Origin of the sequence: Streptomyces sp. NPDC005761 (genome assembly GCF_040630635.1) — a bacterium.
Classification (GTDB): Bacteria; Actinomycetota; Actinomycetes; order Streptomycetales; family Streptomycetaceae; genus Streptomyces.
Genome location: NZ_JBEXXX010000058.1, coordinates 1 through 40,655, shown reverse-complemented (window position 1 = coordinate 40,655; position 40,655 = coordinate 1). Strand labels below are relative to the sequence as shown.

Annotated in this window: 32 protein-coding genes, 2 tRNA genes and 1 pseudogene; 15 read left to right on the top strand and 20 right to left on the bottom strand. The window is 70.9% G+C overall.

Translation table 11 applies throughout. The features are described 5' to 3' along the window. Window positions 1-323: 323 nt before the first annotated feature. Window positions 324-920 (top strand): DUF4291 domain-containing protein, encoded by a 597-nt coding sequence (locus ABZ434_RS33330; protein ID WP_359144888.1) that lies wholly within the window; start codon window positions 324-326, stop codon window positions 918-920. Between the two features lie 18 nt (window positions 921-938). Here the strand turns inward: ABZ434_RS33330 and hemC are convergent, their stop codons facing one another. Further along, window positions 939-1,874 (bottom strand): hydroxymethylbilane synthase, encoded by a 936-nt coding sequence (gene hemC, locus ABZ434_RS33325; RefSeq protein WP_359144873.1) that lies wholly within the window; start codon window positions 1,872-1,874, stop codon window positions 939-941. 136 nt (window positions 1,875-2,010) lie between these two features. On the opposite strand from hemC, the gene ABZ434_RS33320 reads away from it, so the two are divergent. Then, entirely contained in the window at window positions 2,011-2,769 is a 759-nt protein-coding gene (locus tag ABZ434_RS33320; RefSeq protein ID WP_359144871.1) for a hypothetical protein, read from the top strand. Window positions 2,770-2,777: 8 nt separating this feature from the next. On the opposite strand, the gene ABZ434_RS33315 is transcribed toward ABZ434_RS33320, so the two are convergent. Next, window positions 2,778-3,197, bottom strand: a complete 420-nt coding sequence (locus ABZ434_RS33315; protein ID WP_359144885.1) for a GNAT family N-acetyltransferase — start codon at window positions 3,195-3,197, stop codon at window positions 2,778-2,780. 160 nt (window positions 3,198-3,357) lie between these two features. Between ABZ434_RS33315 and ABZ434_RS33310 the strand changes: the two genes are divergently transcribed. From ABZ434_RS33310 to ABZ434_RS33295, 4 genes are all read left to right on the top strand, one after another. Then, a complete protein-coding gene (locus ABZ434_RS33310) occupies window positions 3,358-6,018 on the top strand; it encodes an alpha/beta fold hydrolase (RefSeq protein WP_359144868.1) in 2,661 nt (886 codons plus the stop codon). After that, complete coding sequence (locus tag ABZ434_RS33305) at window positions 6,015-6,893, top strand: ABC transporter permease (protein ID WP_359144865.1); 879 nt, start codon at window positions 6,015-6,017, stop codon at window positions 6,891-6,893. Before ABZ434_RS33310 ends, ABZ434_RS33305 begins: the two co-directional genes overlap by 4 nt. A 132-nt stretch (window positions 6,894-7,025) precedes the next feature. Next, on the top strand, window positions 7,026-8,627 hold the full coding sequence (locus ABZ434_RS33300; protein WP_359144862.1) for a von Willebrand factor type A domain-containing protein: 1,602 nt from the start codon (window positions 7,026-7,028) through the stop codon (window positions 8,625-8,627). 246 nt (window positions 8,628-8,873) lie between these two features. Beyond that, a complete protein-coding gene (locus ABZ434_RS33295) occupies window positions 8,874-9,320 on the top strand; it encodes an anthrone oxygenase family protein (protein ID WP_359144859.1) in 447 nt (148 codons plus the stop codon). Window positions 9,321-9,336: 16 nt separating this feature from the next. On the opposite strand, the gene ABZ434_RS33290 is transcribed toward ABZ434_RS33295, so the two are convergent. Further along, window positions 9,337-9,651 carry an L-rhamnose mutarotase gene (locus ABZ434_RS33290; RefSeq protein ID WP_359144857.1) on the bottom strand — a complete coding sequence of 105 codons (315 nt, stop codon included), beginning with the start codon at window positions 9,649-9,651 and terminating at the stop codon, window positions 9,337-9,339. Between the two features lie 221 nt (window positions 9,652-9,872). Next, a tRNA-OTHER gene (locus ABZ434_RS33285) sits at window positions 9,873-9,943 on the bottom strand. A 232-nt stretch (window positions 9,944-10,175) separates the two neighbouring features. On the opposite strand from ABZ434_RS33285, the gene ABZ434_RS33280 reads away from it, so the two are divergent. Continuing rightward, window positions 10,176-11,219: a beta family protein gene (locus ABZ434_RS33280; protein WP_359144855.1), complete on the top strand. Its 1,044-nt coding sequence runs from the start codon at window positions 10,176-10,178 to the stop codon at window positions 11,217-11,219. Between the two features lie 698 nt (window positions 11,220-11,917). Here ABZ434_RS33280 and ABZ434_RS33275 read toward each other — a convergent pair. From ABZ434_RS33275 to ABZ434_RS33265, 3 genes are all read right to left on the bottom strand, one after another. Next, window positions 11,918-12,184, bottom strand: a complete 267-nt coding sequence (locus tag ABZ434_RS33275) for a hypothetical protein (RefSeq protein ID WP_359144852.1) — start codon at window positions 12,182-12,184, stop codon at window positions 11,918-11,920. Next, window positions 12,184-12,726, bottom strand: coding sequence for a hypothetical protein (locus ABZ434_RS33270; protein ID WP_359144849.1), 543 nt, complete (start codon window positions 12,724-12,726; stop codon window positions 12,184-12,186). The genes ABZ434_RS33275 and ABZ434_RS33270 overlap by 1 nt, the downstream gene beginning before the upstream one ends. A 689-nt stretch (window positions 12,727-13,415) precedes the next feature. Beyond that, window positions 13,416-13,488: transfer RNA gene (locus tag ABZ434_RS33265), tRNA-Arg, on the bottom strand. Window positions 13,489-13,805: 317 nt separating this feature from the next. Here ABZ434_RS33265 and ABZ434_RS33260 point away from each other — a divergent pair. The 4 genes from ABZ434_RS33260 (at window position 13,806) to ABZ434_RS33245 (ending at window position 19,772) form a co-directional block, all read left to right on the top strand. Further along, window positions 13,806-15,458: a dynamin family protein gene (locus ABZ434_RS33260; protein ID WP_359144882.1), complete on the top strand. Its 1,653-nt coding sequence runs from the start codon at window positions 13,806-13,808 to the stop codon at window positions 15,456-15,458. Further along, on the top strand, window positions 15,455-17,407 hold the full coding sequence (locus ABZ434_RS33255; protein ID WP_359144846.1) for a GTPase: 1,953 nt from the start codon (window positions 15,455-15,457) through the stop codon (window positions 17,405-17,407). The genes ABZ434_RS33260 and ABZ434_RS33255 overlap by 4 nt, the downstream gene beginning before the upstream one ends. Before the next feature lie 103 nt (window positions 17,408-17,510). Continuing rightward, a complete protein-coding gene (locus ABZ434_RS33250; protein WP_359144843.1) occupies window positions 17,511-18,089 on the top strand; it encodes a single-stranded DNA-binding protein in 579 nt (192 codons plus the stop codon). A 234-nt stretch (window positions 18,090-18,323) separates the two neighbouring features. Further along, window positions 18,324-19,772 (top strand): Cys-Gln thioester bond-forming surface protein, encoded by a 1,449-nt coding sequence (locus ABZ434_RS33245; protein WP_359144839.1) that lies wholly within the window; start codon window positions 18,324-18,326, stop codon window positions 19,770-19,772. Between the two features lie 140 nt (window positions 19,773-19,912). Here ABZ434_RS33245 and ABZ434_RS33240 read toward each other — a convergent pair whose 3' ends face one another. Further along, window positions 19,913-20,749, bottom strand: a complete 837-nt coding sequence (locus tag ABZ434_RS33240; protein ID WP_359144836.1) for a hypothetical protein — start codon at window positions 20,747-20,749, stop codon at window positions 19,913-19,915. 471 nt (window positions 20,750-21,220) lie between these two features. Between ABZ434_RS33240 and ettA the strand changes: the two genes are divergently transcribed. The 3 genes from ettA to ABZ434_RS33225 are packed head-to-tail and all read left to right on the top strand — an operon-like array spanning window position 21,221 to window position 23,993. Next, the gene (ettA, locus tag ABZ434_RS33235; protein WP_359144833.1) at window positions 21,221-22,885 is read left to right on the top strand and encodes an energy-dependent translational throttle protein EttA; all 1,665 of its coding nucleotides are present in this window, start codon (window positions 21,221-21,223) and stop codon (window positions 22,883-22,885) included. Window positions 22,886-22,890: 5 nt separating this feature from the next. Then, window positions 22,891-23,313, top strand: a complete 423-nt coding sequence (locus tag ABZ434_RS33230; protein WP_359144831.1) for a thioesterase family protein — start codon at window positions 22,891-22,893, stop codon at window positions 23,311-23,313. Next, window positions 23,310-23,993, top strand: coding sequence for a hypothetical protein (locus tag ABZ434_RS33225; RefSeq protein ID WP_359144828.1), 684 nt, complete (start codon window positions 23,310-23,312; stop codon window positions 23,991-23,993). Before ABZ434_RS33230 ends, ABZ434_RS33225 begins: the two co-directional genes overlap by 4 nt. 113 nt (window positions 23,994-24,106) lie before the next feature. On the opposite strand, the gene ABZ434_RS33220 is transcribed toward ABZ434_RS33225, so the two are convergent. Continuing rightward, window positions 24,107-25,156, bottom strand: coding sequence for a DUF2804 domain-containing protein (locus tag ABZ434_RS33220; RefSeq protein ID WP_359144826.1), 1,050 nt, complete (start codon window positions 25,154-25,156; stop codon window positions 24,107-24,109). Window positions 25,157-25,233: 77 nt separating this feature from the next. Further along, window positions 25,234-25,638 (bottom strand): globin, encoded by a 405-nt coding sequence (locus ABZ434_RS33215; protein ID WP_359144823.1) that lies wholly within the window; start codon window positions 25,636-25,638, stop codon window positions 25,234-25,236. A 207-nt stretch (window positions 25,639-25,845) separates the two neighbouring features. Here ABZ434_RS33215 and ABZ434_RS33210 point away from each other — a divergent pair, with 207 nt between their 5' ends. Then, the gene (locus ABZ434_RS33210) at window positions 25,846-26,988 is read left to right on the top strand and encodes an FAD-dependent oxidoreductase (RefSeq protein WP_359144820.1); all 1,143 of its coding nucleotides are present in this window, start codon (window positions 25,846-25,848) and stop codon (window positions 26,986-26,988) included. Here ABZ434_RS33210 and ABZ434_RS33205 read toward each other — a convergent pair whose 3' ends face one another. From ABZ434_RS33205 to ABZ434_RS33160, 10 genes and pseudogenes are all read right to left on the bottom strand, one after another. Further along, on the bottom strand, window positions 26,989-27,441 hold the full coding sequence (locus ABZ434_RS33205) for a MarR family winged helix-turn-helix transcriptional regulator (RefSeq protein ID WP_359144879.1): 453 nt from the start codon (window positions 27,439-27,441) through the stop codon (window positions 26,989-26,991). Between the two features lie 289 nt (window positions 27,442-27,730). Beyond that, on the bottom strand, window positions 27,731-29,104 hold the full coding sequence (locus ABZ434_RS33200) for an FHA domain-containing protein (protein WP_359144817.1): 1,374 nt from the start codon (window positions 29,102-29,104) through the stop codon (window positions 27,731-27,733). A gap of 106 nt (window positions 29,105-29,210) precedes the next feature. Beyond that, complete coding sequence (locus ABZ434_RS33195) at window positions 29,211-30,563, bottom strand: VWA domain-containing protein (protein WP_359144814.1); 1,353 nt, start codon at window positions 30,561-30,563, stop codon at window positions 29,211-29,213. A 100-nt stretch (window positions 30,564-30,663) separates the two neighbouring features. Further along, complete coding sequence (locus tag ABZ434_RS33190) at window positions 30,664-31,977, bottom strand: protein phosphatase 2C domain-containing protein (protein ID WP_359144811.1); 1,314 nt, start codon at window positions 31,975-31,977, stop codon at window positions 30,664-30,666. Next, window positions 31,974-34,760, bottom strand: a complete 2,787-nt coding sequence (locus ABZ434_RS33185) for a tetratricopeptide repeat protein (RefSeq protein ID WP_359144808.1) — start codon at window positions 34,758-34,760, stop codon at window positions 31,974-31,976. Before ABZ434_RS33185 ends, ABZ434_RS33190 begins: the two co-directional genes overlap by 4 nt. Window positions 34,761-34,854: 94 nt before the next feature. Beyond that, the gene (locus ABZ434_RS33180) at window positions 34,855-36,189 is read right to left on the bottom strand and encodes a hypothetical protein (RefSeq protein WP_359144806.1); all 1,335 of its coding nucleotides are present in this window, start codon (window positions 36,187-36,189) and stop codon (window positions 34,855-34,857) included. A 107-nt stretch (window positions 36,190-36,296) separates the two neighbouring features. Beyond that, window positions 36,297-37,271, bottom strand: coding sequence for a glutamate ABC transporter substrate-binding protein (locus ABZ434_RS33175; protein ID WP_359144876.1), 975 nt, complete (start codon window positions 37,269-37,271; stop codon window positions 36,297-36,299). A gap of 89 nt (window positions 37,272-37,360) precedes the next feature. Further along, window positions 37,361-38,698 carry a hypothetical protein gene (locus tag ABZ434_RS33170; RefSeq protein ID WP_359144803.1) on the bottom strand — a complete coding sequence of 446 codons (1,338 nt, stop codon included), beginning with the start codon at window positions 38,696-38,698 and terminating at the stop codon, window positions 37,361-37,363. Between the two features lie 413 nt (window positions 38,699-39,111). Then, window positions 39,112-40,086 (bottom strand): BadF/BadG/BcrA/BcrD ATPase family protein, encoded by a 975-nt coding sequence (locus ABZ434_RS33165; protein WP_359144800.1) that lies wholly within the window; start codon window positions 40,084-40,086, stop codon window positions 39,112-39,114. After that, window positions 40,077-40,655 (bottom strand): annotated as a pseudogene (locus ABZ434_RS33160) (6-phospho-beta-glucosidase); the annotation flags it as partial. The pseudogene ABZ434_RS33160 and the gene ABZ434_RS33165, both read right to left, overlap by 10 nt.

The following is a 40,655-nucleotide window of genomic DNA, read 5'->3' as shown; positions in this document are numbered from 1 at the left end:
ATCGGGGCGACCCTCCGCCTTGCGATCGCACGCACCAGACGCCGCCGGACCCGCCCTCCGGGCGGACGGCGCTACTTTCGAAACACGCCCTAGCCCCCGGGCTCTCCCGATACGGCCGCGCGTCCTCGGCCCTTCGGGCCGAACGGAAGGGCGTAGTGCCTTCTGACCTGGAACCACAGGGTGACCACGCTCTGTGGTTCCAGCGGCGGGAGGTACTTTCCGCGCCGGCGCCGCGGTGTCCCGGCTGAACGCCAAAGGGGCGGCTCCCGTGAAACTCGCTCGCCGGCCGTGGCCGCCGGTGCTGGGATGGGGCCATGACCGTCATGCCCGCACCCACCCCACCGCAACACGAGATCCGCGCGCTCCACACCGACACGACCGTCACCGTCCACCAGGCCTACGCGCCGGCCCTCGGCCTCCCGGCGGCCCGCGACGGCCGCTTCCCGCCCGCCTGGAAGCGCGACCGCATGACGTGGATCAAGCCGAGCTTCCTGTGGATGATGTATCGCTGCGGCTGGGCGGCCAAGGAGGGCCAGGAGACCGTCCTGGCCGTCGAGATCACCCGTGAGGGCTTCGACTGGGCGCTGGCCAACGCCGAACTCTCGCACTACGAGAGGGGGGCGCAGCCCGACCTCGCCACGTGGAAGCGCAACCTCCGCCGCGCCCCGGCCCGCGTCCAGTGGGACCCCGAGCGCGACCTGCACCTGAACCGGCTCCCGTACCGCTCCCTCCAGCTCGGCCTCGCGGGGGAGGCCTCGCGGCGGTACGCGGACGAGTGGACGGTGTCGATCCGCGACGTCACTCCGCTCGCCCGGGAGATCCACGAACTGGTGAGGGCGGGCAAGACAGATGAGGCGACCCGGCTCCTGCCGGACGAACGGCCCTACCCGGCGCCCGCGGGGACCCCGGGAACAGGATGAGGCTTCTGCCCCGCCCGCTCAGTGAGCGATGCCGTCGATCAGTTCGCGCGCGCCCTGACGCAGGAGGGCGACGGCCACCGAGGTGCCGAGGGTGGCGGGGTCGAGACGGCCGGCCCACTCGTGGGCGTTGAGGACCGTCTTCCCGTCGGGCGTGAAGGCCTTGGCCCGGAGCGAGAGTTCACCGCTGCCCTCCACCTGCGCGTATCCGGCGATGGGGGAGTTGCAGTGCCCCTGAAGGACGTGGAGGAACATCCGCTCGGCGGTGGTCTCGCGGTGGGTGGCGGGGTCGCCGAGTGCGCTCACCAGGTCGATGAGTTCAGCGTCGCCCTCGCGGCACTGGAGGGCCAGCACCCCCGCGCCGATCGGCGGGCACATCACGTCGGGTGACAGCACCTCGGTGATCACGTCGGTACGGCCGATGCGCTCCAGGCCCGAGACCGCCAGGAGCAGCGCGTCGGCCTCCCCGGCGGCGAGCTTCTCCATACGGCGGTTCGCGTTGCCGCGCATCGGTACGCAGTCCAGATGCGGGTGCGAGGCGGCGAGTTGGGCGGATCGGCGCACGGACGAGGTGCCGATCCGGGTGCCGGGCGAGAGCTGATCCAGGCGGACGCCGCCCGGGTGGACCAGGGCGTCCCGGATGTCGTCGCGCTTGAGGAACGCCGCGAAGGCCGTCCCGGCGGGCAGGGGCCGGTCGGCGGGGATGTCCTTGACGCAGTGCACCGCGAGGTCGGCGTCACCGGCGAGCAGGGCCTGGTCCACTTCCTTGGTGAACGCGCCTTTGCCCTCGACTGCGCTGAGGTCGCCCATCCACTTGTCGCCGGTGGTCTTGACCGGGACGACCTCGGTGCGTGTGCCGGGGTGGAGTGCGGCCAGTTCGCTACGGACACGTTCCACCTGGGCGAGGGCCATGGGCGAGTCGCGGGAGACGATGCGGATCAGATCAGGGGCCGACATGCGCCCATGATAGGCCGTCAGGTCCGTCGTTCCGGCCCGGCACCGTCGGCCGGTCGCGAATGGCCCCCGAGCGGGCGGGCTGTAGTGAACCATGGTGCTGAGGTGGTGGGTGCGACGGGCGCCCGAGGGGGAGCGGATGATTTCGGAGCCGGAGATGGCAGGGGAGTTCGGGGAGGCGTCCACCGAACACGCGGTGCTGCTCCATTCCGGCCCGCAGGCCGAGGGAGACCGCCCGCCGCAAGCTACGAGGTACGGGGCCAAGTGGACGTGGGCGCTCGGCGGGGCCGTGGTGGCGTCGGCCGTGTGGGGGGCGGTGCTGTTCGCGGACGGATCGCGTGACGGGGCGCCCGACCTGCGCGGATACCGGTTGAGTCAGGATCCCTGCGGAGCCGTGCGGCTGAAGTCCATCGGGACGGCGATCTCGCCGAGGGAGCCCGGGACCCGGTTCGAGGCGGGGATGCTCCGGCATGACGCTCTCGATCAGGCCCAGTGCTACATCCCTCTGCGTGCAGAGAGCGAACAGCAGCGGTCGGCGAAGGGCTGGTACGTCGAGTACACCGTCACGATCAAGGTGGCGCTGCACAAGAAGACCGACCCGCGCGTCGAGTTCGAGGCGGGCCGGACCGCGACCGATCTCGGTGTGGACCCTGAGACGGAGGTGGAGGAGGTGCCGGGACTCGGAGACAAGGCGTACCTGCTCTCCTCGGAGGGCGGGGAACAGGAGCTGCGGGTGCTGGACGGCGGAGCGGTCCTCTCGCTGGGCCTCACGTCCTCCGTCAACTGGGAGGACGAGGGGCAAGCGCCTGACGACGCGGTGGAACTGCCGGATCTGGCCGCCCACAAGGCGGCCATGATCAGCGACATGCGCGACCTCATGACCGGCCTCAAGACCTGAAGCCCCGCTCACCCCGACGCTCCGAACCTCCACGTCAGCATCGTGAAACCCCCGTCGTCCGCCGCGCCCGCCGAGCGGTACGTCGCCTGCGCGGCCTCGTTGCCCAGGTCCACGCCGACCCACATGTCGTAGCAGCCCCGCTCCTCGGCCACCGCCGCCAGTGCCCGCGTCAGCGCGCGGCCGATGCCGCGCCGGCGGTAGGGCGCGTCGACGGCGAGCTCGTACAGGCACATCTCCGTCCCCTTGTCGGGGTGCAGCATCTCGATGCCGGACACGAAGCCCGCCGGGACGCCGGCCACGTACGCGATCACCATGAGATGGCCGTCCGCGGCGAGGAAACGGGCCGCCCACTCCGTGCGTGCCGGGCCGTCGTAGAGGTGCTGGGCCGCTTCGAGCTCGGCGACGGTCGTCGCGCGCCGGATTTCCACCGGGTTGTCCATGGAACGCCTTTCGGGGTCCGGGCCGGGCCGCGCGGTGGGCATACCGCGAGCGGAGTACGCCGGGGGGACGGCGTACGTCTTGAGGAGGCCGGGCACTTCCGCCTGACGGCAGCGTATCCGGGGTGGCGGCCCGCTTAGGCTCGACATCATGGAGACCCCTAATGCGCGTACGTCCAGGTGGCGGCGTCTGCTGCCCCGCTCCCGAGGCCGGTGGGCGGCAGGCATCGCCGCGCTCGTCGTGCTCGCCGGGGCGGGCACCTGGACCGCCGTGGCCGACGACAGCGCGCCGGCCGTGCACCGGCAGGACCGGATGATGCGCGTCGACGGAGTGTCCGTCGACACCTCGTACTTCACCACCGGCGGCACCGAGCGCCGGCCCGCCGTGCTCATCGGCCACGGGTTCGGCGGCAGCAAGGCCGAGACCCGTGAGCAGGCCGAGCAGCTGGCCGCCGACGGGTACGCCGTCATGACCTGGTCCGCGCGCGGCTTCGGCAGGTCCGGCGGCAAGATCTCGCTCAACGCACCCGACGGCGAGGTCAGGGACGTCTCCCGGCTGATCGACTGGCTCGCCGCCCGTCCCGAGGTGCAGCTCGACAGCAAGGGCGACCCCCGCGTCGGCATCACCGGCGCCTCATACGGTGGCGCGGTCTCGCTCCTCGCCGCCGGGTACGACAAGCGTGTCGACGCCATCGCCCCGGAGATCACCTACTGGAACCTCGCCGACGCCCTCTTCCCCGACGGGGTGTTCAAGAAGCTCTGGGCCGGCATCTTCGTCACCACCGGTGGCGGCTGCGAGAACTTCGAGAAGCAGCTCTGCGACATGTACGAGCGCGTCGCCGTGAGCGGCAAGCCGGACGCCGCCGCGCGCGATCTGCTCACCGAACGGTCCCCGAGCGCCGTCGCCGACCGCATCAAGGTCCCCGCGCTCATCGTGCAGGGGCAGACCGACTCCCTCTTCCCGCTCGGCCAGGCCGACGCCATGGCCAAGGCCATCAAGGCCAACGGCGCACCGGTCTCCGTCGACTGGATCGCCGGTGGACACGACGGCGGCGACAGGGAGACCGGCCGGGTGCACAAGCGGGTCGGGGACTGGTTCGACCGCTATCTGAAGCAGGACGAGGGGGCCGCCACCGGCCCCGCCTTCCGCGTCACCCGGACCGGCGGCATCGATTCCACCGACGGGGCCGCCCTCACCCGGGGCGCCGACGGCGACACCTACCCCGGGCTGCGCAGCGGCCAGGAGAGCGTCCGGCTGGAGGGCGGTGAGCAGAAGTTCAGCAACCCCGCCGGAGCCAACCCGCCCGCCATCTCCGCCGTCCCGGGTGTCGGCGGCGGCCTCGCCCAGCTGTCCACGTTCGGCGTCGGGCTGTCCATCGACTTCCCCGGGCAGTACGCCCGCTTCGACTCCGCCCCGCTGACCGCCTCGCGGCGCATCACCGGCTCACCGGCCGTCCGCGTGAACGTGAAGGCGGGACAGGGCGACGCGGTGCTGTTCGGCAAGGTGTACGACGTCTCGCCGGACGGGAAGCAGCAGGTGCTCCCCTCCCAGCTCGTCGCCCCCTACCGGATCACCCCCGAGCAGCAGGGCAAGCCCCTGGAGCTGACGCTGCCGGCCGTCGACCACGAACTGGACTCGGGACACCGGCTCCGCCTCGTGCTGGCCGCCACCGACCTCGGCTACGCGTCCCCGGCCGCGCCGACCACGTACACCGTCTCCCTCGACGGCCCGCTCTCCCTGCCCACCGCGCCCGGTCTGAAGACCGCCTCCGCCGCCCTCCCCTGGTGGACCTGGGGGCTCCCCGCCGCCGCCGTGGTGATCGCGGCGATCCTGCTGCTCAGCACCCGGCGCCGTACGGCCACCCCCGCCCCGGACCCCGCGCTCGCCGACGTACCGCTGCAGATCACCGGCCTGTCGAAGAAGTACGCCAAGTCCGCCGACCGGTACGCGGTCAAGGAGCTGTCGTTCCGCGTCGAGAAGGGGCAGGTGCTCGGGCTCCTAGGGCCGAACGGCGCCGGCAAGACCACCACGCTGCGCATGCTGATGGGGCTCATCACGCCCGACGACGGCGAGATCCGCGTCTTCGGACGGGCCATCCGGCCCGGTGCCCCCGTGCTGTCCCGCGTCGGGTCCTTCGTCGAAGGCGCCGGCTTCCTGCCGCACCTGTCCGGCCGCGCCAACCTGGAGCTGTACTGGCAGGCCACCGGGCGCCCCGCCGAGGACTCGCACATCGAGGAGGCCCTGGAGATCGCCGGGCTCGGCGACGCACTGGCCAGAGCCGTCCGTACGTACTCGCAGGGCATGCGGCAACGCCTCGCCATCGCCCAGGCCATGCTCGGGATGCCGGACCTCCTGATCCTCGACGAACCGACCAACGGCCTCGACCCGCCCCAGATCCGCGAGATGCGGGACGTGATGATCCGGTACGCGGCCGGCGGCCGAACCGTCATCGTCTCCAGCCACCTCCTGTCCGAGGTCGAGCAGTCCTGCACCCACCTGGTGGTCATGGACCGCGGCCGGCTCGTCCAGGCCGGGCCCGTCGCCGAGATCACCGGCTCCGGCGACATGGTGCTGGTCACCTCCGCCGAGGAGATCAGCGAACCGCTCGTCGAGAAGATCGCCGCACTCGCGGGGATCGGCTCCGCCGTCCGCACCGACGACGCCCACGGGCTGCTCGTCCGGCTCGACGGCGCCACCTCGCCCCAGCTCGTGACCGAACTGGTCCGACTGGATGTGCCGTTGACCGGCGTCGGCCCGCACCGCCGCCTGGAGGACGCGTTCCTCACCCTGATCTCCGGAGGCTCCGCATGAGTACCGCAGCCGAAGTCGCCGAGGCCCCCGAGGCGCCCGGATACCGCGCCCGGCGCACCCTTCCACTGCGTGTGGAGGCCGTACGCCAGCTGCGCAGGCGGCGCACCCTGCTCATGGCCGGGGTGCTGGGCGCACTGCCGTTCATCCTGATCATCGCGTTCGCGATCGGCGGCACCCCGGACGGCGGCCCCGGGGGCGGCGACCGGCTCACCCTGATGGACACCGCGACCGCGTCCGCGGCGAACTTCGCGGCGACCTGCCTGTTCGTCTCGGCCGGCTTCCTGCTGGTGGTTCCGGTCGCACTGTTCTGCGGCGACACCGTTGCCTCCGAAGCCAGTTGGTCCTCGCTGCGCTATCTGCTGGCGGCGCCCGTGCCCCGGGCCAGGCTGTTGTGGAGCAAGCTCGTGGTGGCGCTCGGCTTCAGCCTCGCCGCGATGGTGCTGCTGCCGCTTGTCGCGCTGGGCGCGGGAGCGGCCGCGTACGGCTGGGGGCCGCTCGAACTGCCCACCGGCGGTGCGCTCGCGACCGGGGACACCGTGCCCAGGATCGCGCTCGTCGTCGCCTTCATCTTCGTATCGCAACTCGTCACCGCGGGGCTGGCGTTCTGGCTCTCGACCAAGACGGACGCGCCGCTCGGTGCGGTCGGCGGCGCGGTCGGCCTGACCATCGTCGGCAACGTGCTGGACGCGGTCACCGCGCTCGGCTCCTGGCGCGACTTCCTGCCCGCCCACTGGCAGTTCGCCTGGGCCGACGCGCTCCAGCCCGATCTGGAGTGGTCCGGCATGGCGAAGGGCGCGGCCATCTCGGTGACGTACGCCCTGATCCTGTTCGCCTTCGCCTTCCGGGGATTCAGTCGTAAGGACATCGTGTCCTGACCTTGACATTCCGCCGGATGACCGTCGGTCGTTGCCGCATCGAGATCCTTCCGCAACGTCTTCGACGGCTCCGGCGCCCCCGCTCGCACGTCACATTCACAAGTGGTGACACGTCGACACTGGGGGTAGGGGATGGAACGCCGGACACGGACGTACCGAGGGGCAGTGGGGCTGCTCCTCGCGGGGGGCGTGCTGCTCACGGGCTGCTCGGGTGGCGGGACGAGCGACAGGAGCGCAGCCGAGAGCGGCAAACGAGCGCCTGCGCCCGCACCTGCCGCGACCGGCGGAGCGCCCTCCACGGGCGGGGCTGCCGAGGAGGGGGCGAAGGCGGCGGACCGCGCCGAGGACTCCGAGGGGCTGAGGGAGGCCGCCCCGCCCGACTATCTGTCCACCTTCGCGCTGGACGTGGACACCGCCTCGTACGGATACGCGCGCCGCACCCTCGCAGACGGCAGACTGCCGGGTCCGGAGACCGTACGGCCGGAGGAGTTCGTCAACAGCTTCCGTCAGGGCTACCACCGCCCGGCCGGCAACGGTTTCACGGTCTCCGTGGACGGGGCGCGGGCCGGTGAGGAGAGCGGCGGCTGGTCCCTGGTACGGGTGGGGCTGGCCACCAAGGCCGCGCCGGCCGGCGCCGAACGGCCGCCCGCCGCCCTCACCTTCGTCGTCGACGTCTCGGGCTCGATGGCCTCCTCCGACCGGCTGGGGCTGGTGAAGACCTCGCTCGGCATCCTCGCGGACGAACTGCGCGACGACGACTCGGTCTCCCTGGTCACCTTCAGCGACGAGGCGAGGACCGTCCTGCCGATGACCCGGCTGAAGGACCACCGCGGGAAGATCCGCGAAGCGGTCGACTCCATGGAACCCGCCGACTCCACCAACGTGGGCGCAGGTGTCCGGCGCGGTTACGAGGAGGCCGTCGACGGCCACCGCAAGGGCGCCAACAACCGCGTCGTCCTGCTCTCCGACGCACTCGCCAACACCGGTGAGACCGACGCCGACGCGATCCTCGAACGGATCGACTCCGCCCGCCGCGACTACGGCATCACTCTCTTCGGGGTCGGCGTGGGCAGCGACTACGGCGACGCCTTCATGGAACAGCTCACCAACAAGGGTGACGGTCACACCACGTACATCGCAGACGAGGAACAGGCCCGCAAGGTCTTCGTCGACCAGTTGCCCGCCCACGTCGAACTGACGGCGCGCGAGGCGAAGGCGCAGGTCGCGTTCGACCCGAAGACCGTGGAGAAGTTCAAGCTGATCGGCTACGAGGACCGCAAGGTCGCCGACGACGACTTCCGCAACGACCGTGTGGACGGCGGCGAGATCGGCCCCGGCCACACGGTGACGGCGCTCTATGCCGTACGCCTGCGGGACGGCGCCTCCGGTCATGTCGCCACCGCGACCGTGCGCTGGCTGGACCCGAAGACCCGGGCCCCGCACGAGCGGACGGGCTCGGTCGAGACCGGGGCGATCGACGGCGAACTGTGGGGCGGCAGCAGCACCCGGCTCCAAGTGACGGCCGTGGCCGCCTACTTCGCCGGCCGGCTGCGGGGCGACGGACTCCCGGGCGCCCCCGGGCTCGGTGAACTCGCCACCAAGGCAGACGAACTGGCGCGGAAGACCGAGGACGACTCGGTGGCGAAGCTGGCCACCGCCATCGCCGATGCGGACCGCCTCAAGGGCGGGCACGCCGACACCGGAACGGGTGAGGGCGAGGGCGAGATGGACTGACCGGCGCTGCGGGCCGGCGGGCGGGCGGGCGAGGTGGACCGATCCTGCGCTGCGGGCCTGCGGGCCTGCGGGCCTGCGGGCCTGCGGGCCTGCGGGCCGGGGCGACGTTGACCGATCCTGCGCTGCGGGCCGGCGGGCGAGAGCGGGGCGAGGTGGACTGACCGGCGCACCGCGCCGCGCAAGGGCGGTCGCACAGTCTTGCGAATTCAGGCTGTACGGCCGTTCCTGCCGAGCCATGATGACCCGATGGACTCCCTGTTTCTGCCTCTTGCGGTGATCGTGACCGGCCTCTACGGCGGCTTCATGCTGACGTTCCTCGTCGCGATCATGCCCGGGCTCGCGGCACTGCCCGACGAAGGCTTCACCGCGGCGATGCGCCGGTTCAACGAGAAGGTGCCCGGGCCCCTCTTCCTCGTCCTCTTCCTCGGTGTGATCGTCTTCCCGGTGGTCGCGCTCTTCACGGAGTTCGGCGGTCGTCGGTGGCCGCTGGTGGCCGTGGCCGTGGCGTGCTCCGTCGCCTCGCACCTGGTGACCATCGCCGGCAACATCCCGCTCAACAAGGCGCTGGCCGAGTCCGAGGGCGGCGACGACGGTGCCGCCCGTACCGCCTTCGAAGCCCCGTGGAACGCTCGCCACCGCTTCCGCACGGGACTCTCGCTGGCCGCCTTCGTTCTTCTGGCCGCGGCAGCCTGACCCGTACCGAGGCGCGTCAGGCCAGGTGGAAGACCTCGGTGAGCGGCACCATCGCCTCGTCCGCCGCCTCGGGCTGCTCGAAGAAGCCGGCCATGTCACGCTGCCACCGCTCGTTCACCTCGGTCGCCGCCATCGCCTCACGGGCCGCGTCGAAGTCCTCCGTCTCCAGATAGCCGACGAGCAGCCCGTCCTCTCGGAGGAAGAGCGAGTAGTTGTGCCAGCCCGCCTCGGAGAGCGCGGCAAGCATGTCCGGCCAGACCGCGGCGTGACGCTCGCGGTAGGCGTCGATGCGGTCCTTGCGTACGTTCAGCAGAAAGCAGACACGTTGCATGGTCGGCACTCCAGGGCGGTGGGCGCGCCGGTGCGAGGCCGCAGGGGCGCAGGGACTGAAAGGTTTCAATCAAGCTCGTCGAAAGCTAGACGGGTAAGGGGCACGCGGTCAATGGGGGGTCGCCCTCGTCCTTATGCGACCACTACGCCGCCCTGGCTACCGTGCTGTGACCTGCCGAAAAGGCCCTCCCGAGGGAGGGCCTGACGTGGGCTGGGCTGATGCGCCCCCGGCAGGACTCGAACCTGCGGCCAGCGCTTAGAAGCGACTGGCCCAATTCCCACCAGTCAAGGGCCAGACCTGCGAAGCACTGTCTGTGACCCTGACTGAGTCCATCTGTGCACCCACCAGGCAACCAGAACTCGCCATTCCGCTGCCTGCGTGGCTACGTCAACGTGTGACCAATGCCAGATTTCGGACTGTTGGCTTATTCGGCGCTCTACCCGCGTTGAGGACGTTTGGTCATCCTGTCGGAGAGGGATCAGGCAGGTCAGTCGGCTGGGTGCACAGGGCACTAGGGGGTGCCGGTGGCTTACGTCCCGATACTTAAAGCAAAGGCAGGCGAGTTTCAGGCGCTGGAGCACGCAACACCAGAGGTCCGCTCCCGCATGCGACCAGTCCTTGAGCTCGTACCTGATCCCGAGTTGGTCAGGGATCAGCTTGAGACCTTTAGCGACCGTGCGATGGATGCGATCCCGACCGGTGTGGTGTTGACCGTCGACTGCGGTGCCCTACCCGCGACCCGGGTCCTCGAAGGCGCCAGCGGAGGGCCCATCGCGCGACTCAGCGAATCGCTGGGCCTCAGAGGCGTTGACATGCGTCCGGTCGTCCGCACCACTGACACAGTCGATGTTCTACACGAAGCAGCGGACGCCACCAGGTCTCATCAGCGCGGTGCTTGCCTGCGCGTTGCAACAGGAGCTGGCGAAGCACCGCCGGACGAACAGCAGATTGGAGCAACGCTCCGGACCCTCCGTCTCGACCCTGAAGAGGTTGACCTACTCATCGATGCAGGGCCCGTTCAACCTGGATCCGCGATGGGCGGCTTAGCAGAGCGCATCATGAAGCTTCTCGATCTTCTGTCGCAGTGGCAATGGCGCCACGAGTGTGTAGCTGCCGGCGCCTTCCCTGCCAACCTGACCGGCTTCCCCCGCGGCCGGGCAACGCCTGTGGCCAGGCGGGATTTAGAGCTCTGGAAATGGGTTGCCCATCAGTGGCATGGCCAGACGCCAGACTTCGGAGATTTCGGCGTTACACATCCCCGCATGCCCACCCAGAGCCGCGGGACACCGGACCCGAACATGCGCTACACGACACCGGACAACTGGCAGGTCTTCGTCTATCCGCGCGTGCGCCCGGGAAACGACGACTTCTTCACCCTGAGCCGGGACCTCGTCTCCTCGCCCCACTGGCCGGCCACCGGTCCGCGAACCTCCTGGGGCGACGCACGGCTACACGAGTGCTCTAACCGGCAGCGGCTGAAAGCAGGCGGCGGGACGCAATGGCGAGCATGGGCGACGTCCCACCACCTGGCGATGGTGACTGCCGAGCTTGCGACCTGGGCACGTTAGCTCCTGGATAGTCTTGACCTCGGGGTCGTGACCTCTTCGTCGGCCGCATCGCACGGCACCGGAGGGCGTGGCTCTATCAGGCTGGGCTATCCATTTGAGCTGCGAGAACGCTTGGCCGTGCTTGGTCTGGCGGCTGACTCACTCGTTACTCACTCGTGGTTGCCGACTGAGACCCCTCGACCGCTTTGTCCCCGAAGCAACTTGGGCAGGTGCTCTGCCTTCGGCTGAAGTGCTTTCTACCTGCGCTGAAGGTCCGCAGATGTTCGCACTCGTCCGCCAGCGGTTGTCGGCGTAGTCACGCAGCTAGACACTCAGAGTGCTTCGGTTAGGCCGCGGCCCGAAACAGTCCCATGCCGCTTTAGTTTATTTACACTCTCCGTAGACAAAGGGTATGTGGAGGGCAGGGGACGTTGCGAGCGAACGAAGCAATCAGAGTGCTGTCTGAACTGGAAAGTGCTAGCGAGCTTCAAAATGAGTGAGAGTAGGTTCATTGAATGGGAATCTAAGGTAGTTGCGGTGCTGCGCTCCACTTTTGGAGCAGCTTCGCCTCACGTCAGCGGTTTCTCGCGGCAGACTGCCGTACCGTCAAATGATTGAACTTCCGGTAACCGAATTAAGAACAGGGAGCGCCTCCGTCTGGGCGCTGCGTCTCGCGGGAAGGCCGAGATTAGAGCCTCCATCTAGTGACCCGAAGTGATTCACTCAGAGGGTGGAGACTTAGCCGTAACTTCATTCTCGTCCGTCTTCGAGTCCTCCATTAGCTGCGCAATGACTCTCTGCACTTCCTCTTCGTCGTCAAGATCTCCTACCGTGATTGCAATCGTTTTCCCATTCCGCTCGATGGTGATCGTCGCACCTTTCCTGCGTCCACGTGTCGCCCTCCAAGCTGCGATGGCTGCCGCGACGGATGCCGCAGCGACCCCGCTGGAAAGAGCACTGCCGATTACTGCGAGAATTGAGCCCATCACTGCTCCAACTCTGCCACTAGGGCACCGCTAAAGCTGGTGACGAGAGCAGTCGAGAAGAACCACAACGAATAAGTGCGTACAAAGGATTCGTCGATTTGCTGCCTGTCGCCCAAGGCTGCGGAAATGTCAGCGAACCACAGTGTTGTGAAAACAGCGATTAGGACGTTACCGCATCCTAGGAGTCGAGGTAGCACTCCGAAATTCGCGTGCTTCATAGTGAACGCCTGCCCCGCAGCGGCAGCGGATAACCCGGTTGCAACGATTAACAACTCGCCGTGGCCGATAAGGTCGGTGAGAGTTCTTTCGCTACCGCGCGTTGCGCCGATGAAGTAACCAGCAACGATTGGCATGACCGCGAACACGACACCAAAAGTGAACCAGTTGACCATCTTGACGGTCGCCAGCTTCCATTTCGGATGCGTGGTTGCGCCCGGTGTCGAGGGACCAGGTGGAGGCGTCCCCGCAGTGCTGCTCCCAGGCATGCCGGGTGAAGAAGTCGACATGAGCCCCCCTCTCTGCGCCCAGTTGAGCATCGTCACGTATTTGTAGCGCAGGGCCCGACGGTCAGGCAGCGGTTTCGACAGTCTCGGCGGTCAGGTGACGGGCCCGAGGTGGAGCGCGCCCCTGTACGAACGACCTTGGTGCCCTGGGCCGCGTCCGCTCGGCTCTGCCAGGGTCGATGGCGGACGCGGGACGGGAGCTCCCGCACACGCCACTGTGGACCCGCAGCCTCGAACGGCGCCTCCTCCGCCCCCGTGCCGGCCGATCCCCTGCCGGAGGCTCGTCCGGCCGCGGCTTGCCCGTCCAGGTTTCTACTCAGGGCCGTAACCCGTTGTGGCCCAGGAGCCAGCCCGAGCTTGCGTGGGCACTTGATGAAGTAGAGAAAGCTCTTACTGCGCCGGGACCGGGTTCTTCGGGCGTGAGCCCACTGCCGTGGACCCGTAGAAGGTCCGCTCGGCGCCGCTGGAGGCTCGCGGCGGAAGATCAGGGCGACGCTGCCGCACGAGGTGAGCGTGTGGCCCCCGCGGGTTCGTCGACCGGGGAGCGCCACCGTGTATCCACCGCAGCCACCCGTAAAAACCCGGTGACAGCCGGACAGTGCCGGGCCCCCCGCCGCGACCTGGGGAGGGTCCGGCGCTTACGCGTTCGCTACGCCGCCCTGGCTACCGTGCTGTGACCTGCCGAAAAGGCCCTCCCGGGGGAGGGCCTGACGTGGGCTGGGCTGATGCGCCCCCGGCAGGACTCGAACCTGCGGCCAAGCGCTTAGAAGGCGCCTGCTCTATCCACTGAGCTACGGGGGCCGGGTGGTGGCCTCGGAGGCCTGGAGTCCTGGACCCGGGCGGTCCGTGACCATGCCGGGACAAGGATAGGGCTCCGATGGGGTCGGCCCGGTTGCTTCACCTGCGTGGCACGATGTGGAGGTTCGGTGAAGCGAGACGATAATCGCAGGTGGGTGCGATTCGTGCATCGCTTTTGACGCCTCGCGCCCCGGGTGTTGTGCACTCGTTATGCCTGCGCCCCACTCGTCCCCTCTGTCCGGACGGGGGAACCGGCGCGCAGAGGTGGCTATACGCTTCAAAAAGGCGCCAAAATTGGGCATTCTTCGCATGTGGTGACCTTGGACGTACGGCCTCAGCTCATCGACGCACTTTCCGCCCTGCGCGACCGTGTCGCTGCCGTGCGTCTCCCACTCCCGCTCCCAGGAGCTCCACGCGCCCGGCAGACCAGGATCGAGCTACTCGCCCAGCTCGATGACTACCTGCTGCCCCGGCTCAAGGACCCCGAGGCGCCCCTGCTCGCGGTCATCGGCGGATCCACCGGCGCGGGCAAGTCGACGCTGGTCAACTCCCTCGTCGGACGTCGCGTCAGCGAGGCCGGGGTGCTGCGGCCGACCACGCGTACCCCGGTGCTCGTCTGCCACCCGGACGATCATCACTGGTTCGCCGACGTCCGGGTGCTGCCCCAGCTCACCCGCGTATGGCTGCCGCCGGAGGAGTCCGCCGACCCCGGCCAGTGCGACGACCTCGACGGAATCGACGGGAACGCGGCCGAGGAGGGGACCGCGCTGCGCGTCGAGACTGCCGCCGGGCTGCCGCGCGGCCTGGCCCTGCTGGACGCCCCCGACATCGACTCGCTCGTCGTACGCAACCGTGTCCTGGCCGCCGAACTCATCTGCGCGGCGGACGTCTGGGTCATGGTGACCACCGCCGCCCGCTACGCCGACGCCGTGCCGTGGCATCTGCTGCGCACGGCCAAGGAGTACGACGCCTCCCTCGTCATCGTCCTCGACCGGGTGCCGCACCAGGTGATCGCCGAGGTGTCGCGGCAGTACGGCGCACTGCTCACCAAGGCCGGGCTCGGCGAGGTGCCGCGCTTCACCATTCCCGAGCTGCCCGAATCCGCCGGTGGCGGCAGCGGACTGCTCCCCACGACCGCCGTCGCCCCGCTGCGCGCCTGGCTCACCCATCGCGCGCACGACCCGGCGGCCCGTCAGCAGGCGGTCGGGCGGACAGCGGCCGGGGTGATCAACTCCCTCGACGTCCGGATGCCGGCCCTGGCCGGAGCCGTCGCGGCACAGTACGCGGCCGCCGTGCGACTGACCGCTGTGGTGGAGGACGCGTACCGCAACGAGGGCTCACGCGTCCGGCGCCGGCTGCAGAACGGCGGGGCGCTCGCCGGGGACGCCCGGACCCGGTGGCGCGGATACCCGCTCTACAGCACCTCGGAGGAGGTGCTCGAAGCACTCGTCGAGTCCCTCGCGGCCCTTCTGGAGTGTGCGGTGGCCGCCGCCGACGAAACGATCCGCGCGACCTGGCGGCGGGAGCCCGCTGCCGCGCTCTTCGCCTTCGAGGCGGCGGGCCGGGAAGACGGCGGCTGGGGCCCGGCCGAGGACATCCGCGGCCGGATCGCCATGACCGTACGGAGATGGCGCCGGGTCCTGGAGGAACTGGCCGAGGAGGAGGTCCGCCTCATGGAACGCAACACCGCACCCGACGCCGAGACCGTGGCCACCCTCCTCGCCGCCGCCCTTCTCGGCGGACGGCGGGCCCGTACCGCCGGAGAGCAACTGGCCGAACGCATCGGCGTACAGGGTGCCCTGCGGCTGCGCGACAAGGGGGGCGCGCTGCTCACCACCTACCTCGACCAGGTTCTCGGCGGCGAACGCGACCGCCGGCTCGCTCCGCTGGACGCGCTCGACGTGGCCCCCGAACCGCAGGCAGAACTGATCGCCGCGCTGTCCGTACTGCAGAAGGAGAGGTGGCAGCGATGACTGCCGTCACTGACGAAGGTCCGGGACAGAGCCGGGGACGGACCCGGGCACAGGAGCCGCCACCCGGGCAGGACCCGGACGGCGGGCCCGCTTCCGGCGAGAGCGTCGGCCAGGACCCGGACGCACCGCTCGGGGGCTGGGACGACGGACTCATCGCCCGCCGGGCCGCCGCCGCCGAACGGCCCGCCCCCGGCGGGGCCCCCGCAGCGGTCCAGGAGGACGACGTACGGCCCCAGGTCGAGGCGTACGTGCCCTCCGGCAGCCCGCTCAGCCCGCGCCTGGACGCCTTGCGCGAACTCGTCGGCCTCTCCCGGGCCCGGCTGGACAGGACCGACCTCGCCGAGGCGGGACGGGTGCTCGACGAGGCCGCGGCCCGGCAGCGGCTCTCCTCCCGCCACACGGTCGTCGCCATCGCCGGGGCGAGCGGCAGCGGCAAGTCCACCCTCTTCAACTCCCTCGCGGGCACCCAGATCTCCGAGACCGGGCTCCGCAGGCCCACCACCGCCGCGCCCCTCGCCTGCTCCTGGACGGACGGGGCGGCAGGGCTGCTCGACCGGCTGGCGATCCCCGGGCGGCTCAGGCGCAGGCCGCAGCCCGGCAGCGCGGCGGCCGACGAGGCGCTCCAGGGCCTCGTGCTGGTCGATCTGCCCGACCACGACTCCGCGGCGGTGGGTCACCGCGACCAGGTGGACCGGGTGCTGGCGCTCGTCGACGCGGTGATCTGGGTGGTGGACCCGGAGAAGTACGCCGACGCGGCCCTGCACGAGCGCTATCTGCGGCCGCTCGCCGGGCACGCGGAGGTCACCTTCGTGGTCCTCAACCAGATCGACCGGCTCCCCGGTGAGGCCGCCGACCAGGTCCTGGACGACCTGCGCCGGCTCCTCGACGAGGACGGCATGGCCCTCGGTGAGCACGGCGAACCAGGCGCCACCGTCCTTTCCCTGTCCGCGCTCACGGGTGACGGAGTGGGCGAGCTCCGCGAACTGCTCGGCCGGTTCGTCCAGGACCGTACGGCGGCCACCCGCAGGCTCTCCGCCGACGTGGACGCCGCCGCGGCCAGGCTCCGTCCGGTGTACGTCGCCGAGGGGCGGCCGGGCCTGGGGGAGCGGGCCAGGGAGGAGTTCACCGACCGGCTCGCCGAGGCCGTGGGCGCCGCAGCCGCCGGGCAGGCGGCCGAACGCGAATGGCGCCGCAACGCCGGACGGGCGTGCGGGACGCCGTGGTTGCGGCTGTGGCGCTGGTACGAGTCGACCCGGCAGCCCGGCGGCGTGGACCGCGGCGCACTCACCGCGCCGCCCGAGGAACAGCTGACCGCACGCCAGCGCGTCGAGCAAGCAGTGCGTACCGTGGCCGACGCCGCCGCCGACGGACTGCCCGGGCCGTGGGCGCAGGCGGTCCGGGAGGCCGCCGTGCACGGGGCGCAGGGGCTGCCGGAGGCGCTCGACGAACTGGCCGGACGGGCCACCGGGACGGAGGAACGCGGGGCCGAGGACCGTGGGGCGGACGCCGGGGGTGGCGCGACCGGTGCGGCGACCGGCGTTCGAGGAGGTTCGGCCCAGGCTCACACGGGCCGTGCGGCGAAGCCTCCGCGGCCGGCCTGGTGGCCCGCGGCCGTACTGGCACAGGTGGCGATGACGTTGCTGCAGATCTTCGGCGGCCTGTGGCTGGCCGGCCAGATCATCGGCGTACTGCAGCCGGGGCTGCTGACGCCCGCTCTGGTGATGGCGGCGGGCATCATCGGCGGCCCGCTGGTGGAGTGGTCGTGTGCGGCGGCTGCCCGAGGGCCCGCGCGACGGTACGGCCAGGAGGCCGAACGAAGGCTCCGCGAGGCGGCGGCGGGCTGTGGGAGGGCCCGGGTGCTCGATCCGGTGTCGGCGGAGCTGGTGCGATACCGGGAGGTGCGCGAGCGCTTCGTGGCGGTGACGGAGTTTTCCACAACGGGCCGTTAGTCCACAGGCCTCAGCAGGAATTCCGCCTCCCCTTCAGCATGGGTTCAGTGACCGGACGCAGGAGTGCGGTCACCGAAATCCGGACCGAAGGGGAGGCGGAGTCATGAACGAGACCTTGGTGACGCTCGTGGGGAACGCGGCGACCGGAGTGGAGTTCCGGGAGACCGCGAGCGGGGGAATGGCGCGATTCCGGTTCGCTGTGACGCCGCGGCGGTGGGACCGGGAGAAACAGCACTGGGCGGACGGGCACACCAGCTTCTACACCGTGTGGGCCTGGCGCACCCTGGCGGCGAATCTGACGGGTTCCGTGGCCGTGGGGGAGCCTCTGGTGGTGCACGGCAGGCTGAAGGTGCGCGAGGAGGAACGGGAGGGGCAGCGCCGGACCTTCGTGGACATCGAGGCGGTGGCGGTGGGACACGATCTGACGCGGGGGACGTCGGCTTTCCGGCGCGTGGTCAGGGGTGAGCCTGGCCTGACTTCACGGACCGGTGCCCGGGCGGGTGACGAGCCGGACCGGTGGGCGGTGCGTGAGCGCCCGGTGGACCGCGAACAGCCCGCGGACCAGGCGGAGCCACGGGATGCCGAGCGTGAGCCGGTGGCGGCCGGGCGGGGGGAGAGGCCGCCCGCGAAGCGCCGGACGGCGCGTCAGAAGGCCGGTTCGGAGCTGGTTTCGGCGCCCTGACGGACCGCACGGAACAGGCTCTGAATCCCGCATTCCGGTCCGAGTCCTCTGCCTGGGCCGGACGTTACCAGGGATAACGATTCCGATTCGGAATGGTTGTCGGACGGTATGACGGGGGACTGTGCTTCGCTCGGTCTTTAGGATTCCTCAGTACTCACAGGGCACTTGAGTCGGCTGGCGGGACATTCCCCACACGCGTAACGGACGCGAGGGTCTCGCCCGGAGGGGAATTCTGTGTTTTCTGCTTCTTCAGCGACCGCCTCGTCATCCACGACGACGGCCGAACCCCGAAGGAACCGGGGCATGGCCCGGCTGACCGCCTCGGTGGTGGCATCCGGCCTGGTCGTGGCCGGCGCCTTCATCGGTGCGGGCGGCGCGGTCGCCGACGAGGCACCCCCGCACCAGGGCGGCGCGACCGCGACCCTGGACGGGCTGAAGACGTTCGACAGCGCCGTCCTTCGTGCGGACGGAAAGACCCAGGAGTTGCCCGCAGGGCTCTTCGAGATGACCGTCGACGGCGGCGGCAAGTTCAAGACGTACTGCATCGACATCCACAACCCCACCCAGGACCAGGCGAAGTACCTGGAGACCCCCTGGAACCAGACCTCGCTGGGCACCAACAAGAACGCCGGCAGGATCCGCTGGATCCTCGAGCACTCCTACCCGAAGATCGACGACCTCCAGGCACTCGCCGAGGAGGCCGGCACGGGCCCGCTCTCCGAGCAGACCGCGGCGGCCGGCACCCAGGTCGCCATCTGGCGCTACTCGGACGACGTCGATGTGACCGCATCCGACAAGCAGGCGGAGAAGCTCGCCGACTGGCTGCAGAAGTCCGCCACCGACACGGCCGAGCCCAAGGCGTCCCTCGCCCTGGACCCGGTCGCGGTGTCCGGCCGCTCCGGTCGGCGTGTCGGTCCCGTCACCGTGCACACCAATGCCGGACAGGTCTCGGTGACCCCGCCCGCCGACTCCGCCAGCGGCGTCAGGATCACCGACAAGAAGGGCAAGGCCGTCACCACGGCCGCCAACGGCTCCCAGCTCTACTTCGACGTCCCGGCAGGCGCCGCCGACGGCTCCGCCTCCCTGACCGTGCAGGCCACCACCTCGGTCCCCGTCGGCCGGGCCTTCGCCGGCGCCACCAAGAGCCAGACCCAGATCCTGGCCGGCTCCAGCGAGTCCACGGTCTCCGCGAGCGCCACCGCGACCTGGGCCGGAAAGGGCGCGATCCCGGCGGTCACCGCGAAGAAGGACTGCGCCAAGGGCGGCGTGGACGTCACCACGAGCAACAAGGGTGACGAGGCGTTCACCTACGAGCTGGCCGGGGCGGAGCACACCGTCGAGCCGGGCAGGTCCGAGACCGTGACCGTGCCGGTCGCCGAGGACCAGGCGTACGACTTCACGGTCAACGGCCCCGACGGCTTCACCCGGACGTTCAAGGGCGTCCTGGACTGCCTGACCACCGGAACGGGCAACGAAGGCCTCACCACCCAGACCGCCGACCAGCCCACCACGATCACTGCCACGGCCGGCGGCAGCACGGCCGGCGCCGAGGGCAGCCTGGCCGAGACGGGAAGCTCCAACGCCACCCCGCTGATCGCGGGCATCGCGATCGCCCTGGTCGTCATCGGTGGCGGCTCGGTCTTCGTCCTCCGCCGTCGCAAGGAGCAGTCCTCCGGCGAGTGACGGACACGGCTGACGCACGGGCGCGTGTCATGAACGGCGGGCGCCCGGTCACGGCGCGCTGATCACGGCCCCGGTACCGCTTCGGCGTACCGGGGCCTTCGCGTACCGCCGCCGGGGCCATGCCGTCCGCGCGTGCGGGCTCACGGGCGCTCGAAGTACTGGAGCGCCCCTCCTACGGAGAAGCAGACCGCTCCCGTGAGGGTGCCCCAGTTGGCGATGTCGACGTTGACGAGGCTTCCCGTGGCGGGGCGGGTGAAGTCGGCGACGGCCGCGCCCAGGAAGAGCACGGACCCGAGCTGGTTGACCGCGACGATCCACCAGCCGAGATCGCGGGGCCGGATGCCCGGCCGGCCGTGGCAGACCTCGACCAGGGCGAAGTGCCCCGAGAGAAGGAACAGCGTGCACCCCACCATGTCGGGGGCCCAGACGAGCCTGTTCAGCTGCTGCACCGTGAGCCCCTGCAACAGGGAACTCAGCAGGTTGATACCGAACACCAGCGTTCCCACGAAGAGCAGGAGAGTGCTCAGCCAGTCGATCCGGCCGGGTTCATAGCTCCACCATCTCCAGCGCCGGGCGGCAAGCGCCCCGATCCTGTCGTCCTGGCGGGGAGCGTTGACTGCCTGGAGGAAGGACGCGTAGCCCCCCGCGTTGAAGAACAGGCCCCCGACGAAGTAGATCCAGGCGCCCGTCGCGCCACCCGTGCCGAACTGCGCCACCGCGGCCCCGTAGGCGAACAGCCCCCCACCCACGGCGAACGCGCCCGCTGCCATGGCGTTCAGCCTGCGGAGGCGGCCGACCGACGCGCCGTCCGCTCGTCGGGAGCGGGGTTCGGACTCACCCGCTGCCCGCACAGTGAGCAGCCCGCGCTTGCGCGCCGGCCGCGACTCCCAGACAGCGGTGCCCCCATCGCTGAGGCGCCAGGTCAGTCGTGTCGTGAAGGGCCCCGCACCCTCGGCGGTCCGCTCGATTCGGCTCACTGCTCGACCCTAGCCCTTTGGGTGCATTCATCCCTTGTGCGGCTCGGTCTCCCGGGAGCGGAAGCGGTACCTTCTCGCCAGCCGATACGGGTGGGGGCGGCTGCGAGCTCCGAGAGAGGGTGGGAATCATGACGGCGCACAGTGAGCGGGAGCGCTGGGAATGGAGGCCCGCAGTCGGGGTGGGGCCCTTGCGGTTCGGGATGAGCCCGGCCGAGGTCGCAGTCGCGCTTCAGGTCCTCGTAAGGCGACTCGTGATGCCGCTGCGACGTCTCCGGCGGTCCTGGGCCGTCTGTGCGCCGTGCGACGTCGCTCAAGGCCGACCATCAGCGACCGACAGTGACAGTCCGGCTACCGGGGCTCGGCCGGAAGCCCCAGGTCAGGCCCACCCACCGATACGGGTTTCCGTCAAGAGGTAGCCGTCAGGCAAGATGGGGTGTATCTGCCCACTCATCGATTGCCGGACGGTTTCTCTTGGCTGAGTACATCTACACGATGCGCAAGACACGCAAGGCGCACGGCGACAAGGTCATCCTTGACGACGTGACGCTGAGCTTCCTGCCCGGCGCGAAGATCGGTGTGGTGGGTCCCAACGGTGCCGGTAAGTCCACGGTGCTGAAGATCATGGCCGGCCTGGAGCAGCCGTCCAACGGTGACGCCTTCCTGTCGCCCGGGTTCAGCGTCGGCATCCTCATGCAGGAGCCCCACCTCGACGAGTCGAAGACCGTTCTGGAGAACGTGCAGGACGGCGCCGCCGAGATCATGGGCAAGCTGAAGCGCTTCAACGAGGTCGCCGAGCTCATGGCGACCGACTACTCCGACGCGCTCATGGACGAGATGGGCAAGCTCCAGGAGGACCTGGACCACGCCAACGCGTGGGACCTGGACGCTCAGCTGGAGCAGGCCATGGACGCGCTGGGCTGCCCGCCCGGTGACTGGGCCGTCACCAACCTGTCCGGTGGTGAGAAGCGCCGCGTCGCGCTCTGCAAGCTCCTCATCGAGGCGCCCGACCTGCTGCTGCTCGACGAGCCCACCAACCACCTCGACGCCGAGTCGGTGAACTGGCTGGAGCAGCACCTCTCGAAGTACGCGGGCGCCGTGGTCGCCGTCACCCACGACCGGTACTTCCTGAACAACGTCGCCGAGTGGATCCTCGAACTCGACCGCGGCCGCGCCATCCCCTACGAGGGCAACTACTCCACGTACCTGGAGAAGAAGGCCACCCGCCTCAAGGTCGAGGGCCGCAAGGACGAGAAGCGGCAGAAGCGGCTCAAGGAAGAGCTGGAGTGGGTGCGGTCGAACGCCAAGGGGCGCCAGACCAAGTCCAAGGCCCGTCTCGCCCGGTACGAGGAGATGGCGGCCGAGGCGGACAAGATGCGGAAGCTGGACTTCGAGGAGATCCAGATTCCGCCGGGCCCGCGGCTCGGTTCCATCGTCGTCGAGGTCGAGAACCTCTCGAAGGCCTTCGGCGACAAGGTCCTCATCGACGACCTGTCGTTCACGCTGCCGCGCAACGGCATCGTCGGCATCATCGGTCCGAACGGTGCGGGCAAGACCACGCTGTTCAAGATGATCCAGGGCCTGGAGACGCCGGACAGCGGCGCCATCAAGGTCGGCGACACGGTCAAGATCAGTTACGTCGACCAGTCCCGTGCCAACATCGACCCGAAGAAGACGCTGTGGGCCGTCGTCTCGGACGAGCTGGACTACATCAACGTCGGCCAGGTCGAGATGCCCTCGCGGGCGTACGTCTCCGCGTTCGGCTTCAAGGGGCCGGACCAGCAGAAGCCGGCCGGTGTGCTCTCCGGTGGTGAGCGCAACCGCCTCAACCTGGCACTGACGCTCAAGGAGGGCGGCAACCTGCTGCTCCTCGACGAGCCCACCAACGACCTCGACGTCGAGACGCTGTCCTCGCTGGAGAACGCGCTTCTGGAGTTCCCGGGTGCGGCCGTGGTCATCTCCCACGACCGCTGGTTCCTGGACCGAGTCGCCACGCACATCCTGGCGTACGAGGGCGAGTCCAAGTGGTACTGGTTCGAGGGCAACTTCGAGTCGTACGAGAAGAACAAGGTCGAGCGACTCGGCGCGGATGCGGCCCGCCCGCACCGTGCCACGTACAAGAAGCTCACGCGAGGCTGATCGTCTTGGCTCGTCATATCTACAGCTGCCCGCTGCGCTGGTCGGACATGGATGCCTTCGGGCACGTCAACAACGTGGTCTTCCTCCGTTATCTGGAGGAGGCGCGCATCGACTTCATGTTCCGGCTGGCGCCGGGGGACGGCTCGCCGTCGTTCGCGGGCGGTTCCGTCGTGGCCCGGCACGAGATCGACTACGTGCGCCCGCTGGTCCACCGGCACGCGCCGGTGACCGTCGAGTCGTGGGTGACGAAGATAGGTGCCGCTTCGCTCACCATCGCGTACGAGATCAAGGACCCGGACCAGGTGTACGTACGGGCGTCGACCATTGTCGTCCCGTACAACCTGGCCGAGGAGCGGCCCCGGCGGATCTCCGCGGAGGAGAAGCTCTTCCTCCAGGAGTACCTGGCCGAGGAGCCCGCGGCGGCATGACCGCGCCTGTGCAGTCCCTGCAGTTCGCCGACACGAGGGAGGCCGCGGATCTCGCGGCCTTCCTCGGCCGGCTGCTCCACTACGACCGTGCCGCGGCCGTCCGGCTGCAGGCGGGAGGCGGCGCGCTGGCCGTGTTCGGCCGGCCGCCCTCGTTCGAGGTCCTGGCGATCCGGGCGGTGCGGTTGGCGGATCCGTACGAATTCGACGTGACCGTGTCCGCCGGTGAACTCCTCGAATCACTCGAGGAGTCGGCCCGCTCCGGCGCCCTGCCTCCACCGGTGACAGGGCCCCCCTGGACCGGTGTGCTGCCTCCGCGCGGCGGTTGGGAGGAGCGGCCGGGGCTGCCCGGTCCCCCCGCTCTGGGTGAGGCGCTGAACGACGCCGTCGCCGAGTTCCGCAGCCGCGACGCGGCACTGCCGGAGGAGCGGCGTACCCGGACCGAGCGCGATCTCATCGGGCGGGACATCTGGTCGCGGACCGTCGGCGGTACGGAGCTCCCACTGCGCGCTGTGCACGCGGCCCAGGCGCTCGGTTTCCTGCGCACCGCCCCGGACTTCCCCGTGGCGTTCCTGGCGACGGGGGCCTGGCTGCGGCTCCGTACCCCGTACGGGTCCATCGCCCTGCGGCGGGCGGGCTCGGCGGGAGGCCTCGGGTCGCTCGCCTTCTCGGTGGGCGGATAGGGCCCGGTTCCCCGTGGGCGGGTCCCTCGCAGTCTGAGCCCGGTTCCCCGTGGGCGGGTCCCTCGCCGTCAGGGCCCGGTTCTCTCAGGCGGCTGGACCGTCAAGAAGGCGCGTCACCAGCGCATGTGGACGTCCTCGGCCCAGCCCAGCAGGCTCTCCACGGCGATCTCGGTGCCGTCGTCGGTGCGGACGCGCCCGTCGTAGTAGCCGAAGCACTGGTCGGTGCGGTTGTCGATCAGGCCGGTCTCCGTGCGCGTCGACCGGTTGTGGAACGGGGTGAACGTCAGGTCCACCTGGTCGGATGACGGTGTACGGATGGTCCAGGGCGCGAGCAGGTCGGCCGTGGACCACTGCCAGTCCAGTTCCTCGCCGATCTTGGTGAGGCGGCCGTCCACACAGAGCCCGTTCTCGGTGGAGCCGGTGCCTGCCGTCCAGCGCCCGCCGAACTGCAGACCCACCGTGTGTCCGCCGGTGCGTCCTGACGCGGCGCCCCAGTTCCAGTCGACCGTGCGCGGCCAGCGGCCGCGGCCGTGGTCCAGGACGGCCCAGGTGTCGTCCCCGTCGAACGCCAGGTACTCGCTGCCGATCCTCACCCTGCCCGACGCGGGAAGGGCGGTGTGCTTGGAGGTGTACTGGAAGCGGCGCTCGCTCCGCGGCACGACGACGGAGAGCGACTCGTGCTCCGGAGGCCGGGCGACCAGGAGGTCGACCTCCAGAGGAAGCCTGTCCTCGGTCAGGCAGCGGGCCCGCAGCCGGGTGCCGGCGTTCTCGTCGCGGATCTCGACGCGCACCTTGCCCCTGGACGGCCGCTCGGGGCCCACCACCACGTCCTTCGAGCCGGGGGCGCCGGCGACGCTCTCGGGGAGCTCGACACCGAAGCCGCCGGGGACGATGGCGCTGCGCTCCGACTCCAGGCCGCCCGGTGCGTATTCGAGCAGGTAGACGGTGTTCAGGGCGAGGAAGTCGAGATCGCTGACCGTCAGCGCCACCAGGTGCGTGGGCGTCGTCACGCACCAGTACTCCCAGCGCTTCGTCCGGCCCCAGCCGCGCAGATTGGCGCGGTGCAGAGGCGCCCGGGACCAGCCGACCGCGGCCGGATTCAGACTGCCGTCGGGCAGACAGAGGTCGACCGGCTCGGTGAGCTCGCGCTCGGACGTCGTCATGCGCGGATCCTATAGGGGGCCCGGCCGACCGGTGGGGCCCCGGCCGAGTACCGGATTCCGCCCATTCCGATCGCGCCTCAGCCCTCGGTGTTCACCATCGAGGCCGCCGCGTACGTGAGGTAGTCCCACAGTTGGCGCTCGTGCTCCGGGGCCAGCCCGAGCTCGTCCAGGGCCACCCGCATGTGGCTCAGCCAGGCGTCGTGCGCGGCGCGGTCCACCCGGAACGGTGCGTGCCTCATGCGCAGCCGGGGGTGCCCGCGCTCGTCGCTGTAGGTGCGGGGACCACCCCAGTACTGCATCAGGAAGAGCGCGAAGCGCTCCTCGGCCGGACCCAGGTCCTCCTCCGGGTACATCGGCCGCAGCAGCGGGTCACCGGCCACGCCCTGGTAGAAGCGGTGGACCAGGCGCCGGAAGGTGTCCTCGCCGCCGACCAGCTCGTAGAAGGTCAGCTCCTGCAGCGTGTCGTGCGGATTCTCAGTCACCCGTCCATGGTCGCAGACGCGCGGGCCGGGCACGGGGGCCCCGGGGCATGGATCGCGCGAACCGTTCCCGCTGCGGACCGGTGGCTGAAATGCGCAGAACCCTCTCGCCAAAGTTCGCTGCACGAACTATTGTCGTTCGTGTCACGAACGATTAATGAGTTCATGGGGAGTGGGGAAATGATGAACGAAATCGGACAGGGTGAAAACGTGAATCGTTCGGTGCTGGTCATCGGCGGGGGGTACGGCGGTGCCGCGGTCGCGAAGGCGCTGGACGAGGTGGCCGACGTCGTCCTCGTCGATCCCAAGGACGCGTTCGTGCATGCGGCGGGATCACTCCGCGCGCTGGTCCGGCCGGACTGGGCGGACAACATCTTCTTCCCCTACGACACCCTCCTGCGGCGCGGCTCCGTCCGCCGTGAGCGTGTCACCGCAGTGGATCCGGGCGGTGCCACGCTGGCCTCCGGGGAGCGGGTGGAGGCCGCGTACCTGATTCTCGCCACCGGCTCGGACTACCCGTTCCCGGCCAAGACTGATACCGACCTCTCCGGCGAGGCGCTGCAGCGCATCCGCGAGGCGCACGCCGAACTCGCCACCGCCGAGCGGGTCCTGATCGCGGGGGCCGGCCCGGTCGGGCTGGAGCTGTCCGGCGAGATCAAGGCGGTCTGGCCGGACAAGCACGTGATCGTCACCGATCCTGCCGGTCAGCTGGTGCCGGGCTTCCTGCCGGAGTTCCGCGCGGAGCTGCACCGCCAGCTGGACGCGCTCGGTGTGGAGCTGCGCCTGGGTGTCGCCCTGGCCGAGCAGCCACCGGCCGAACCGGGCCGGGCCAAGCCCTTCACCGTGGCCATCACCGGCGGTGACGAGATCTCCGCCGACATCTGGTTCCGCTGCTACGGAGGGCGCACCAACGGCGACTACCTCGCCGACGGCCGGGTCGCCGTACGCACCCCGCAGGGGCGGGTCCGGGTCACCGAGGCGCTCAACGTCGAGGGCCACGACCACATCTACGCACTCGGAGACATCACGGACGTGGCCGAGGCCAAAATGGCCGGCCACGCGATGAAGCACGCGGAAGTGGTCGCGGAGAACGTCCTCGCCCGGATGCGCGGTGAGCGGCCCACGGCCACGTACCGGCCGTCGCCCGTTCCTTCGGCCCTCCTCCCGCTCGGCCCCGGCGGCGGGGTGGGGCAGGTGCCGTCACCCGACGGGCCCGTCATCCTGCCCGCGGCGGCGGTCAGCGAGTACAAGGGCATGGACCTGTTCACCGGCCGGTTCGCCGAGCTGTTCGGGGTGACGCGGAGGGAAGGGCATGCGGCGGGGGTCGGCGGGAGCGGGCCGGAGCAGGGCTGATCAGGGAGCGGGCGGGGTGCTCTCGTCCGACTCCATGAAGACCACGGGCACCTTGTTGCTCAGCACCAGCCGGCCGAGCAGCGTCGCGAGCTGCTCGCGATCGGCCTCGTCGAGGCCGGTCGACAGGGCGTCGACCCGTCGGCACGTCTCGGCGTAGAACGCGTCGCCCAGTGCGTCGCCCGTCGGCGTCAGGGCGACACGGACCGCGCGGCCGTCCTCGGGATCGGGCTCGCGGCGCACCAGACCGCGCTGCACGCTGCGGTCCACCAGGCCGGTGAGGCTGGACTTCGCCAGCCCCAGCATCGCGCCGAGCTCGCGCATCCCGTAGGGCTGCACCATCAGCACGCACAACAGCTGGCCCTGCTGCGCGGTGATGCCGTGCGCGCGGCCGGAATCGGCATACACGGCATTCACCAGGAACGAGGAGCGCACCAATGCGGTGACGACCCCCATTTGTCCGTGCTCGGCCTCTCGCATTCCATCAGAATACGGCAGGCAGGGGCGGTGGGGCCTCGCCGGAGAGCTGACGTTCGTGGTGCGAACTATGCGCTGCCCCATGGCAGCGGCAAGTGACTGCTGCGCAGCGGCCCGCGAGGGCGGGAACGGCCGACGGGGACGACGCACCGGCCGGTGAGAACAGCGCAACGGCCGGTGAGGGCTGCGCCATTGCCGACGGGGGCAGCGCAACGGCCGGTGAGGGGGCGGTCACCCCCTCACCGGCCGTTCGCAAGCGTCCGAGGGGTCAGTCCCGACGGATCGTGATGGTCGTCCACGCCCCGACGTGCACCTGGTCGCCGTCCTGGAGCGGTACGGGGACGTAGGGCTGGATCGGGTCCTCGGCGCCGTTGAGCGTGGTGCCGTTCGTCGAGTTCTGGTCGACCACGGCCCAGCTGCTGTCCGGCTGCTGCACCAGCACCGCGTGCTGGTGCGAGACGCCCGGGTCCTCCGGGGGCACGGAGAGGTCGATGTCCGGGGACTCGCCCGTGCTGTGCCGGCGGCGGCCGATGGTGATCTGGGTGCCGGTGAGCGGCAGCTGCTGCTCCGGTGAGTACGCCGGGAGGTTGAGTCCGGTGGCCTCGGGGCCGCTGCGCTGCATCATCGCCAGGAAGTACTCACGGTCGGGCGCGATGACCGCGGTCCAGTTCATGGACAGCGGAGCCTGACCCTGCCCGGGGCCCTGACCCTGCCCGGGGCCCTGACCCTGGCCAGGTCCCTGGTTCTGCCCGGGGCCCTGGTTCTGTCCCGGGTACGGCGGCTGCTGCATCGGCGTCTGCGGGCCGTGGGCCTGCGAGGGCGGGGACAGCAGCCAGTCGTCACCGCCCGTCTGCGGCTGCGGCGGGGCCGGCGGGCCGGGCTGCTCGAAGACCGGGGGAGCCGTCTGCTGGAAGGCGGGCGGCGCGCTCTGCTGCTGGAACGGCGGCGGCGGACCCTGCGGTGCGTTCTGCTGCTGGAACGGAGGCGGGGGCGAGCCCTGCGGCGAATTCTGCTGCTGGGCATGCTGCTGGCCCTGCGGGAAGCCCTGCGGGCCGCCCTGCTGTCCCTGCTGCTGGAACGGCGGCGGGGGCGGCGGGCCCTGCTGTCCCTGGTGCCCCTGCTGGCCTTGCGGCTGGAACGGGTGAGGAGGCTGCGAACCCGGTCCCGACGGGCCGGGCCGCCCCGGGCCGGAGGAGAGCGGCTCGGCCGAGCGGTTCACCTGCGAGGGGCGCGAGCTCTGGTACTCGAACGGATCGCGGGGCTCGCGCGGCTGCGGCGGCCCGGGCGGCTGCTGGGCCTGGAAGCCCGGCGGCAGATTGAGTCCGGGGACCGGACCGGCCGGCGCGCCGTGCTGCGGAGCCAGCGGTGTGTACGACGTGGCGGTGTTCGTGAGGAAGTTCCAGCGGCACTCCTCGCAGAACGGCGCCATGGCCTCCCGCGGGGTGCGGCACTGGGGGCAGAGCTCGGCGTGCTGGGTCGCATCGGGGCCGGAGCCCTGCGGATATCCGTAGCCGGGCGCGGGTGGCGGGGGAGGCGGTGGGGGAACGGCGCCCGCGGGCGCGCCCGCCCCGGCCATGCGGTGGCCGCAGACCTCGCACCAGTCCTCGGAACCCGACTGGTGTCCGTTCGGGCAGGTCGGCATGTCGGCGCTTCCCCCTCTCCTCGTCCGGCCCGTGGGCCGTCATTTCTCTTGCGTCGCCGCCCGGCGGACCATGCCGGTCGGGCGGCTCATCAGTGCCTGTATGTGGTTACTTCTTGACGCGAACTGTCTTCGTGGAGCGCGTTTCGAGTGTCATCTCGTCCGCTTCCGCGACCTTCGCCTTCAGTCGCACAGTACCGGTCGCCGCGTCGACGACGTCTACCACCTTCGAAAGCAGTTTCGCAGTGTCCTCGTTCCCGGACGCCGACGCCAACTGCACAGCGCGGCCGAGTTTGGCCGTGGCGCCGTCGAAGTCTCCCGACTTGCGTGCATCGAGACCCTGCTGGATGACTTGTGCCAGTTCCGCCTGACCCGTGTAGTGCGCGACCTGCGGATTGATCGAGGTCGACGCCACCATGTCGTCCGTCCACACCGCGCGTACCAGCCCCTGCGAGAGCGTCCGGGGCACCCCGCCGGCCGGGTCGGGAAGGATCAGTGAGACGCGGGCAGCCAGCATCTCCTGCCCGATCCCGGCCTCCGGTACCTGCACGCACACGTGGTAGTCGCGGGACTCGTCGCCCCAGGAACCGGTGGGGTAGTCGCCCGCCCGCGGCCCGGCCTCGGTGCGACGGTCGGTCAGCTCGGCCACCGTGGGCGCGACCTGCTTCACGAACTTGATCTCCACGCCGACGGGGGTCCAGAGCCGCAGGGCCACGTCCGCGACCTCCTTGCCCATCGCGTTCTCCATCATCTGCGTGAAGTCCGCGGCCAGCCCCGAGGGGTCGGCGACGATGTCGGCCGTGCCGAGCAGCGCCGAGGCGATCGCTGTGACCTCTTTCACTTCCCAGTCGGTGCCCACACCGCGGGCATCACATGTGAACCGGCCCGCGCACGCGTCGAGCGCGGCCCGCAGGTCCTCCGGGGCCTCGTGCTCGTTGCGCCCGTCCGTCAGCAGGATTCCGTGCCGGATCTCCACGTCCGCCGCGCCGAGCAGCCGGTCGGCCAGCCGCAGCCAGGTCCCGATCGCCGTACCGCCGCCCGCGCTGAGCCGGCGCAGAGCCTCCTTCGCCTGAGCCTTGGTCTGCGCATCGGCGACGGCGAGCCGCCCGTTGCCCGGGTAGACCTCCCTGGCGACGTGCGTACCGCCCACCACGGCGAAGGAGGTGCCGTCGCGCAGGGTGTCGATGGCCGCCGCCGTCGCGTCGCGGGCGTTGCGCATCTTCGTCGGCGGATAGTCCATCGAACCCGAGCAGTCCACCATGATCACCACCGCCGCGTCGGCGGCCCCGCCCGGCAGGCGGGAGGACGTCGCACCCGTCAGCGGAACGCCGCCGGTGGTACCGCCCCCGGTCGAGGTGACCGTGATGATGCCGTTGACCTCACGGCCGCCCTCGGGCAGATATTCGTTCTGATACACCTCGACGGAGAACTGCGGCACGTTCGACTTGGAGAAGTTGGCCATCTGATCGGCTCCTTGAGGCTCCACATGTCAGATGAAGACAGATGTGCGGACAACGGCATCGGAGGTGCAGGGGCGGACGGAACGGGACCCACCCGCTGGTTCAGGCGGATCCTGCCCCTTGCGGTGGTACGGCGAACGGCACCAGGGCCACTGTTACGTTGTCGTGGCCCCCACCGTCGAGCGCATGGCCCACCAGTACCTGGGCGCCGTGCAACGGCCGTTCGTACGCGTCCTCCGGCACCGCGGCGGCCATTTCGGCCGCGGACTCCGCGTAGTTCCACAGGCCGTCCGTGCAGACCACGACGATGCCCGGCCGGTCCGGTTTGAACGACGCGGTGTGCGGCTCCAGTTCGTAGGCGTCCGCGCCGAGCCAGCCCGTGATGGCGTGGGCGCGCTCGTCGGCGTACGCCTCCGCCTCGTTCATCAGGCCGGCCGCGACCATCTGGGCCGCCCACGAGTCGTCCTCGGTGAGGCGGGCCGGCGGTGTGGTGCGGTCCTCCGGCACCCAGTACACGCGGCTGTCGCCCACCCAGCCGACGACCAGCAGACCGCTTGCCATGATCGCGCCGACCAGGGTGCAGGCCGGAGCGTTCTGGTGGCGGTGCGGATCGTGCTCCTGAGCCTGACCGGGGTCCTGCGCCAGCCGGTTGACGGACTCGGCGGCGGCGACGATCGCCTCGTGCATCGCCTGCTGCGGATGCGTGCCGCGCGGCAGCGACTCCAGCAGCGTCTCGTTGGCGGCGTACGCGGCAGCGGCCGAGGCCTCGTCGGGCCGGCTGGCCGACGACACCCCGTCGCAGACGATCGCGACGACGGCCGGCGAGCCGTCCGGCAACGCGGTGGTCGATACGGCGAACGAGTCCTCGTTGCGGTGATGGCGAAGCCCGCGGTCGCTCACCGCGGCGACCGACCCGAGCTCCTGCTCCATGTGGTCGCGCTCGCGGGGCTGGGCGTGGCCGCAGTTCTCGCAGTAGCCGTCGTTGTCGACCCGGCCGGCCCTGCAGGCCACACACACCTTGGCCCCGGCCGACGGCGCCAGAGCCGGGTCGGGGGAGGTGCGGGGGTCGGGCGCCGCACCCGCGGCCGCGGGTGCGGCCAGCTCGAAGTCGCCCGACGCGGCGGGTCCGTCGAGCCGGGTCGCCGGTGGTGCCGAGCGCTCCGCATCCGGCGCGGAGCCGGGCACCTGCCCGGGGGCGGGCTCGGCCACCCCCGGCGCCGGCCCGAAGCCGGCACCCGGCGCGGGCTCCCCGGCAGGGGTGGCGATGGCGATCGTCGGGCGGTCCTGCGGCGGCTCGGGCACGGCCGACAGGTCGTACCCGCACGCGCCGCAGAACAGGTCCCCCGGCTCCAGCGGCTCCTCGCAGCCGGGACACCTCGACAAGGCAGTCTCCTGTGGCTTCTGCGACATGTTCACACCCACGTTCGGGGGCGGAAACGGTTGGCCCGCTCCACCAGTTCGATCCTCTCGTCACCGGGCTCCGCCAGCCGGGCGAGCATCCGGTACGACCGTTCCAGCCCGAAACGCAGGCCGCGCTCGTCCAACTCGCTGCCGAGCAGCGTCCTCGGTCCCTGCGCCCCGCCGTACGGAACCGACTGCGGGTCCGAAGGCCGAGCCGTGGGACTACCGGAGAGTACCCAGTCGAGCGCCGTCCCCAGCACCTCGGTCGACAACTGCTCGCGCCGCACCGCGTCCAGCCCCAGCCCCGCCAGCCCCGAGACCTGTGCCGACGCAGCCACCAGATCGGTGATCAGCGGGTCGTCCGGCGCCCGTTCCCGCAGACGCGCCCGCACCGCGGCCACCCGGGCCGCCGTGAAGTGGATCGAGGCCTCCGGCACCGACTCCAGCGACTTCACCGCGCCCACCCGGTCCCCGGCCGCGAGCTGCACCCGGGCCAGGCCGAACGCCGCGCTCACGAAGCTCGGGTCGGTCATCCACACCAGCCGGTAGTACTCGGCGGCGTTGTCCAGCTGGCCCAGGACCTCCGCGCAGATGCCGAGGGCCAGCTTCGGCGCGGGCTCCCCGGGAAACGCGTCGTAGACCGCGTCGAAGGACAGCGCCGCGTTCTCCTTGTCGCCGGACACCAGGGACGTGAGCCCGCGGTACCAGACCACCCGCCAGTCGTCCGGGTGCTTCGCCTCCAGCGCGGTCAGGGTCTGCGTCGCGCCGCCGAGGTCGTTCATCTCCAGGGCGGCCCGCAGCTCCCGCAGCCGGGTCTCCAGCGAGGCGGCCGGTACGGACTGGAGTGCGGCGATCAGTTCGGCGGGTGCCGATGCCATCACCCCGGCGAGGAAACCCGCGTTGGGGTCGCTCGCGTCGACCCGGGGCACCGGCAGCGCGAGCGAGGTCCCGCGCACATCGAGCCCGGCCAGCCGGGGCCCGTTCGCGGGGTACGGCCCCGGCGCGGCAGCCGGATTCGCGAGCGGGACTCGGGGGGCGGGAATGACCGCCTGGGGCTGCGCGTACGGGAGCGGGGCGTTGTTCCCACCGCCGGCCGGGGCACTGCCACGGATGTGCGTGGTGGTGGACGGCAGCGGTCCGGCTCCCGGGGCGAATCCGGCGGGGGGCCCGGCGGGCAGGGCACCCGGAACACCACCGGGCGGCGCCACCGGCGCAGGAGGGGACACGGGCGGCGCCCCAGGCGCTCTGCCCTCCCTTCGCCGCCCGAAGAGCCCGGCCCGGCCGGGCTCCGGCGATCTGGCCCCCAGACGCGAGACGTCACCCGTCCTGATCGTGAAGAGCTCCGTGTCGGTCACCCGCAGCTCCGCACCGAACAGCGTCGACAGCGCCGGACGCGGGCGCCCCGTCTGCAGCGACACCACCTCGCGCAGCACGCCCGTCAGCTGTTCCGCCATCTCGGCGGCGGAGGCGAACCGTCGTGCCGGATCGGGGTCGGTGGCCCGCACCAGCAGCCGGTAGAACGACTCGTAGGTACGGAACACCTCGATGTTGTCCGGGTCCGGCAGGGAGTCCACGAAGACGTTCGTGTACCCCTGGAAGTCGAAGGTCAGCACCGCGAGCGTCCGCGCGACCGTGTACAGGTCGGAGGCCACCGAAGGGCCCGCCTCCGCCACCTCCGGCGCCTGGTACCCCACCGTGCCGTAGATGGCCGACTCCTCGTCGTCCATCCTGCGCACCGCGCCCATGTCGATCAGCTTCAGCTGGTCCTCGGTCTGGATCGCGTTGTCGACCTTGAAGTCGCAGTAGAGCAGGTTGCGGCTGTGCAGATGACCGAGCGCCTCCAGCGCCTCGATGCCGAACGCGCACGCCTGCTCGACCGGCAGCGGATCCCGCTTCCCCGCCGGGGTGCGGCGCTCGTTGGCGATCTCCTTGAGCGCCTTGCCACCGACGTACTCCATGACGATGTAGCCGTCGAGCGAACCGGTCCGCTGGTCGAGGTGCTCGACGAAGTTGTAGATGCGGACGATGTTGGAGTGCTCGATCTCGGCGAGGAACCGGCGCTCCGAGATGGCCGCCGCCATGGCGTCCTGGTCACCCGTGTCGAGCAGGCCCTTGAGCACCACCCACCGGTCCGAGACCGCCCGGTCCACCGCGAGGTAGACCCAGCCGAGCCCGCCGTGCGCCAGACAACCCGCGACCTCGTACTGGCCATGGACGATGTCACCCCCCTGGAGCTTGGGCACGAAGGAGTACGGGTGACCGCACTTGGTGCAGAACCCCTCGGTACGCCCCGGCCGCTCACCCCGGGCCCGGCCCACCGGCGCCCCGCAGTCCGAACGCGAGCAGAACCGCTTGCGCTCCGGCACCTCCGGGTTCTCCATCACCGCGGTGCGCGGATCGGGCCGCGGCACATCCGGTACGAGCACCAGCCCGGCGCCCAGCCGGCTGCGCCCCGAGGTGCCGGTCGACCTGGCCGAGGAACGCACCGAGACCGAACGTGACGTGGAACTCCCGGACAGCGCGCGGGAGAGCCGCCCCGACACCGACCGCCGCGAGGTCGACGAGCGCGAGGAGGACCGCGAGGAGGCCCTCGACGACGCCTGCGAACTGCTGCGGGCCGAGGAGCTGTTGCTGCCCCTGCTGCCCCGCCCGCCGCCCGCGATGCCGGTGGGCGGAGAGCTCACCATCCCGTTCGGGGAAACGACCGGCGCCAGACCGCAGGTGTCGCAGTACAGCTCACCGCCGCCCATGTCCTCGTAACTGCCCTCGCACGCGGGGCGCTGGCACTGCGTACTCATGGTCTTTCCCCCTGTTCGCCCCGCCGCCGCGGCGGCCACGATGCTCCGTCACTACCCGTCATACACGCCCTGTGTCCCAGGAACCCGGGATGTCTCATGGGTTCCCCCGCCGGTCCTCGGGGCCGGACGGCCCGCGCCCGGCCAGCATGTCCAGCGCCGCGTCCTGATAGCGCTGCACCGTCAGCGCGGCGACCCGCAGATCGCACGGGGCGCTCCACAGCATCCGGCGCGCGGCGTCGTACCGCTCGATGAGGAGCGGATCCTCCGCCAGGCCGTGCCGGGCCACCTTCGCCTTGTACGCGTCGAGCCGGCCCCGCAACTCCGCCCGGACGGCCAGCGGCGCCGTGACCGCCGTCAGCTGCTCCCGGGCCCGCAGCAACTCCTCGTCGGCCTGCCGCTCCAGGGCCTCCAGCAGCGGTGAGAGCCGGTGCCACTGGGCATGCCTGCGGTATTCCGACGCGGCGGCCAGCCGCTCCTGGAGCGCTGTCGGCGGGCCGTTGACCGCGGGCACCTCGGACGCGGCGATCTTCGCCAGCACCTCCCCGCGCGCCGCCCTCGCCTCGGCCAGGGTGCGGTCGGCCCGGGACAGGACATCGCGCAGCTGGACGAGGCGCTGCTCGGCGTCCTGCCGGACCGCGAGCACGGCCTCGACCTCGCGCCGCACGTCGTCCAGTGCTCGTGCCGCCCGGTCGTAGCGCGTCGTGTCCGGGCGTCCGCCGCCCGGCGCCGAACTGCCGGGCCCCGGCAGCCAGAACGCCAGCGGGTCCGAGATCACCTGCACGCGCAGCGTGGCCAGCTCCTGGACGATCGACTCCAGGTCGTCGCCCGCCGGGTGCTCCCCGGGCCGTACGCCGACCGAGTGCGCCAGCGAGTGGGTGCGGCGCAGCTCGGCGGCGAGCAGATCTATCCGGGCAGGCATCGCCGACCACACGGAGTCGGAGGCGACGACCATGTCGAGGGAGCGCGCGTACAGCTCGTTCATCCGCTGGACCAGTTCCTCGAGCGTGAAGCGCTCCGAGAGGCGGGCCGGGCCGGTGATCGACGGATCGTGGCCGACGGCGCCGTGCGCCACCGTGACGCCCTGGTCGCGCAGCAGCTCGGTGAGCGCGACCAGGTCCTCCCGGTTGGGCTGACGGCGCCGGGCCCGTACCTCGCGCGCCCGGTTCAGAGCGCCCGCGTACGCGTCGAAATAGGTCCACAACAGCGTGATCGACTGCTCGGTGGCGCTCCAGCGCTCCTTGGTGACACCGGTGAGGTCGGCGCCCTCGAGAAGCCGCCGCCCGGCATGGTCCTGCAGGGCGAGGAGTGAGGACTCGATCGCCTCGTGCTCCGCACCGAGCCGGGCCAGCGCACGGTCGGCCTCGTCCCGGTCCATGACCGGGCCGGGAGGCCGGGCCGCGTAGCTGGGGAAGGGGCCCGCGACGCCCATCGATCACCTCTCCGCTCTTCCTGCCGGGCGGGGGCCCGGCAGGATCAGTGCTGCCAACCCGCCGTCCGGGCGCCCGCTCCGATCCGGCCTGATGCAAACGAAACGCCCTAGTTGTCCCGGTACTTGGGTGCCGGTGGCGCCGTTATCCCGGGCAGGCCGTCCTCCAGCCAGGCGTGGTACGAATCCATCCAGGGGCTGTTGCCGCCGCCCGCGCGGTAGTCGACCAGCACCTTGTTGACGCGCGACACCAGGTCGTCCGCGCCCTTCTTCGTGGCCACGCCGTAGTACTCGGTGGTGAAGGGGTCTCCCTTGAGCTCCACGGCAGGGTCCTGGGCGGCCTGGCCGGCCGCCAGGGCGTTGTCCGTGACGATCGCGTCGACCTCGCCCATCTGGAGCCGCACCAGGCAGTCCAGCTGGTTGGGGACGGTGAGCCTGTCCTCGTCGGCCGCGCTGCCGTCGTGCTCGTCCTTGAACACGGAGCCGAACGACTCCTTCTCCAGCGCCTCGTACGCGGTGGAGCCCTCCGCGGTGCAGACCCGCTTGCCGGCGAGCGAGGAGTTGAAGCCGGTGATCGCCGCATCCGCCTTCGGCGCGAGGACCTGCTGTCCGGCCTGGAAGTAGGCCGTGGAGAACGACACCTGGTCCAGCCGGGAGCAGTTGATCGTCATCGTCCGGACGACGACGTCGACCTTGTCGTTCTCCAGCGCGGCGATGCGCTGGTTGGTGGGGATCGCCCGGAAGATCACCTTGTCCGGGCTGCCGAGGATGTCCTTGGCGATGGCCCGCACCAGGTCGATGTCGAAGCCTTCGAGGTTTCCGGACTCCGGATTGCGGAACCCCCACTGGAAGCTGTTCTGGTCGACGCCGGCGATCAGCTTGCCGCGCTTCTTGATCCGCTCGAGCGCGTCCCCCTCCGGCTTTCCGGGCAGCAGGCTGGCCTCGGGGTCCTTGCAGTCGTCGGCGCGTGTCTGGACGGCGTGGGCCGTGCCGGGCCCCGTCCCCTCCGCGTCGAAGGCCGTCCTGCCGCTGTGCGAGAGCGGCAGCAGGGTCAGCGATGCGGTCACCGCACAGGCCGCGGCCATGGCGGTCACCCCGCCCCAGCCGCGCAGCCGGACCCCGCGGATCGTCCCGGGGCCCGTCCTCGGGTCCTTCGCTGTCATCGCTCCCCCTGTCACCGGAACTCCGAGAGCCTGCGGTTGATCCCGACGATCGCCGCCACCGCGCCCAGCACCGCGAGGGCCGCGGCGCCGATCGGCAGCCCGCCCAGGGCTCCGCGCCCGTCCTCGGCGGCCCGGGTGAATTCGCTCTGTTCGTGGGCGAGTGCCTTCCTCAGCGCCTCGTCCACCCGGCTGAAGGACTCACCCGTCGAGTTCTCCGACCCGATGATCTGCTCCAGTGCGGTGTCGTAGTCGCCGCCGTCGTCGGTCCTGCGGGCGGTCCGGTGGCGGCCCTGCCACTCGGTGACAGCCGAGATGGCGTCCGCCACGGGCTTGCCGCCCTCGGTGTCGCCGGTCTTCTCGGCGAGCTTCGCGGCCCTGCTCAGCTCCTCGCCCAGCGCCTTCATGCCCGTGCCGTAGTCGGTCTCGTACTTGTCCTTCTTGCCGTCCGCGGTGAGCACCGCGCCGCGGGCGACCACCGTGAGGTTCTCGCTGGAGCGCGCCTTGAGCGAGTCGATGCGGGCCCGGTTGAGCACGTCCAGCGACTGCTGTCCGTGGGTGTCGGCCTCGGCCAGGTCGGACCGGGCGACCGTGTGCCCCACCGCCAGCCAGAGCAGCACCACGGTCGCCGCCGCCGTCGCCGCGAGCAGTCCGTGGTTGAACACCCGGTTGGTCCTGCGGTAGTTGCGCCGCTGGGCCCAGAACAGGACGGCCAACGCGATGACGCCGATACCCAGGGAGAAGAACGGCCACGTCCGGGCGGAGCGGTGGTCCCGGTCGAGCCGGTCCGTCTCCGCCGTGTACAGCCGCTCGGCGGCCGGCAGCAGCACATTCGCCATCTTCTGGTTCGCGTACCGGAGATAGGCGCCGCCCAGCGGAAGGCCCTGCCGGTTGTTGGCCCGGGCGCGTTCGATCAGGCCGGTGTAGCGCGGCAGTTCCTTGTTGAGCGTGCTGATCTCCTGGCCGGACTCCGTCGACGCGTCCGTGTTGGCCGCGGCCTTCACCAGCAGACGGGAGGCGTCGTCGATGTCCTTCACGTACTGATCGTGCACCGCGCGCGGTTCCTGCGGCCCGGCCAGGAAGCCGCTCGCGGCCGCCGCGTCCGCATCGGCCAGCGAACGGTAGATGCCTGCCGCGTCCGCGCTGAGCGGCTGACTGTGCTCCACCACGTCGTTCGCCGCAGCCGCGCGGTCGCTGATCTCGAACGCCGTCACCGCCCCGAACGCCACGACGAGCAGCGCCAGCACGGCCCCGATGATCTGGAGCCGGCCCGGCTCGGTGGTCGCCGCGGCACGCAGCCGCGCCGTCACGACCGCCCGCACGCTGTGCGGCGGCGGTGCGGGCACGGCCACCGGTGCAGGCTGCTGCTCCGGCGCGTGGTGCGGCGCCGGGCGTACATTCGGCGGGTATGTCACTTGACCTCCCCCTCGGTCACTGACGGTGGCCCGCCCCCCGGCCGATCGGGGGACTGGTACCCGGCCAGAAGTATGGCCGCAGGGACCGGCATCCACATCGCGAACGCACGGATCCTGCACCGGTCCATGAAGCAGCCGACCGTGATCAGCCGCAGGCACACAGCATTCGATCAAGGTCGACGCCGCCGATCAAGGCGATCGGCGGAGCAATCCCCGAAGCGGACCGATATCCCCATTCATGAACACGTCCGGGGCAACTGATCGGTTCCCGTACGCAGAAGACGCCCCGTGACCCGAAGGTTACGGGACGCCTCCGACACCCCCGGTACGGCCGTCGGCCCGGTCGCCCGTCAGACGTACTGTGCCCGCAGCCTGGCGTGCACCTCCGGCGCCGCGCCCGTGTGGTCCAGGCCCAGCAGACCGGCGCCCAGCACGGGGGACTCCTCCACCACCCGCACCACGGCCTTGGGGGCGCGCACGGCGAGGAGTTCGCCGATCCGCCCGTCCAACTGCGGGTGACGGGCGGCCAGCACGCTGCCGCCCAGGACGACCGGCACCGCCTCGTCGAGCAGGCCGAGCCGGGACAGCGCAACCGAGGACAGCGCCACGACCTCCTCGGCCAGCCGGTCCACCAGCCCACGCGCCACCGTGTCCCCGTCCGCCGCCGTGGCGAACAGCACCGGTGACAGTTCATGGCGCCGCTCCGACGCGATCCGGCCCAGATGGAGCGCCTCGATCAGCGCGTACATCGAGCCGAGACCGAAGTGGGCAGGCAGCGCACGGGCCAGCTCGGTCGGTTCACCCCGTCCGTCCTCGGCGCGCGAGGCGAACCACATGGCCTCCTCGGAGAGACCCGAACCGCCGCCCCAGTCGCCGGAGATGCGCCCGATCGCGGGGAAGCGCGCGGTCCGCCCGTCCGGCACCATGCCGACGCAGTTGATCCCCGCACCGCACACGACAGCCACGCCACGCGGCTCGTCGGCCCCGGCCCGCAGGATCGCGAAGGTGTCGTTGCGCACCTCCACCGTGCGACCCCAGCCACGGGCGTACAGGGCGTCGGTCAACTGCTTCTCCTCGACCGGCAGATCGGCGTTGGCGAGGCAGGCGGACACATGAGCGATGCTCCCCGCGTCCGCACCGGCCGCGTCCAGCGCCCGTTCCACTGCCGAGCCGAGCACGTCCACGGCCGTGCCGATACCGACCACCGGCGGCTGGAAGCCGCCGCCCCGGGCCGTGGACAGCACGGTGCCGTCCTCACCGATGAGTGCCACATCGGTCTTGCTGTTCCCCGCGTCGATCGCGAGGACCGAACCGTTCACGCCCACGCGAGGTGCTCCCGGTTGTGCGCGACCAGCTTGTCGGTGAGTGCTTCGGCGTACTCGAACTGGCCGATCAGGGGGTGCGCGAGCAGCGCCTTGAACACCCGGTCGCGGCCGCCGCGCAGCGCGGCGTCCAGGGCCAGGTCCTCGTACGCCGTCACGTTGGCGATCAGACCGGCGTACAGCGGGTCCAGTTCCGGCACGGCGAGCGGGGTCGCGCCCGTCCTGTCGACCTTGGCCTGTACCTCGATCACCGCGTCGTCCGGCAGGAAGGGCAGTGTCCCCTTGTTGTACGTGTTGACCACCTGGTGCGTGGATCCGGCGCCGCCGAGCAGCGAGGCCGCGAGGTCGACGGCCGCCTCGGAGTAGAAGGCGCCGCCGCGCTTGGCGAGCAGGGCGGGCTTCTCGTCCAGAGCCGGGTCGCCGTACATGGCGAGGAGTTCCTTCTCCATCTCGGCGACCTGGGCCGCCCGGGAGGGCTTGGTGCCGAGCTCCCGCACGACCTCGTCGTGCGCGTAGAAGTACCGCAGGTAGTACGAGGGGACGACTCCGAGCCGGTCCACGACCGCCCGCGG

What these genes read in the sequence shown, in the direction of transcription:
- ABZ434_RS33330 (WP_359144888.1), top strand. Translation starts at nt 324, where the DNA reads ATGCCCGCACCCACCCCACCGCAACACGAGATCCGCGCGCTCCACACC.
- hemC (WP_359144873.1), bottom strand. Translation starts at nt 1,874, where the DNA reads ATGTCGGCCCCTGATCTGATCCGCATCGTCTCCCGCGACTCGCCCATG.
- ABZ434_RS33320 (WP_359144871.1), top strand. Translation starts at nt 2,011, where the DNA reads ATGATTTCGGAGCCGGAGATGGCAGGGGAGTTCGGGGAGGCGTCCACC.
- ABZ434_RS33310 (WP_359144868.1), top strand. Translation starts at nt 3,358, where the DNA reads ATGGAGACCCCTAATGCGCGTACGTCCAGGTGGCGGCGTCTGCTGCCC.
- ABZ434_RS33305 (WP_359144865.1), top strand. Translation starts at nt 6,015, where the DNA reads ATGAGTACCGCAGCCGAAGTCGCCGAGGCCCCCGAGGCGCCCGGATAC.
- ABZ434_RS33300 (WP_359144862.1), top strand. Translation starts at nt 7,026, where the DNA reads ATGGAACGCCGGACACGGACGTACCGAGGGGCAGTGGGGCTGCTCCTC.
- ABZ434_RS33295 (WP_359144859.1), top strand. Translation starts at nt 8,874, where the DNA reads ATGGACTCCCTGTTTCTGCCTCTTGCGGTGATCGTGACCGGCCTCTAC.
- ABZ434_RS33290 (WP_359144857.1), bottom strand. Translation starts at nt 9,651, where the DNA reads ATGCAACGTGTCTGCTTTCTGCTGAACGTACGCAAGGACCGCATCGAC.
- ABZ434_RS33275 (WP_359144852.1), bottom strand. Translation starts at nt 12,184, where the DNA reads ATGGGCTCAATTCTCGCAGTAATCGGCAGTGCTCTTTCCAGCGGGGTC.
- ABZ434_RS33255 (WP_359144846.1), top strand. Translation starts at nt 15,455, where the DNA reads ATGACTGCCGTCACTGACGAAGGTCCGGGACAGAGCCGGGGACGGACC.
- ABZ434_RS33250 (WP_359144843.1), top strand. Translation starts at nt 17,511, where the DNA reads ATGAACGAGACCTTGGTGACGCTCGTGGGGAACGCGGCGACCGGAGTG.
- ABZ434_RS33225 (WP_359144828.1), top strand. Translation starts at nt 23,310, where the DNA reads ATGACCGCGCCTGTGCAGTCCCTGCAGTTCGCCGACACGAGGGAGGCC.
- ABZ434_RS33220 (WP_359144826.1), bottom strand. Translation starts at nt 25,156, where the DNA reads ATGACGACGTCCGAGCGCGAGCTCACCGAGCCGGTCGACCTCTGTCTG.
- ABZ434_RS33205 (WP_359144879.1), bottom strand. Translation starts at nt 27,441, where the DNA reads ATGGGGGTCGTCACCGCATTGGTGCGCTCCTCGTTCCTGGTGAATGCC.
- ABZ434_RS33200 (WP_359144817.1), bottom strand. Translation starts at nt 29,104, where the DNA reads ATGCCGACCTGCCCGAACGGACACCAGTCGGGTTCCGAGGACTGGTGC.
- ABZ434_RS33195 (WP_359144814.1), bottom strand. Translation starts at nt 30,563, where the DNA reads ATGGCCAACTTCTCCAAGTCGAACGTGCCGCAGTTCTCCGTCGAGGTG.
- ABZ434_RS33185 (WP_359144808.1), bottom strand. Translation starts at nt 34,760, where the DNA reads ATGAGTACGCAGTGCCAGCGCCCCGCGTGCGAGGGCAGTTACGAGGAC.
- ABZ434_RS33180 (WP_359144806.1), bottom strand. Translation starts at nt 36,189, where the DNA reads ATGGGCGTCGCGGGCCCCTTCCCCAGCTACGCGGCCCGGCCTCCCGGC.
- ABZ434_RS33175 (WP_359144876.1), bottom strand. Translation starts at nt 37,271, where the DNA reads ATGGCCGCGGCCTGTGCGGTGACCGCATCGCTGACCCTGCTGCCGCTC.